This is a genomic window from Acinetobacter bouvetii DSM 14964 = CIP 107468 (assembly GCF_000368865.1).
In the GTDB taxonomy this organism is placed as follows: domain Bacteria; phylum Pseudomonadota; class Gammaproteobacteria; order Pseudomonadales; family Moraxellaceae; genus Acinetobacter; species Acinetobacter bouvetii.
Genome location: NZ_KB849725.1, coordinates 570552 through 617362, shown reverse-complemented (window position 1 = coordinate 617362; position 46811 = coordinate 570552). Strand labels below are relative to the sequence as shown.

The window sequence follows — 46811 nt, the reverse complement described above, 5'->3', positions numbered from 1 at the left end:
CTCCGTCCTCTCATCGCATTACACAGAAGTATTGGAATATTAACCAATTTCCCATCGACTACGCCTCTCGGCCTCGCCTTAGGGGTCGACTCACCCAGCCCCGATTAACGTTGGACTGGAACCCTTGGTCTTTCAGCGAACGGGTTTTTCACCCGTTTTGTCGTTACTCACGTCAGCATTCGCACTTCTGATACCTCCAGCAGACTTCTCAATCCACCTTCATCGGCTTACAGAACGCTCCCCTACCACTTGCAATAAATTGCAAATCCGCAGCTTCGGCATATAGTTTTAGCCCCGTTACATCTTCCGCGCAGGCCGACTCGACTAGTGAGCTATTACGCTTTCTTTAAAGGGTGGCTGCTTCTAAGCCAACCTCCTAGCTGTCTATGCCTTCCCACATCGTTTCCCACTTAACTATAATTTTGGGGCCTTAGCTGGCGGTCTGGATTGTTTTCCTCTTGACTACGGACGTTAGCACCCGCAGTCTGTCTCCCGGATAGTACTCATTGGTATTCGGAGTTTGCATCGGTTTGGTAAGTCGGGATGACCCCCTAGCCGAAACAGTGCTCTACCCCCAATGGTATTCGTCCGAGGCGCTACCTAAATAGCTTTCGGGGAGAACCAGCTATCACCGAGTTTGATTAGCCTTTCACCCCTATCCACAAGTCATCCCCTGGCTTTTCAACGACAGTGGGTTCGGTCCTCCAGTTAGTGTTACCCAACCTTCAACCTGCTCATGGATAGATCACCCGGTTTCGGGTCTACACCCAGCAACTAAACGCCCTATTAAGACTCGATTTCTCTACGGCTCCCCTATTCGGTTAACCTCGCTACTGAATGTAAGTCGCTGACCCATTATACAAAAGGTACGCAGTCACCGGACTAAGCCGGCTCCCACTGCTTGTATGCATGCGGTTTCAGGATCTATTTCACTCCCCTCACAGGGGTTCTTTTCGCCTTTCCCTCACGGTACTGGTTCACTATCGGTCAGTCAGGAGTATTTAGCCTTGGAGGATGGTCCCCCCATATTCAGACAAGGTTTCACGTGCCTCGCCCTACTCGACATCATCATATAAGCCCTTTCGTGTACAGGACTATCACCCACTATGGTTGCACTTCCCAGAGCATTCCACTAGAACTTATATGACTTAATGGGCTGTTCCCCGTTCGCTCGCCGCTACTGAGGGAATCTCAATTGATTTCTTTTCCTAAGGGTACTGAGATGTTTCACTTCCCCTCGTTCGCCTCATACACCTATGTATTCAGTGTATGATACCTGCCTTATGACAGGTGGGTTTCCCCATTCAGAAATCTCCGGATCACAGGATATTTGCCGCCTCCCCGGAGCTTATCGCAGGCTATTACGTCTTTCATCGCCTCTGACTGCCAAGGCATCCACCACATGCACTTAATTACTTGACTATACAACCCCAAACAGCCGACGATGCCTACAAGTAGCATCTTCAACATTTTAGTTCAGAGTTCTGTGAACTTAATCACTGTACAGCTTCAATTAGATTCATATACCAAAACGCTTGATTCAGTTAATTTCGCTAGTAACTCATTTCATTCAACATTAACAATTGCTTGTTAAGTTAACTAAAACGAGTATGAACAAATTATTTCAACTCAAATATATTCTGTTAATGATTTTTCCAGCCTTCGTCAGGTCAGGAAACCGTGATAAATCACAGAGATTATCAAGTCCGCGTATCATAACGCTTATACTTGCTAATCTCTAGGATCTAAAACTTCGTTTGCTTAAGGACTAAACTAACAGCCTTTTGACTGTTCATTTATTAACTTAACCATATCGCAAAGCGATATATGGTGGAGACTAGGAGAGTCGAACTCCTGACCTCCTGCGTGCAAAGCAGGCGCTCTACCAACTAAGCTAAGTCCCCAGCTTATCATCTAGATTCAATGCATCTTCTTTCTGTACAGCTAGTCAGAATGGTGGGTCTGACAAGACTTGAACTTGTGACCCCACGCTTATCAAGCGTGTGCTCTAACCAACTGAGCTACAGACCCTCAGATACATCAATGAAGAACAACTTGTTGTGGATTCTTACCGGTCGTCAATCTTTCGTTAAGGAGGTGATCCAGCCGCAGGTTCCCCTACGGCTACCTTGTTACGACTTCACCCCAGTCATCGGCCACACCGTGGTAAGCGTCCTCCTTGCGGTTAGACTACCTACTTCTGGTGCAACAAATTCCCATGGTGTGACGGGCGGTGTGTACAAGGCCCGGGAACGTATTCACCGCGGCATTCTGATCCGCGATTACTAGCGATTCCGACTTCATGGAGTCGAGTTGCAGACTCCAATCCGGACTACGATCGGCTTTTTGAGATTAGCATCCTATCGCTAGGTAGCAACCCTTTGTACCGACCATTGTAGCACGTGTGTAGCCCTGGTCGTAAGGGCCATGATGACTTGACGTCGTCCCCGCCTTCCTCCAGTTTGTCACTGGCAGTATCCTTAAAGTTCCCGGCTTAACCCGCTGGCAAATAAGGAAAAGGGTTGCGCTCGTTGCGGGACTTAACCCAACATCTCACGACACGAGCTGACGACAGCCATGCAGCACCTGTATGTAAGTTCCCGAAGGCACCAATCCATCTCTGGAAAGTTCTTACTATGTCAAGACCAGGTAAGGTTCTTCGCGTTGCATCGAATTAAACCACATGCTCCACCGCTTGTGCGGGCCCCCGTCAATTCATTTGAGTTTTAGTCTTGCGACCGTACTCCCCAGGCGGTCTACTTATCGCGTTAGCTGCGCCACTAAAGCCTCAAAGGCCCCAACGGCTAGTAGACATCGTTTACGGCATGGACTACCAGGGTATCTAATCCTGTTTGCTCCCCATGCTTTCGTACCTCAGCGTCAGTATTAGGCCAGATGGCTGCCTTCGCCATCGGTATTCCTCCAGATCTCTACGCATTTCACCGCTACACCTGGAATTCTACCATCCTCTCCCATACTCTAGCTTCCCAGTATCGAATGCAATTCCTAAGTTAAGCTCAGGGATTTCACATCCGACTTAAAAAGCCGCCTACGTACGCTTTACGCCCAGTAAATCCGATTAACGCTCGCACCCTCTGTATTACCGCGGCTGCTGGCACAGAGTTAGCCGGTGCTTATTCTGCGAGTAACGTCCACTATCCAGTAGTATTAGTACTAGTAGCCTCCTCCTCGCTTAAAGTGCTTTACAACCAAAAGGCCTTCTTCACACACGCGGCATGGCTGGATCAGGGTTCCCCCCATTGTCCAATATTCCCCACTGCTGCCTCCCGTAGGAGTCTGGGCCGTGTCTCAGTCCCAGTGTGGCGGATCATCCTCTCAGACCCGCTACAGATCGTCGCCTTGGTAGGCCTTTACCCCACCAACTAGCTAATCTGACTTAGGCTCATCTATTAGCGCAAGGTCCGAAGATCCCCTGCTTTCCCCCGTAGGGCGTATGCGGTATTAGCGTTCCTTTCGAAACGTTGTCCCCCACTAATAGGCAGATTCCTAAGCATTACTCACCCGTCCGCCGCTAGGAAATGTAGCAAGCTACATCTCCCCGCTCGACTTGCATGTGTTAAGCCTGCCGCCAGCGTTCAATCTGAGCCATGATCAAACTCTTCAGTTTAAAATCAATAGTGCTTTATTCAAAACACCAAATCTGGCTCATCAATTTTCTGACATTAATTTCTCAAATAAACTTCGAGTAATTTCTACCATCAATCAATGAAAATAATTTCGATCAATCAACCAGTAAAAATCCACACAAGTTGTTCTTCATAATCTCTTAATGATCTTCTTGCTGATTCGTCACCAGCAAGCTAGGTCGGCTATATTACTCTCTATCTCTAGAAAGTCAACTGATAATTCAGATTATTTTCAAACTTTCTTCTTAAAACCAAACTCAATCAATTCAATCAAGTCTTTGTTTCTTAAGAAGTTTTAATCTTCATCACCGCCGATGGATGTGCATTCTACAGCATTTCTTACCACACGCAACCCTATTTTTTAATTTATTTATTTGTGTGTCTATTTTTTATGCATTTTGCGTTTTTTCATTCATAATTTGATCAAATTTGCTTTAATAGTAATAATTCAGGACTATTTGAACGTTTTTAATTATCATTGCGCAAACACTTTTGCCGAATAAAAAGCGTCAGGACTATATATGCGCCATACTTCTTTTTTTTATGCAGGCTTGCTGTCTTTTGCAATCACGGCGCCCGCATTTGCAAATGAACAATCTGCAGAAACAGCGGAAAGTACAGAAATTGCCAATACATCCAGAACTCAACAGCTTGCTCAAGCAGCGAGGGCTAAATCATCTGAAGTCGCAAAAAAATTATCCGTAAATGCGACCGCAGCCCAATCGGATGAAGAAAAAGACCCTTTTGAAGCATTCAACCGTAAAATTTTTGCTTTTAATGAAGTACTGGATACATATATTGCGCGCCCGCTGGCAATTCAGTATGTTGAAAAAGTGCCCGATGATGTCCGCGGGTCTTACCGTCAATTCCGTAAAAACTTAAATGAACCTTGGAATGCTGTTAACCAGCTGATTCAGGGCCGCCCTGCACGCGCCGCCAAATCTTTAGGCCGCTTCACAGTTAATACACTGACTACTTTAGGCTTTGCTGACCCCGCGCAGCGCTTAAATCTGACTTCAGAATCTGAAGGTCTCGGCATTACGATGGGCTATTACGGCATTCCTTCCGGCCCGTATCTAGTTTTACCTGTATTGGGCCCAAGTACCATTCGGGAAGCCGTTGGAACGGCTGCAGACAGTCAAGCGCGCCCGCAAAAATATCTGCTTGAAGATCACGACGGCGCGTATTGGTCAGAACAGGTGCTTCGCGGCGTAGATGCACGCTCTCAGCTGCTGGAACTTGAAAATGTGCTGCAAGGCGATAAATACGCCCAAATTCGTGATTTCTACTTACAGCGCATCAGCTTTGCTGTGACGGAAAAGAAAGGCATTGCAGACGAAAATATGTTTATTAATACTGACGACGAACCAGATGATACTCCCTCATCTGATTCTTCAGATGACAATACATCGGATACACCTGCAGAAGCATCTCCTGCAGATTCAAGCGCGCCTGAATCTGATAACGGCATCACAGAATAGTTAAATTTATTCTCTTGCTAGAGGGGTTTTTTTCCTCCAGCAAGGATTTGCTTGTTATAGTAGTTCAATGACACACCTTATGGATCATACAAATTCTTTATGTATTTCATTCAGCCGACTCGTGATATTCCTTATTTAGAACAGGTTATTGCCGCACTGCCAAGTGTTCAGATGATCCGTATTGAAGATCTCGATTTGTATGATCCCACCATTATTGCTATCGCGGATGTCCGTGACTACTTAACGCATCAATGGACATTGCCGACGATTGTTCTTGCTCTGGAAGATGAGGGCGCTGCCCTTGCGCAGGCATGGGAGCAAGGCGCCCTTGCCGGCTGGATGTGGAGCAAGCCGCCGGCAAACCCGCAGCAGGCTTTAATTAAGATTGATGCGCAATATAAGCGCAATCAAGACAGCCGGGACTTGCCGTCAGCAGCTGAATTGCAAAAAAAGCTCCTGCCGAACCCCATTGAACTCACCAATTATAAAGTTGAAACTTTTTTTCAGCCTTCGGCGTATTTATCTGGCGATTGGTACGATTACTGGAAAATCAGCGATAAAGAAGTCTTATTCTATTTGGCAGATGTTTCCGGCCATGGGGTGACCAGCAGCCTGCTGACATCCTGGATGGCCGCTTTTCACGGCCGTTCAAAGACCCCGCGTGAATTGATTAAAAAGCTTAATGGCATGCTGGTGCAGGAAAATATCGAAAAGCACATTACCATGCTCACCGGCATTCTAAATTTGGAAACCCACCAGCTGCGCTGGTCCAGCGCAGGGCACTATCCTCCCGCCATTTTATTTGAACCGAATAAAGAACCTAAAGTCTTAACCACCAGCAGCTTTCCGCTTGGCCTCACTGAAGATTTAGAAGTTGAAGAGTTTGAATGCACGCTAAACCGCCATGCGCGGTTTATTATTTGTTCGGACGGCGCGCTGGAACCGTTCGATGGCGGCTTAAACGAACAGCTCGGCCAATTGGTGCATCATTTGCAAAATCAATCATTTCAGGCGCCTGAACATGTTGCTGACGACATTGCCATCCTAAGTTTCCGCAGAATGAATTAACATATAAATCAATATATTATCATTCAACCTTAGTTTATACGACTGCTGGCTACTTGAGTAAGCAGTGGCCCTATGGGATAATTTACTATCCTTCTCTGCAAATGGCATTTATATGTCAACAGGTCATGTTGAATATGCAAGCTTGAACGGAACGCATATTTTTAAGCTTATTGGCGAAGTGCGTGCCCAATCTTGCATTAGTTTAGACAAGTTACTGAATAAAATTGAACAGCAAGAGAATGTTATAGGCGCAATCGTAGATTTAACCCAAACAACATTCATTGACAGTACCGTTTTAGGCATCCTGGCTAAATTGGGCTTAAAGCTCAAGCAAATCCATCACATTCAGGCAGTTATGCTGTCAACCAACTCAGATATTACGACTCTGGCCAACAGTATGGGGCTGGGGCAGGTTTTTGTCATTTTAGATTACTGCGGTGATCCGAGTGTCTGCACCCGCGAATTAATGGAAGAGCATATTACACACGGCAGTATGCTGAATACTGTACTGGATGCGCACAAAACATTGATGAAACTCAATGACAGCAATCAAAATATGTTTGAGCCTTTGGTAAAGCAGCTGCAAAAAGAGCAAGACAGTTTAGACCAAACTGCACAACAAAACGCATAAGCGTTTTCTCCCTTCCTGAGATCTCCCATGACTTTCCTTTCCGTCGCGCAAATGAACTCCCAAAATGATATAGAAGCCAACTTCTCTGTCATTGATTCATTGATCCTGCAAAGCAAAGCTCAGGGAGCAAGCCTGATTGTATTTCCTGAAAATTTTGTCTGCTTTGCAGCCGGAAAACAGCGGGAAACAGGCGCGCAATTTGAAGCAATTCAGCAGCGTTTAGAGCAGCTGGCGCATCGGCATGATATCTGGATTATTGCGGGCACACTCCCTTGCCCGTTCCGCCCAGATGGCTCCATCATTGAAGATGGCCGTGTTCGCACAGTCAGCCTATGCATCAGCCCTGAAAAAACTGAAGCGCGCTATGACAAAATTCATTTATTTGATGTGCAAGTCGGCGATGCTGTCGGCGGCTATCAGGAATCTAAATTTTTCGAACCCGGCACTGATTTAACAATTGCGAAAACACCCTTTGGCAATATTGGCTTAATGGTCTGCTATGACTTGCGTTTTCCAGAACTGGCTTTAAGTTTGCGCGCTCAAGGCGCCAACATCCTGACCGCGCCTGCCGCCTTTACCTACACCACTGGTGAAATGCACTGGCAGTTCTTGCTTCAAGCGCGCGCGATGGACAGTCAATGCCAGGTTTTAGGCGCTGCACAGCAAGGCTGGCATGGTGAAAAACGCCAAACATGGGGACATGCGGGTGCGGCCAACAGCCGCGGACAGTTGCTCGATATCATTCACGAGAAAGGCGCTGGCCTGATTACAGTACCCTTTGATTTAGCCGAGCAGCAGCTGGTTCGGGCATCGATGCCTTTGATGCAGCATCGCGTTTTATTGCAATACTAAGATTGCATCTAATGTTCACGTTGAGTGAACTTCATTCATGCTGTGATTTAACCTCATTATTTCTTAATTCACTTATTTTCAGCTCGTTTTTAAAATCAATTCGCATATAATAATGATTCTTATTCAAAATCATTTATCCAAATGTTCAAATCAGCCCTCCTCTCAGCATTGCTGCTGCCTCTAGCAACTGCATCTTTCGCAGAACTTCACGTTTCAGAAAAAATCCGCCCCGCGGTTAACTCTTCAGTGAATCCCAATATTCAGCGCCTAGAGATTCCGCCCACGCCCAACAGCATGCCATTGCCTGCATTTGGCCAAGGCATCATTGGCTGGGGGACAGGTCCTGACGGCGCAGAAGCGCGTTTGCATAACATCACCAAAGACGATGTTATCAAGCTTAAAACTCAAGCTGTGACTTTAGAGATGGTTGAAACATGGCAGAAGTTCTATGAAAATGAAACGCTGCGCAATGCAGGCAATCCAACTGCGCCATTTCGCGCACAGTTGATGAAAAAAATTGCGGGTCTCTGGTAAGCGGTTCGAAATTCAGCTCATTGATGGCATCTTCCATTAATGAGCGCGGTGATAGACCGCCTTTCGATCTCTAATTTGATCCCCCCTCTCCTGCTTTTTTCTTTACGCCCAGCCTTACGCTTTGCAATTTTTACAAAAACCCTGCTTATTCTTTGTTCACTTTCAGACAGGATGGATGTTTCCCAATCAATATTCAGAGAATTACAATGTCCTTAGAAAAAGTCGTTTATACAGCACATGCAAAAGCAACAGGCGGCCGTGATGGCCGGGCTACTTCATCGGATGGTATTTTAGATATTCAGCTGAAAGTACCGAAAGAAATGGGCGGCACAGGCGGCGGTACGAACCCTGAGCAGCTGTTTGCAGCGGGCTATTCTGCATGTTTTTTAGGCGCCATGAAATTTGTTGCCAACCGGGACCATTTAAAAATCACGCCTGATGCTTATATTGAAGGTGATGTCGGCATTGGGCCAATTCCAACAGGTTTTGGTATTCAGGTGACTTTGAATATTCACTTGGAAGGTTTGGAACAAAGCAAGGCGCAAAAATTGGTTGATGCTGCGCATATTGTCTGCCCGTACTCAAATGCGACGCGCGGCAATATTGATGTGACGCTGAATGTGATTGTTTGATTTTTATCGTTGAATGTTCAAAAAAATAAAAAAGCTGATATGTATTTGCATATCAGCTTTTTTATGGTTGCACTTTAAGTCCAATTTCGTATAAGAGATTTTATGTTAAATCTTAGGTTTGATAAATTTTATGATAAACCTATCATTAGTTATTAAAAATCAATCTATTGATAGGTAATTTGTGCCTTTTATCAAATTATCGTTTGGGTATAGAACAATGATAGGCTAGTTGCCTAAAATTTCTCAAATGGAAGTCTCTTGCTAGTTCAGCACACATCACTATATCCTGAATACGAACTAGCTCTGATTGATAATGTTTCATTTTATTTATTTTTATGTTATTGATATTTATATTTTAATTACTATTGTGTGATGTAATGTCTAGACAAGTTTTACCTAAAGATATTAAGTTGCTTTATGGCTTATCAGCAGCTAGATGTAATATATGTGAAAAAGTACTATTTGAACCAAAAATCAATGAAGATGGATATGTTCATATAGGTCAAATGGCTCATAATATTGCTTATTCAGAACATGAAAGTGCGCCTAGAGCCATTGATGGCTTATCAGGTGATAATTCATATCAAAACCTAATTTTACTCTGTGCTAATGATCATATTAGTGTTGATCAAAACACAGCATTTTATACAGTAGAATATATTAGAACTATCAAAAATAACTTTGAAAACTCTGTTAGAGTTAGGTTGAATAATGCTATTAGACCTGATAAATCTTTAGTTGATTTAATTCACTCAAATTATAATTTACAGGCTTTAATTTACAGCTTAAATTTTCCTTTGATTTTATTACCTTTTAACATTGGTGATATCATTGATATGGAAAACTTTTTATTAGAACCGAATAGACCTACTTCTTATCCATTCCGAGATGAAGGGTTAAATGGACTTATGCTGCCAATTCTAGAATTGGCTCATCAATTGAATCCATATATAATTTCATATTATTTCCCTTCTAATGTTGGTGATTTAAGACCAATTAGAGAAAAACCGATCCCTGTTAATGAGCAGGCTGCTATAACAAATATTGTTCAGAACCTATATCAATCAATATTTAATTGGCTTGAATATTGTCGAATTAACTATAGTTGATTTTGAGTGGGATTATATTTTCATTATCAGATCCCACCAATAGTGATGTGTGCTGAAAAAACAGGAGAGTTTAACGTGGTAAATTATACATTCTGATTAGGCATTTTATCACAAGTCTTGTCCGCAGAAATTGGGGATAATTTAGGCACTGTATGAATTGATAATACAGACGAAAAGCTGAATTTGATTGGAAAACAATCAATTTTATTAGCGGAATATATCAGAACTGTCTAAAAAAAAGCCGATATAGAAATATATCGGCTTTTTGCTGTTTATTAAGATTTTTATATTTTTGCTAAATATTTGATTTTAAATAAAAATATTAAATTATGTCATTCACCAATTAAAATATCTATGCGATAAACCATTTAAAATATCTGAAAAACTATATAATATTCATAAAACTCAATATCTTATTAAACATGAAAACTGAAAAACCGAAAAGACTAGAACCAGTCAAAAATACTTTAAGATTATTATGTGCATATTCAGGAAATTTATGTGCATTTCCTGGTTGTAATCATTTAATTTTTAATGCGGATGGAGATTTAATTGCTGAATTATGTCATATAGAAGCAGCACTTCCAGAAGGTGAACGTTTTAATCCTGATATGACAAATGAAGATCGAAGAGATTTTAATAATCTGATGTTTATGTGTCATGAGCATCATGTTACGACAGACAATGTTGATAAATATCCAGTACGTAAACTGAAAGAAATGAAAGCTGAACATGAAGCTATTTTTTCATTAGAAAGAATGTCTGATCGAATCGCCGAAAAACTATATGATTACACTTCGCAATTAACAGTATCTACTGTCCTAAATCTTAATAATTTGTATCAAGTTTTAGGGATAAAGAATAGAGATAAAGAAGAAAGAGAAATGGAGGTAAAAGACTTTAATAAGCAAATAAAAATTTTTAAAAACTTAAGTAATGAGGCAAAAATTACACTAATAACATCAGTACAAAGATTAAAAAATGATTTTTATGAAAGACAAAAATATGTCGATATGATGGAAATAGGCCGAGTTTTAAATTTATATAGAAATGAACTATTTCAATATTTTGATGAATTAGAATCAAGTGGATTGATGGTAGTTAATGAAATCGAAATAAGAGATAATAGATATGAAAATAGACATCAACTAAAAAGTAAAAATAGAGATGTTGATAATAGTTTTTTTGAAGAAATATATGAGTATTGTGAGTTACTCGATATTGATTTCAGAGAATTTATGCTTGATTTAGACTTCTTTAGCTTAGATGATTAAGAATTCCTAAAATTAACATAATACGCGTTATACGAAATTCATTTTTTTTATTTCATATAAATCATTGCCTTATGTTGATATAAAAAGCCCAATCATCACCGATTGGGCTTTTTTAATGATTTATCACGTTCCACAATTAATGCTTAATCAATGTTCCACGCTTTTAATTAGGCATATTCAACAGTACGCTCTGACATCAGTGATGAAAAATAAAGTGAATATTCCTTTCATCACTCCGCCGCTTCATTGGTCACACGCAACACTTCTTCCAGCGTTGTTTTCCCAGCCAGCACTTTACGCAATCCATCATCACGGATAGAACCAGATTGTTTGCGGGCATAGGCTTCTACTTCAAACTCGGCGGCATTGCCATGAATTAAGCGGCGCATCGGTTCATCCACAGGGACAATCTCATAAATCGCAGTACGGCCATTAAAGCCTGTATGCGAACAATGCTCACAGCCATTCGGCTGAGGTAATTTTAAGTGCGCATTATGCTCAATATTGGCAAACAGCTGTTCTTCAAAATCATCCGCTTCATGCCAAGTCGCACAGTGTGAACACAAGGTGCGCACCAAGCGTTGCGCAATCACACCAATCAGAGAACTGGATAATAAAAACGGTTCAATGCCCATATCTTTTAAACGGGTCACTGCGCCTACCGCAGTATTGGTATGCAGGGTGGATAACACCAAATGGCCCGTCAGCGAAGCTTGAACCGCAATTTCCGCTGTTTCCAAATCTCGAATCTCACCGACCATCACCACATCTGGATCTTGACGCAGCATGGCTTTTAAAGCACGGGCAAAAGTCATATCGACTTTGGTGTTGACCTGTGTCTGGCCAATGCCTTCCAGTTGATATTCAATTGGGTCTTCAGCAGTTAAAATATTTTTTGAACCGTCATTCAGGTCAGACAGCGCGGCATACAGCGTGGTGGTTTTACCCGAACCCGTTGGGCCCGTCACCAAAATAATGCCGTGCGGACGGTGCACCAAAAGCTTAAGACGCTCATAGTCATTATTCATCAGGCCCAAATGCGTCATGTTCAAACGCCCCGCCTGCTTATCCAGCAAACGCATCACCACGCGCTCGCCATAAGACGACGGCAAGGTCGACACACGCACATCGACTTCACGGCCCGCTAAGCGCAGCGAGATGCGGCCATCCTGCGGGATGCGCTTTTCGGCAATATCCAGTTTGGCCATGACTTTAATCCGCGACACCAGCAGCGGCGCCAATTCACGGCGCGGCTGCACAATTTCACGCAGCTGCCCATCAACCCGCAGGCGCACTGATAATTTCTTTTCAAAGGATTCAATATGAATATCGGAGGCGCCAACACGGATGGCTTCCGACAGTAGTGCATTGATTAAACGCACAATCGGCGCGTCATCTTCCTGATCCATCAGATCTTCAGCTTCAGGCACTGAGTCTGCAAGGCTGAGTAAATCCGGATGATCTTCCAAACCCGCCGCCACTTGCTGAGACTCCCCAGTATCTCCGGCAAAGCTGGAACTCAGCAGCTGATGAAACTCCTGATCTGTGCACAGCTGATACTGCGCTGCATGCCCCAAAAACCGCCGCGCTTCCTGCAGCGCCAGCATAGGTGTGCTTTCACGCCGCACAATATAGGCTTGATCCCCTTCATAACGGAGCAATACGCCGTGCCGCTTTGCAAAACTATAGGGTATTTGTAATTGTTTGAGTATTTGCATCAAAGTTTATAATGATGGAAAAAGTGTTTTGAGTGTACTCTAAGCACATGACAGCGTGAAGTCTGTTTTTTCAGCTTTTAATGATATAGGGAAAATTGCATTGTCTTTAATCAGTGATGTACTGCAAACGGAAACGCCTAAACTCAAGTGGTGGGGTGAGCATCATTTTGAGCTACACCGCCCTAAAGCTTGGCAATTCGGCTCACTGCTGTTCCGCCTGACCCGCGGCCTGCAGGAATGGCGTCTGGAATACCACCGCCCGACGGTACAGTATGACTATGAACAGCAATGGCACCGTATTGATGACCCTGAGTTTGCTTTTCCGCCGCCGGTGCATATTGAACGCTATATGTTTAAAAATACGCATGAAAATATTCAGATTATGCCAAGGCTGGCCGACCGTTCTGTGGTGATCCGCCCTGTCGACCCGATTTATATCCCTGCCGGCCAGCGCGGCACGCTGTACATCAGCACGCCATTATGGATTGCGGGATTTGTGGAAGGCCAAAGAGGCCCGCTGTTTGATATTCCTGTGATTTTGCCCAAAGACACATGGTTTGGCCCCAATAAGCGCATGGGCGAAATCTGCTATGCCACTGCAGTCGATGGGCGCACAGAGCTGCATCAGCTGAAAGTCCGCGCCTTTCGCGCCATTACCCCGATTGAGTTTCACAACACCAGCCACGAACAATTGCGCTTTGACCGCATGAATGTGCCGGTTCCGGCCTTGCCGCTGTTTTACAGTGAAAGTACTGGGCGCTTATGGACCTCGCAGATCAAAGTGCAGCATGAAGGGCCTGACCGTCCGCCGCGCATCCGCATAGAAAACCGCACGCCGCCGCATGCAGGGGAAGTGATGTATGTGCATCCGCCGCGTGAACCGGCTGGGGCTTTGTTTAACATGTTTGATTCATTTTTCTAAGAGGCAGCCATGGCGAATACCAGTATTTCCAGCGAAGTCACCAGCAGCCTCACGGGGATTGTGAAGAATCTGAACACTGACCGGATCACAGAGCTTTTGGTTGCCGTGATTTTGGCCTTGATTGGTTTTTTAATTGCGCGTTTTGTGTCCAACGCCTTTATCCGAACAATTGGCGTGCGCTTCAATGCGCATCAGCGCCTGGTCTGGCGGCGCGGCATTTTTTATTTTATTTTCATCATCTTTATCATGGCCAGCTTAAAAGAAGCCGGCTTTAAGCTCAGCGTATTTTTAGGCGCGGCCGGCATCCTGACGGTGGCTTTAGGTTTTGCCTCACAAACGTCCGCGTCCAACCTGATCAGCGGGATTTTCCTGATTGGCGAAGGCTCTTTTGAAATTGGCGATACCATTCAAATTACCCTAATCCGCGGCCATACCATTGAAGGCGAAGTCATCTCGATTGACTTGCTGTCCGTGAAGCTGCTGACGCAGGACAATGTCTATGTGCGCCTGCCGAATGAACAGCTGATCCGCGCGCCGGTGCATAACCTGTCTAAATTTCCGATACGGCGCATTCCCATTACGCTGGCGATTAACTTCCATGAAGACATCATTAAAGTCCGCGAAGTGCTGCTGGATGTCGCCGGCAAATATCCATTGGTGCTGGCCGATCCCAAACCTGCGGTCACGGTGACGGCATTCCGGGAATCGTCAATTGAACTGCTGTTTGCAGTATGGTGCCAGCAGGAGAACTTTTTAAGAGTGCGCGATGAAATGCAGGAACGCATCCGCAACGGTTTTCTGGATAATCAAATTGAAATTCCAGTACCGAAAATGGGCTTTGTTGACCGCCCTGCTGTATCGCCTTTGCAAAATGAAGAGCTGGATCAATATGCCAATGCGCAAGAGATTAAGCGTGAACCGGACTTAAAATAGCGCGTCTGCTTTTCTGCGTTTAAATGGCAGGCATGCAAAAATTCAGCAGGATGAGGCGGGCGCTTTTCTTCGTAGAAAGCCGCATGCAATAAAGAAAGATCAGTTCTTTTGCGCCTCGGGCATAGGCGCAATATAGGCAATTATCAGCATGACAAAACCTGCGCCTAAGAATGAAATGACCCGGCTCAGCGTGCCGATATGCGAAAGGTCAAACAGCACTAATTTTAAAGTGACCAAGACCAAAATACTGCCGCCAAAGATCCATAACGAACGCAAATGCCGTTTCGCTGCCGTCAGCATGCAGATGAAGGCTAAGCTGACCCACAGCAAAGTGAAACTGAGCTGCACTGTGGCATTTTCCCACATCTCCCAGACATTATACGGCGTGCCCAGATACACATGCAGCGCGCGTAGCACCACATAGCTGCTGAGCCAAAGCAGCCCCAGCATCATCAAAATGGTGCCTAAGCTTTTTTCCAAGCCGGCTTTCATCTGCAGATTCAGCATCCAGATAAAGCCCGCCAGCATCGCAATGCTGATTAAGTCAAAAGGATTCAGCACAGGCAGCAGATACAGCTGAAACGCCTGCTGGCTGAAAATTTGCGAAAAAATAATCCACAGCAGCATCAGCGTCAGTGTATTTCGCGCCTGCCAGAAAATTTTCCAATCGGGATTGGGCTGGCGATAACACCAAAATGCAAACAGCAGCGGTAAAATCACCACACTTAAAAACGGCATGCTGGGTATTAACGTTAAGCTGGCGAACGCCAAACTGGCCAGCGCCCCTAAGCTGCCCCATTCTTTTTCTTCTTTCACGCCCAGCATCGGGCGCAGCCACAGCAGGGTCAGCAGCGCGCCGCTCAAAGCAAACAGCAAGCGGTCGGATAGATTGTGCCACAGCAGTTTGCCGTCATGGCTTAAATCGACTGCCATATACAGCGCCAAGCCATACACAGGAATCAGCCCAATCCATTTCGGCAGCAGCCATGACCATGCGGCGCCGCGGCGCAGCAGCCATTCATTGAAGATGCTGTAAAGCATGACAATGCTCAGCAGGCAAATGAAGGCTTGGCTTGGGCTGTCAATTTTTTCCAGCAGCAGCACGAACAGCATGACCGTAGCTGACAGCATCTGCATGCATTGAAAGGCAACCGCCGAACTGTTCAGCTGCTTCCGGAACTCAGCAGTGCTGTTCGCAATCAGCACCGTCAGCAGATAACTGATGCACAGCACCCAGTACACATTGCTTGGAAAAACGTTTTGCACTGAAAAATAGTACAGGCTGGAAAAACCCGCCATCATCATCAAGCCCATGCCGACATAACGGCTGAGCGCAGAATGGCGGTACAGGCCATACGCAAAGACAGCGGCGCCTTCAACCGCCCATCCCGCCACACTCCAGTGTTCGTGCAGCAGTATCGGCGGAATGAATGCCATAAAGATCAGCATCAGGCTGAAATAGCTTTGCGAAATAATGCGGATCGCCTGATGGCGCTTTGACAGCAGATATAAAACGCCATAGATGCCGGCAAAAATCAAACTGAACCCCGCCTGCCAGCGCGGTTCATCAAAATACATCAGATATAGAAAGCCATAACTGACAATCGGTGCGCCAAAAATCAGCGCCAAATCCAATACCGGTTTCAATTGAAAACGCATCAGATTTTCTTGGGCCAGCAGCTGGCTGAAACGGAATCCGAGCCAAATAAAAATCGCCGCATGCGCATAAATTAAATAACTGAGCGCGGTTCTTTCCTGTTCTCTGCCTCGGTAAAAGGCATACGCGCCGCCCACCAGCACGGTCATTAAAAATGAAATCTGATTGAGAATTTTCCACGGCCTTAACGTGCTTAAAACCGCCACGGCTAAATTGATGCAAAGATAATAAGCAATCAGCTCAGCAGCAGTGGCATTGCGCACAGGCAGAGTAAAAGGCGCAATATAGGCGATCATCATCGCCATCAGCGCCAATTCAATACTTTGCTGTTTCAGGCTGAGCCAAATGGCGGGCAGCAGAATGGCGGCAAAGCACAGGCTGGCGATTGGCAAATTCGGAATGACTTGGTTGTAATAGGCAAAAAACAAGGTCAGCGATAAGCTTGCCAGCCCCAAGCCCTCTAAAGCCAAAGCAAAACCCCGGTTGCGCTGCTTCAGCACATAGCCCAATAGCGTGATGCCGGCACTGACCGCCGCCACCAGCCATAATTTAACTGCAAGACTGAGCTGCCAATGCTCAGTGGCAAAACGCAGCAACAGGATCACCCCAATCACCAAAACAGCGATAGCGGCTTTTAATACCGGATTGCCTTTAAACAGCCATTGCTGCAGCTGATCCATCAGGCTGATTGAAACATCAGAGGCAATGGGCGCCTCAGATGGACTTGATTCACCTGAACGCCGTGATTCCGCCTGCCGGCTCAGATCAGGCCTTGCGTGAAGTTGACGCTGCAGCGACAGCACATTACGCTCCAGCCGCTTCAGCCAGCGCAGGAAAAAGAAAATCCAGGCAGAAATGCCTAATCCGGTTAAGATGCCAATATGGCCAATACCGCCGACCAGCGTCATGATCGAAGCGATATACAAAGGCACTTTTGATGTCGCTGTAAGCGGCAAGCCCGCTTCAGCCGCCAATTGGTCTGCCGGCTTTTGCAGGTCATCGACATAGTGCATCACGCTCACAGCAAATGCAAAACCGCATAAATAGCTGAAAATTTTCAGATCCGAAAACCAGCAGCCCACCCCGGCAATAATCAGCGCCATCAGCCAGATCATTCTGATTTCGTTATTTCCGTTCCGCTGTGCGTTCAGCATGCCTGCCCTTTTTTTTCAGTTTTAGCTGATGATACCGCAGCGGCCGGCAGAAGTTCCGCTGCTTTATCAGATTTTCGGTAACTGCTGCCAGACAATCACAGCGCCGCGCCATCATGCCTCAGCGCAGAGCGGAAAAATCACGTACAATAAAACCGTTATCTGGATTAGGAATTTTTCAATGCCGCCATTTGTCTTGGTCGATGGGTCATACTTTTTATTTCGCGCCTTTCACGCACTCCCCCCTTTAACCACGTCAACTGGATTGCATACCAATGCCATCCGCGGAGCCATTTCCGCCATTCAAAAACTCATGCGCCGCACCCAGCCGACCCACATGGCGGTGATTTTTGATACGCCTGAACCGACGTTCCGCCATGAGCTTTCGCCTATTTATAAAGGCGACCGCCCAAGCATGCCGGAAGAGCTGGCGGAACAGATTCCTTACCTGCATGCGCTGATCCGCGCACTGGGCATTCCGCTGCATATGCTGCCGGGCGCAGAAGCCGATGATATTATCGGCACGCTGGCAAAACGCGCAGAAGCGCAAGGCCATCAGGTGCTGATTTCGACTGGCGATAAAGACATGGCGCAGCTGGTCACCGACAAAGTCACGCTGGAAGACAGCTTTAAAGACAAGCCGATGGATGTGAACGGCGTCTTTGAAAAATTCGGGGTTTGGCCCAACCAGATTATTGACTATCTGACCTTAATGGGCGATGCATCTGACGGCATCATGGGTGTTCCAGGCGTTGGCGCAAAAACAGCGGCCAAACTGCTGACCGAGTACGGCTCAATTGGCGGCATTTTAGAAAATGTCGACAGCATTAAAGGCAAAGTCGGTCAAAATATTAAAGACAATGTGGAAGGGATTGCTCTGGACCATCAGCTGGCCAGCATCGTCTGTGATTTGGATATGAACCTGACTTATGATGACCTGAAATTGGCTGATCCGAATATCGAACAGCTGCGCAGCCTGTATACCGAATTAGAATTCCGCAATCAGCTGCAATCTTTAGATCATCCCAATAATCCAAATGGCGCAGCGTATAAGCAAAACTCCAAAGCCATTCTTAAAGACGCCCATGCGGAAGAAAAAACGGTTACTGAAGATCAGGCGTCCATTACCAGCACCGATGATGTCTTGGGCCAAGCCAATTATCATACCGTTTTAGCGCAAACGGACTGGGACAATTTATTTAAACGCCTCAGCACCGAAAAACGCTTTGCCTTTGATACGGAAACCACCAGCCTCGATTACCGCGTTGCGCAAATTGTCGGTTTCTCTGTGGCTTTTGATGCGCATGATGCCTATTACGTGCCGCTGGCGCATGATTATGAAGGGGCGCCTGAGCAGCTGAACCGGGACCTTATTCTTGCGCAAATCAAGCCGATTTTAGAAGACAAATCGGTCGAAAAAATCGGCCATCATTTAAAATATGATGCGCACGTGCTGAAAAATCACGGCATTGAGCTGCAAGGCTGGTATTTCGATACCATGCTGGCCTCATATGTGCTCAACTCAGTCGCCACCCGCCACGGCATGGATGATGTTGCCCGCCTGTACTTAAGCCATTTAACCACAACCTTTGAACAAGTGGCGGGCAAAGGCGCGAAACAGAAAAGCTTTAATCAAATTGAGCTGGAAACCGCTTCGCACTATGCAGCCGAAGATGCGCATGTGACTTACCGCCTGTATGAAGTGCTGGATGCCAAATTGCACAAGCATCCTGAACTGGTCAATATTCTGCACAATGTGGAAATGCCGGTGGCGCGTGTGCTGACCATGATGGAAGAGAACGGCATTGAGCTGAATCTGGACTTTCTGGATCAGCTGGGCAGCGAATTTGCCAAAACCATGCAGGATTTGGAAAATCAAATTACGGAACTGGCAGGCCAACCTTTCAATGTCAGCTCACCCAAACAAGTCGGCGAGATCCTGTTTGACAAGCTGGGGTTGAAAGGCGGCAAGAAAACCTCGACGGGCCAATACAGCACCAGTGAAAGCGTGCTGGAAAAAATAGAGCATCCGATTACCGATCTGATTCTGGAATACCGCGGCCTGTCTAAGCTGAAAAGCACTTACACCGACGGCCTGCTGAAGCAAGCCAATAATGAGACGCACCGCGTGCACACCAGCTACCATCAGGCGCTGACGGCCACCGGCCGCTTATCATCGACCGATCCGAACCTGCAGAACATTCCTGTACGTGAAGATATTGGCCGTCAAATCCGTAAAGCCTTCATAGCGCCAAAAGGCCGTGTGCTGCTGGCCGCCGATTACTCGCAAATTGAACTGCGTTTAATGGCGCATTTTTCACAGGATGACGCCTTGGTGGATGCCTTCAATCACGGTCAGGATGTGCACCGCCGCACAGCAGCGGAAGTGCTTGGCATTGCATTGGAAGATGTAACCGGCAATCAGCGCCGCCAAGCCAAAGCCGTCAATTTCGGCCTGCTCTACGGCATGTCTGAATTCGGCCTCACCCGCCAATTGGGCTTTAGCCGTGAAGAGTCACGCAGCTATATCGGCAAATACTTCCAGCGCTATCCTGGCGTGCTGGAATATATGGAGCGTACCCGCCAAGTGGCGCGTGAACAGGGTTTTGTCGAAACCATTTTAGGCCGCCGCCTGTATACGCCAGATATTATGGCCAGCAATAAAATGATCAAGCAAGGCGCAGAGCGCGCAGCGATTAATGCGCCGCTGCAAGGTTCGGCTGCAGACATCATTAAAATGGCCATGATTGAAGTGGAAAAAATGCTGCCGAAAGGCCAAGCCAAAATGCTGCTGCAGGTGCACGATGAATTGGTCTTTGAAGCCGATGAGGACATTGCGGATGATTTGGCAGTGAAACTGGCGGACGTCATGCAGTCTGTACTGAAAATCTCTGTGCCGCTGGTCGTAGAAGTCGGCAAAGGCAGCAACTGGGATGAGGCCCACTAGAGCATTTGCTCCTTCCTCCTCCCAGGAGGAAGGCTGGGATGGAGGTCATTTGCCTCCTAGAAGAAATATCAACTTCTTCACCTAAAAATTTCAGCCATAAAAAAGGACGCATCAGCGTCCTTTTTTACAATTGGGTTTCAGCGCTTATAGGCCTGTCAGCAGCACAATCGCCACTTCTTTCATAATGGTTTCCGCCAGCAGCAAAGCAAAAATTGCGACAATCGGAGACAAATCAATCATGCCCATATTCGGCAGAATACGGCGGAATGGCGCCAGCAGCGGCTCTGCCAATTCTTGAACCACCTCAATATACGGTGAACGCGATTGGCTGAACATCACTACCCAGCTCAAAATAATTGAAGCGAAAATCAAATAGCGGCAGAAACGGATTAAATCCTGAATCATGGTCACGAAGGTCATGATAATTAAATGCACAGGACTGTTGACGGATGCCCCGGACAAATGCATCACTCCAAACATTTTCAGAATATACAGCACCACCAATAAAATTAATGCCGCGGTATTCACCCGGCCTTTGCCGACCGTCGGGAAAATCCGGCTGAACATATCCACAATTTTTGTGGCTTTCGCAGTAGAAAGCACCACAGGATTGTATGGACTTACTGCAGCCAATTGCATTAAAAACCGGAAGAAAACGAGCAAAATTGCGACGTTAATGATAATGCCAAAAATTAGCGCAGAATTTGCACCCATACTAGAACATTCCTAAATAAAAACGAATTACTTGATGCTGTCACTTAAATCTTGCGCAAGCTCTTGACTGCGCTTTTGCGCAGCCGCTAAAGCCGCCTGAATATTTTGTGAGATATGCGCATGATCAAACACTTCAATCGCAGCTTGCGTTGTACCATTTGGCGAAGTCACATTTTTGCGCAGTTCCGCTGGACTGCTGGAGCTGGTGATTGCCATTTGCGCTGCGCCCAAAGCGGTTTGCAAGGTCAGCGCTGTCGCGACTTTTTCATCCAGGCCCAAATTTTTACCTGCGCGGATCATGCTTTCCATCATATAAAAGAAATATGCGGGGCCTGAACCTGAAACAGCGGTAACCGCATCAATTTGCGCCTCAGATTTTACCCAAATTGTCAGGCCAGTTGAAGCCAGAACTTGGCTGGCCAGCTCACGGTCTTGCGCATCGACAGCATCATATGCAAACAATCCATGAGCGCCGGTCTGCACCAGAGCAGGCGTATTCGGCATGACGCGGACAATGCGGTCAGTTTCTAAAATTTTTGAAATTGTGTCAATTTCCGCGCCGGCCACAATCGAAATCACCAGCTTGCCGTCAAGCAGGCCTTTTAACGGCTTTAAAATACTGGCAAAAACCTGTGGCTTCACCGCAAACAGCACAATATCAGCATCACGGATTGCCAGTGCATTGTCATCCGTCACATGCACATCTTTTTCAGCCAGCAATTCACGGACTTTCTCGACAGGATCTGAAACTGTAATGCGGGTTGCGGGCAGTCCACGCGCAATTAAACCGCCGATTAAAGCTTGCGCCATATTGCCGCCGCCAATAAAAGTGATATTACAATTTAGAACTGCGCTCATGATGAAGATCCGCTCTTGCTGTTATCTGAAGAAACCAATTGGGGCAGCCATCCCGCCTGAATGCAATACGGTGACTCTGCCAGCCAAAAGCCTTTCGGCGTAAAAACGCCTAGCATAACATTATCTATGCTTAATATTTGAATTCGATGACGCAGCCAAGGAAAAATTTGCGCCTGCTGAATGGCTTTTTTTAAGGGCCATGACCCAGTACGCCCATACAGATGAATTTTTTCGCCGCCCTGACGCTGGGTTAATGTCAGCGTCTGTTCCAGCAACGCAAAAGACAGGCCAAAGCCCTCTCCCGCCTGTACATGAAAACGGCCTGACAGTGCCGTAAAACTGTCCGCTAATTGAATTTGAATGTGCTGCGGTTCAGCCCGCTCATCTTCTGAGGAGAGATATTCCGCCGCGGTTAAACGGTACAGCTGAGAAGCGAAACGCACATAATAAAAACCATTCCAGTGCAAAGCCGCCTGTGAATCGGCTTTCGATTCAATCACTTCATGCATTAAGCGCTGCACCATATCAAAAGATGGCCGGTACTGCGCCTGCCCTTTCATCCAGGCCGATAACAGCTGGCGCTGCCGGGGCGGCGCTAAAGCCTGCAGTTTTTCCAGCTGCAAAATTTCCGATGTTCCACATGAAACCAAATCAAATGCCAGCACATCAGCCAAAATATCTTCTGCATCCTGCATTAAATAGCTGCTGCGGCTCAATGCCTGCTGCATTTTTGGAAAACGTGACTGCAGCATAGGCCACAGCTCTTCCCTGCTCCACGCACGGTCATATTCTGTATTAAAGTTGGTGGGGTCCTGAATATTTTGCACATTCAATTCTGCCGCCCATTGGCAAATCTGCTCACGGGAAAGATTCAGCAACGGCCGCCAAATCGTCATCAGATCCCGCTGGTCGACCTGACGCATCGCCGCCAAGCCATGAATCCCTGCGCCTGACAGCAGGCGCAGCATTAACGTCTCGGCCTGATCCTGCTGATGATGCGCCAAGACCAATATCTCATGAGGCAGAAGATGCTGCTGATAAGCCTGATAACGCGCTGTACGCGCTTGATTTTCTAAATTGCCTGCCGACACATGCACCGCTTCTACAATACACGGCACATTTAATGATGCGCAGGCTTGCGCCACAAATCGGCCCCAATCTGCGCTGTTTGCCTGCAGCTGGTGATCAATATATATAGCGCGGATTTTTTGCGGGTATAAAAAAGACATCAGGTGCAAAAGCAGCATGGAATCCATACCGCCGCTGCACCCGATTAAGAAGGAAGCCTGATCAGAAAATACGTCTGACTGGCTTAAGCAGTCAGACCTAAATTGTCGCTGCCAAATTTCATTAAACGCTGATAGCGTGCTTCGCATCGTTCTTTTGCATCCATTGGCGTTAATTCATCTAAAGCCTGTTTCAGCACAGTTTTTAAACTCTGCATCACCTGTTCAGGATTCAAATGCGCGCCTTCGCCTTCATCTACCACATATTCAACAATGCCGATTTTTTGCAGCTTGTCAGCCGTCAATGCCAGCGCTTCACTGGCCTGTTCCGCCTTCTCTGCCGTTTTCCACAGAATTGAAGCGCAGCCTTCAGGAGAAATCACGGAGTAGATACTGTGCGACAGCATGACCACACGGTCTGCCACACCAATGCCCAATGCGCCGCCTGAACCGCCTTCACCTAAAACCGTAGCAATTACTGGAACTTTTAAGCTCGACATCTGCGCAAGGCTGGTCGCAATCGCTTCTGCCTGGCCGCGCTCTTCTGCGCCGACGCCTGGATATGCGCCCATCGTATCAATAAAGGTAAATACCGGCAGGTTAAAACGCTCCGCCATATCCATCAGGCGCTGCGCTTTGCGGTAGCCTTCAGGATTGCTCATGCCGAAATTATGCTGCAGCTTTTCACGTGTGCTGCGGCCGCGGTGCTGGCCAACCACCATAACAGGCTGACCTTCAAAACGCGCTAAACCGCCCACCATTGCACCGTCATCGCCAAATAAGCGATCACCATGCAAAGCATCAAATTCAGTGAAGATCTCACTGACATAATCCAAATATTGCGGACGATCCGGATGACGTGCAATTTTAACTGTAGCCCATGCTTTAGATTGCGCTGCTTTATTTTTCATAGGTCGACCATTATCCCTGAATTAACCAATGTGTTAATCGATAAACTGTTCCGACTGAATATTCAACTCAATATCCCAATGCTTGAACTGCACTTGTTCATCATGCAAGTCCGCAACAAGCAATGGCCATTGTTTGGCATCGCCAGAAACGCTAAGCTGCCATTGTTGCGCATTCTCGGCGCTTAATTCAATGGCAGGAAGCATCTCATCGCTGCGGCTGTGATTCAGCAAAACTGCTAAACGAAGCAATAGACATAAGTGCACAAGTTTGCTACCGCCGACTTTCATCACATCCATGCGGGCATCGCTGCGCAGCTTGCGGCGGTGATGCGCCACCAAATGTGACAAATGGTTCTGATCAATTTGCGAGAAGCCGGGAATATCGGAATGCTGCAGCAAATATGCGCCATGGCGGTGATAGCCGCTGTGGCTGATCGCCAGGCCGATTTCATGCAAATATGCAGCGCGGCGCAGCAAGTCACTGTCATCACTGTTTAAATTCAGCTTTTGCGCAACATTATCAAACAGCTGCTGTGCAGTCGCCACCACGCGTTCAGCCTGTTTGGAATCCGCATTGTAGCGGCCCAGCAAGGCATGCACCGAACGGTCTCGCACATCTTCATGCTGGAAGCGGCCCAGCAGGTCGTACATCACCCCTTCACGCAAAGCGCCGTCAGAATACACCAGCTTGTCTATGCCCAGTACATCAAATACCGTGCATAAAATGGCAATGCCCGCTGGCAAAACTGCCCGGCGGTCTTCTTTCAGCCCATCAAAATCCATTTCAGAAACATGCTTAAATTTAAGCAGTTTGTCTTTCAGCTTTTCTAAACCTTCACGGGTCAGCTCTTCCCGCTCATTGCTCCAGCCCATATTGACGGTAATTTGACGGCAGGCTTTTATCGTGCCGCTGGAACCGACGACCGTATCCCAGCCGGCTGCTTTATAAGTATTGGCAATTCCTGACAGCTCTTTGCGCGCCGAATTTACCGCCTTGTCAAAACTTTTCTGATTGATCTCACCATCAGCAAAAAATGCTTTGGTAAAGGCAACGCAGCCCATTTGCACCGATTCGGTATGGATCGGCTCAAATTCTTCACCGATAATCAGTTCGGTTGAACCGCCGCCGATGTCAATCACCAAGCGGCGGCCGCTGTTGGCCATGGTATGAGAAACACCTAAGTAAATTAGCCGCGCTTCTTCCCGGCCGGCAATGATTTCAATCGGCTTCGGTAAAATTTCTGCGGCTTTTTGAATAAAATCCTGTCCATTTTTGGCCTGACGCAGCGCATTAGTCGCCACAATGCGCAGGCGGTTCGGCTGTACTGAACCCAAACGGCCGACAAAGCGCGCCAAACACGCCAAGCCGCGCTGCTGAGCCGCTTCGGTTAAGTTTTTATTTTCATCCAAACCGGCCGCCAGCTGAACTTTTTCTGACATTGAAGCAACTTTTTTTACTTCACCATGGTCTACACGCGCGATCGCCAAGTGAAAGCTGTTTGACCCCATATCAATGGCGGCAAGCAATTCTTCATCAATCAAAAAATCAGACATGATTCAATACAAACCTATACAGAATTGTGCTTAGAGTAATTCACAACCATTCAATTTAAAAGCCATTTATGTACCCGCTTCGCAGACAAGCCGAATTTCAGGCATCGATGACAATTGTGTTACACGATCACAGCTATCGTGAGCATCAATTAGACAATTCCGCATTAAAAGCCGAAAATTTACATAACCCCCTACATTGTTCAGGATGGCTATGTAATACTTATAGTTATAGAGCCATCTTAAAATTATTTTGGAGCAACAGCCATGTCAGGCAATATTGTAAATACAACTGATGAAAACTTTGATGCAGACGTCCTGAAATCTGACGTGCCTGTATTGGTCGACTTTTGGGCAGGCTGGTGTGCGCCATGTAAAGCAATCGCGCCAGTTCTAGAAGTCCTCGCGACTGAATATGAAGGCAAAGTTAAAGTTGTTAAGGTAGATGTGACTTCTTGTGAAGCGACTGCTGTCAACTACAATATCCGCAACATTCCTGCTTTGCTGATGTTCAAAAACGGCGAAGTTGTTGCACAGCAAGTGGGCGCTGCGCCAAAATCAAAACTGACCGCTTTCATTGATGACAACATCTAATCCAAGCCCAGTTTAAATTGCAGAAAATACGCTATTTTTATAGCGTATTTTTTGCTGATAAATTGACAAACCTGTATTTCTCTCTTATATTGCTAACTCAAGAAATAAAGGATCTCAAATCCTGTCATTTTCTTACAAGACACAACACATAAGATCGCCGCCCGGCAATAGAAATTGTTTTTACACATTTTTCTTCAAACAATGAATCAGCTCTCTGAATTATTATTGTGCAAATACAATCGCGTAATCTAATTGTCTGCATGCGGCTCAATGTTGCTCCCTTTCCATCCCGTATACTAGAATTTTTGATTCTTATCTGACCTCCTATGAATTTAACCGAACTCAAGAAAAAACCGATTGGCGAACTCATCAAAATTGCCGAGTTTATGGGCCTTGAAGGAATGGCGCGTAACCGCAAGCAAGACATTATTTTTGCCATCTTAAAACGCCATGCAATGAATGGCGAAGAGATCTTTGGTGATGGCGTTTTGGAAATTCTGTCAGATGGCTTTGGCTTCTTACGCTCTGCAGCCGGCTCTTACCTTGCAGGCCCTGACGATATTTATGTCAGCCCTTCACAAATCCGCCGCTTCAACCTGCGTACAGGCGACACCATTACCGGCACCATCCGCCCGCCCAAAGAAGGCGAACGCTATTTTGCATTATTAAAAGTTAATCAAATTAACTACGACACTCCAGAAAATTCACGCAATAAGATTTTGTTTGAAAACTTAACACCGCTTTTCCCAACCGAACAATTGGTGATGGAGCTGGGCAACGGCACAACTGAAGACTTGACTGCGCGTGTAGTCGATTTAGTTGCACCGATCGGTAAAGGCCAGCGCTCTATTATTGTTGCGCCGCCGAAAGCCGGTAAAACCATGCTGCTGCAAAATATTGCGCAATCCATTGTGCGCAACAATCCGGAATGTTTCTTGATTGTTCTTCTGATTGACGAACGTCCTGAAGAAGTGACCGAAATGGAGCGTACGGTACGCGGTGAAGTGATTGCCTCTACATTTGATGAATCGCCTGCCCGTCACGTGCAAGTCGCTGAAATGGTCATCGAAAAAGCGAAACGCTTAGTCGAGCACAAAAAAGACGTTGTGATCTTGCTCGATTCGATCACCCGTTTAGCGCGCGCTTACAACACCGTGATTCCATCTTCTGGCAAAGTGCTGACAGGCGGTGTGGATGCCCATGCGCTTGAACGCCCTAAACGTTTCTTCGGTGCTGCGCGAAACATTGAAGAAGGCGGTTCATTGACCATCATTTCTACAGCCCTGATTGAAACAGGCAGTAAAATGGATGAGGTGATTTACGAAGAATTCAAAGGTACAGGCAACCAGGAAATTACCCTTGACCGCCGTATCGCTGAAAAACGCGTATTCCCGGCAATGAACATCAAAAAATCCGGCACCCGCCGTGAAGAACGCTTAATGTCAGAAGACAATCTGCGCAAAGTCTGGATTCTGCGCAAGCTGCTGCATACGCAAGATGAGCTGGCAGCCATGGAATTCCTGCTGGACCGCATGAAAGAAACCAAAACCAATGATGATTTCTTCGATCAAATGAAGCGTAAAGCGACGAACTGATTTCAGCAATCTTAAAAAAGCCATCGATCACGATGGCTTTTTTATTTGGTTGACATGACTTACATAACAAAACAATTGCTGCCAGTTTCTGTTAACTTATTTTCAAGTAAATGATTATAAAAATATTTTTATAAAAAACCCTATTAGTTTTAGGGGCTTATTTAGTACTTCTCCAATATATCCGCTCCCTTTGATTGTTATTTTCTGTTAAAAAAAGCCATTTTTTAACCATTTTTTCGTGTTTTCACCCTATGAAGCAGTAGCAATTCAAAATGCGCAGTGATAGCATATTCGCATACCAGTTAGGCTGCATCTGCATTGTTATTTACCTAAGAAAAATTAGGCATAATAAAAGCATAAAACAGTGCTAACTCAGGTTTTTTTTAATCTCATATTTAGAGAGTGATGCCATGTTATTCAAAAAAATCGCTATTGCTGCTGCAGTTGCTACTACTTTAGCTTTCGTTGGTTGCGCTAAAAAAACTGAAGAAGCTCCTGCTGCATCTGAAGCTGCTGCATCTGAAGTAGCTGCTGCTTCTGAAGCTGTTGACGCTGCTGCATCTGAAGCTGCTGTTGCTGCTTCTGAAGCTACTGTTGCTGCTTCTGAAGCTACAGTTGCTGCTTCTGAAGCTACAGTTGCTGCTTCTGAAGCTTCTGCTGCTGCTACTAAATAATCTAACGATTATTCAGTACAAAAAAGAGAGCCTTTCGGCTCTTTTTTTTTTGCCTGCTTTTCGCAATGCAGAACAATACAGCTAAAATATCTCTGCTCAATAGCGATAAAAACCGCTCCAGTTCATTTAGATCGGCATAAAAAAGCAGATCAATCGATCTGCTCATTTCCTACGCGCTGGCGGAACTTTTGTCCAGCACGGAAGGTTACTACGCGGCGGGCAGAAATCGGAATTTCTTCACCCGTCTTCGGGTTGCGGCCTGGACGCTGACGCTTGTCACGCAGTTCAAAGTTGCCAAACCCTGATAATTTCACTTGCTCCCCGGAGATCAGCGCTTGACTGATCTCTTCGAAGAACAACTCGACCATTTGTTTTGCTTCACGACGGTTTAAACTCGTGAGCTCACTTAAATGATCAGCCATTTCTGCTTTAGTTAGTGCTGTCATGAAGCCCTCAATGTCGCCTGATAAGTGTTTTCCAACACGTGTAGAATATTATCCATACCGGATTTGATTTCAGCATCTTCAAGTGTCCGCGCTGGATGCTGCCAAAGCAGTGCAAATGCCAGTGAGCGCTTGCCTTGTTCAACACCTTGGCCAGTGTACACATCAAATAGCCAGACAGAATCTAAAAGCTCTCCGCCAGTTTTTTCGATAAGCTGCTGAATTTCGCTAACATTAATCTTATCACTAATTAAAAGCGCAATATCACGTCTAACCGATGGAAAACGTGATAATTCTGTAAAATTAGATACATAAGTTTGCAAAACAGCCAGTTGATCCAACTCGGCAACCCAAGTCGTGCTTAAATCCAGCTCACTCTCTAAAGATGGATGCAGACGGCCTAAATAACCAATCGATTTCCCATCCACTAAAATTTCAGCAGATTGGCCAGGATGCAGCCAGGCACGCTCTGACCGTACAAATTCAACTTGCAAACGCCCAGCCGCCAAAACTTCTTCCACATCGCCTTTAAAGTCAAAGAAATCCATTGGTGCAGCTTTGCCATGCCAAGATTCCGCAGAACGCGGGCCCGTAGCAATCATGGCGAAGGTTGGAATTTGCTTCAAATCATGAATGCTTGCAGCGCCTTGATAATCGAAGCGCAGGCCCAGTTCAAAGAAGCGCACACGGCTTTGCTGGCGGTTAACATTGTATTGGACACATGGAATCAAGCTGGACAGCAGCGTCGAACGCATGACAGCCAAATCGCTTGAAATTGGATTGGCCAAAGCCAACGGCTGAACTTGAGGATTTAACTGCTTTTCCAGTTTCGCATCCGCAAAGCTGAAGCTGATCGCTTCCTGATAACCCAAAGTCACTACGGTTTGACGCAATTGCGCAAGCTCGAATTGATCCTGGTATTTTGCCAGTTTCACATCAATCACAGGCAGGCTGATTTGAATATTGTCATAACCGTGAATACGGGCAACTTCTTCAATCAAGTCCTGATAAATCGCCATGTCATAACGGTGTGATGGCGGAACAACCGTCCATTCACCTTCTGATTTCACTGTGACATCACAGCCTAAACGCGTTAAGGCATCAGTAATAAATGCAGCGTCAACGGTATAGCCTAACAGCTGATCCACCTGCGCCTGATTCAGTTCAATCGCTTCACGTGTCGGCAGCAAATCCGCCTGTTCAGCCACCGTAATCGGACCAAACTCACCGCCTGCAAGCTCAGCAATCAACTGCGACGCACGGTGCATGGCAATGATTGGCAATTCAAAATCCACACCGCGTTCATAACGCTGTGACGCATCGGTGTGCAAGCCAAAGCTTCGCGCCCGGCCTGCAATTGCGAGCGGTGCAAAGAATGCGGATTCAAGGAAAATTTCAGTGGTTTCATCGGTCACAGATGAAGACAAGCCACCCATGATGCCTGCAATAGCCAAGGCTTTTGCATCATCCGCAATCACCATCACTTTTTCGTTCAGTTCCACTTCTTGCTCATTCAGCAAAACCAATTTTTCATTGGCAGTGGCCTGACGCACATGTACGGAACCTTGAACCTTTCCGCCATCAAAGGCATGTAAAGGCTGCCCCAATTCCATCAATACATAATTGGTGATGTCGACAAGAATACTGTGCTGACGGATGCCTGAACGGACTAAAGCCTGTTCCATCCACTCAGGGGTCGCTGCTTTAGTGTTGACGTTTTTAATCACACGGCCCAAATAGCGCGGGCAGCCTGCTGTTGTAACGACAACTTGTTTCTGATCGGCAATGCTCGCAGCAACTTCTTTAATTTCAGGCGCTGTGACCGCCAATTGGTTAATCACCCCAATTTCACGCGCAATGCCGCGGATACTGAAACAGTCACCGCGGTTTGGCGTGATGCTGATATCGATCACATGATCATCGAGATTTAGATATTCACGGATATTGGCGCCTACAGGCGCATCCGCAGGAAGTTCTAAAAGGCCATCAATTTTATCTTCAAGATCAATTTCTGAAGCGCCGCACAGCATCCCTTGTGATTCAATACCGCGCAGTTTGCCTTTCTTGATTTTAAAATCACCCGGCAATACTGCACCAATGGTCGCCACAGGCGCTTTCATGCCTGCACGTACATTCGGTGCGCCGCACACAATCTGCAAAGGCTCAGCTGTACCGATATTCACGGTCGTTACACGCAAACGGTCTGCATCTGGGTGCTGCTCTACCGTTAAGACTTCACCGACCACCACACCGGTAAATGGTTTAGCTGCAGGCGTTAAGTCATCCACTTCCAGACCCAGCATAGTCAGCTGGTCAGACAAGGTGTCGCTGTCGATGGCTGGGTTAACCCAAGTGCGAAGCCAATTTTCGCTAATTTTCATACATTCAATTCCTTAATCTCCCCTAGCCCCTCTTTTAAAAAGAGGGGAAACACATCCGCCGTTTTAAAGGCAGGAAAGTCCCCCTTTATCAAAGGGGGATTTAGGGGGATTCTATTTATTTCCAAATAACTGTTTAAATTGTTTAAGCAAATTGGCGTAAGAAACGCACATCATTCTGGTAGAACATCCGCAAGTCATTGATGCCATAGCGCAGCATCGCAAAACGTTCCACACCCAGGCCAAATGCAAAGCCTTTGTATTTTTCAGGATCAATGCCCGCAGCTTGCAGCACATTAGGATGCACCATGCCGCAGCCTAAAACTTCCAGCCATTTGCCGCGTTCATCCATAATATCCACTTCGGCGCTTGGCTCTGTGAATGGGAAATACGACGGGCGGAAACGCACGGTTAAATCCTTTTCAAAGAATTCATTCAGCAAATTCACCAGCAGGCCTTTAAGTTCAGCAAAGCTGGTATTTTCCGCAACGTACAAACCTTCGATTTGATGGAACATCGGCGAATGGGTCTGATCCGAGTCGCAGCGGTAAACACGGCCTGGGCAGACAATGCGGATTGGCGGCTGGCTGGTTTCCATGGTGCGGATCTGCACACCCGAGGTATGCGTGCGAAGCAAATGATTCGCATCAAAATAGAATGTATCGTGCATGGCGCGCGCAGGATGATGGCCCGGAATATTCAGCGCTTCAAAGTTGTGATAGTCATCTTCGACTTCAGGCCCCGTTGCCACAGTAAAGCCTGCTTTGGTAAAGAACTGGCAAATACGGTCTTGCACCTGTGTCACAGGATGAATGCTGCCAATGGTTTGACCGCGGCCCGGCAAGGTAATATCAATGGTTTCACTTGCCAGCTTTTGCTCCAGCGCCGCTTTTTGTAATTGAGTTTGGCGTTCTGTTAAAGCGGCGTTGATTGCTTCACGGATAGCATGAATGGCTGCGCCTTGAACTTTGCGCTCTTCAGGGTCCATTTTACCCAATGCTTTAGACTGTTCCGCGAGCTGGCTTTTTTTACCCATAAATTGCACTCGAACTTGATCAAGTGCAGCAAGGTCTTGAGCTGCTGCAATCGCAGCGAGCGCTTCAGTGGTCAGGGCTTCCAGTGACATAGTAACTCTCAAAGCAACAATTTAGAAAAATATAAAAACCCCATATTCTAACAGTTTTTGAACGTTATGATGAAGCGCATTCACAAGTAAAAATTGCGATAGCATCCAGAATTAAAAAAAGTATAAGATAAGCGCAATATCAATGAGATCAAACAACTATGGCGCTCGATCAAATTTGGAAGCAGCAGCTGACTTTAGTCACGTATGGAAATGAGTTTTTAACCCAGAATTTAAGTTTTCAGCGTTGGGTGCAGCACGCAATTTTTGATCAGCACCGTTTTTTATTCCGCGACCTTATTTCTCAGCATCTGCTGGCGCAGCACTTTCAGATTTGGCTGGAAGGCTTAAAAAAACAAGGCGTCCAGCGCATCAGCCTGCACAGCTCCGGCATTTTAAATGACGAACAGAATCCCAACAGCAATGTGGAGCTTCTGCCGATTGCGCATTTTATTGTGAGCCATGAGGCAAATAAAAAGCAGGCATGGATTTTCGGCAAGGAATTGGCGGAATGGTACAGAGCAGACAATGACTATGAAGCCCCTGCCTCGCAACAGCCCGGCCTGCGGCTGGAAACCTTTTGGCGCTTTGAACTGAATTCAAAACTGGCAAAACGCATCGATGCGGATTTGCAGCAGCCCAATTGGGATGATATTCAGGCCTATACAGACAATGAATTGTTTGGCAGCAAATTCGCGGCAGGCTTCAGCGAACCCGTGCATTTAGATTTACCGTATTACGGCAAAGCATTGCACAGCACTGAAACCGATTCAGTTCAATTGGCTTTGCTTCCTGCTGACTATCCAGCGGATTATGCCCACAAAACGCTGCGCCGCTTAGACGCTTTGGCAGAATTCATCCAAGCCAAAATTCAGCATCCCTATGATGAAAATGGCGAAGCGCTGAGCCCTGAAGAACAATTGAATCTGCGCCATTTTTCACAAAAGCTGGATGATTTAAGCGCCAAATTTATTGTTAAAGCAGCGAATCACTATAAAACAGCCCGTTTAACCGCAAAGCAAGTCAGCTCGCCATTTGACAGCAGCGCGGCGCCGCAGCTGCAAAGTTCAGCGGCAAAGCCGGCAGCCTCTCATGCAGAGCACAAATCAGGGAAAAGCGGCGTATTTGCCTTAATTATTGTGACCATCCTGATCTGCCTCTTTGCCTACTATTTTGGCCTTTAGGCGCTTAAAGCTGAAAAGCGCCTGAATTTAGGCGCTTTTCATGACGGGCTTATGCTGTAATTAAATAATTAAAAGGCCGAATCTCAATTTGCACTTTATGCTCATTGGCATGCTGATTGATATAGTGATTGACTGCAACCACTTCACCTTCCAGCTGAGCATCCGGGCCATACATGATTTTCACAGATTCGCCTTTGCGCGGAATCATTTGCAATTCAAGCGTAATACTTCCCTGCTCCATACCTCTAATTTCTGCCAGCATCTTATTGTCCTTATCCGTTTGTTTTTCATTATTAAGCAGGCCAATAGACGCAGATTAAAGCATATTTATGTAACTTCAATTCTATCTTAAAGCTCATTTTCTGGAGCCGCATCTGCATTAAGGCAATTGCTGCAAGAATTGATCCATCTCTTTTTGACTTTTTAAATGAATCCAGCGGATATTTGAATACTCTGGCGCATTCATCATCTGCACATATTTTTGCCGATTTTTGCGGTGCGTGGCAATCATCCACCGGACTACAGAATCACGCCCGAACATCCGCTGCAGGCTTTCCCGGTTATTCGAATTGGACCATAAGTCCTGCTTATGCCATGCCCGCTGAACTGCGCGCTTGATTGAACGGTAGAGATTCACTGGAAACGGCAAGTCCAGCCAAATCACCGTATCAATTTCACTCCACTTCACAGGAATCGTCCGGGTATAGTTGCCATCTATCACATAGCCGTCTGCGGCTTTCTGCATTTCAGCTTCAATTTTGGCAAAGAAAATTTCATCCGGGCACTCTTGCCAGTCATCCAGCCAAAATAAATTATCCAGTTCAATATAATGCAGGCCCAGCCTTGCCGCCAATGCTCTGGAAAAGGTCGATTTCCCTGTGGCGGAGGTGCCGACAACATTAATTTTTTTCATTTCAGTCATATGCTGCGCTGCCTTAGAGCATGTTATTGATGCAGATCTCTTTTCAATTAATACACGATATTAAAGCTATTCACCATGCATAAAGCTTAATCATCATAATCCAAAGCATCTTCATCCATATTGATAAAATCAGGCAGCGGGGTTTGCTCAAATTGCACAGCATCAATGCGCTCATGTTTCAGCAGCGCCGCTTTAGCCACACGGTGCATGCCATCCATAACTTTGCCTTCTGCACATAAAATAATCGGATAGCTTAAATCAGCGCCTTCAATCAATTGAATGTGATCAATAATTTGCTGTGTTGTGGGATGCGTATCTGGAAACCAATAGGCTTCGTTTAACTCCCGAATCTCGGATAAACACACATTTTTTATCTGAAAATTTGCACTCAGCTCTACCAAACGGTGAACGTTCCAGATGTAAGTGTCTTCACCGGCCTGACGGAAATGATATTGTTTTCGCATGTTATATGTTCCAGCTGCAATCTTTCCATAGGGTAGCATTTCCATCGCTTTAAAAGCTGTGCTGCGTCTTTTCAGATCATTAAAACAATAAAAAGACTGTCAGGCAGCCTTTTTAAAACATTGATTCAAACTTTCATGCTTCAGCCATATTTTTTATACATGGCAAATCAGTTAAAAGGTTTTTTGCCAGTTCAGCCAAAACTGATGATCATCACGCTGACTCAACTGCACTGGCGTATCCCCCAAAGCAAAACCAGCTAGCGCTTGGAAGCTTCCAGCAAAACGGTTATCCCATGTCAGCCCTGCTCCTGCGCTTCTCAAGGAGGCCGTATTCTTTTCAGTCGAACCTTCCCATGTTTGTGCATTTAACTTCAATTTTACCATATCAAAAAACAAGGTTCCTTTCAGCTGATTCAACGCATCAGACCATAAACTCTGCCTAAATTCCACACTCGATGCGATCCCCTGTGATGCTGAAAATACACTGCTTTTATAGCCGCGCATAAAACTTGGACCACCAACATAATAAGCTTCAGCACTGTCCAGATTATCAGGACTGTAAAAGCCTTCTGCTGAAATATAGAGCTGATTGCTGCCAGTAATTTTCTGTAAACGCGATCCTTTGACTAAGATACTGAGGTAGTCGCCATCAGTTTTCCGGGTTAATGCATCTATGGCTTTAACATCTGCATTTTTTATATGCAGCTGCCCAAAAGTTGCTGTTGCGGCCAGCTGATTCATCCCGATGCCCCAAGACTCATCCAGAAACATATGCGTGAGCCCCAGCTGAAGACTGTCCATTTTACGGTGGTTCAGGCTTTCAGCGACCATCACATCATCTTCCAGCTGCCTATTGGTATAAGCCAATGTCAGTGTGGTCTGCTCTCTTAACCTCTGTACAACTGATTGCTTTATCCAGAACGAGGCTTCTTTTGCACTCCCCTTATAGCCCAGATTTTTCAGCTCTTTACCCAATTCATAAGTCAAATAGGAATAACTGCCCCCCAGCTGTGTACCCAATCCATACACCTGAGCCGTGTAGCCAATTTTTCCATAATTCATATGCTTGCCGCTGCTCAGGGCATCTATGGAGAGCTGATCGCCCAGCCCCAGCAGACTGTTCAACCGTACACCGCCTGTGCCGCGCACTTCGCCCGTATACTTGCCGCCCATATTATCCGCCCCAACATAGGCCTGATATTTTTGTGTGGGCTCCAGATCTACCTTCAGCACTGTTTCATTTTTTGCCTGGCCTGCTGTAAATGCAAAACTGCTTTTCACACCTTTCAACAAATCCAAACGTGACGCAATTTCTTCAAGCTGCCGGTCAGAGAATATTTGCAGGGGCTCGAGCGGTTCAATAATTGACTGGATCAGCCAAGGCTGGGTATTTGTATTATTCTGGATCTGCACGCCATTTAAGACAGCTTCAAGCACCTGAATAGTCACCTGCCCCTGATTCAGATTTTGTGCGGGCAAAAAAGCATAGCTATAGCTATAGCCTCTGTCCGCATAATACTTGCTGATCTGATCCGCGGCCTGCTGCAATTCATTGAAAGATAGATTTTTAGCTTCATATGATGCAATTAACTGATGCAGCGTTGCCGTTGAAAATATACTGTTGCCCTTTATTACAAACTTTTGCACCATTACTGTCTGCTGCTGCCCTTCAATAGCCGCAGGGACAACAGGAGCAGCAGGCAATGCAGCATTTTTTGTTTCAGGCAGCTGTAGATTTTTCTGTTCCTGCAATAACTGGCCTGCATTTGGAATATTTTCTGCAAAACACAATTGCCCAGTCAGCAGCAAACAGCACCATAATAATGTCTTTGGCATATTGGCTGCCATTTGTTCCCTATTCATTCTTACCCCATAGCCTGTTCAAAGCAGGCTTTTAAATTTAAATCATTCAATAACTGAAATATGCACAGACAGCCGTTACATGCAAAGACTGCCTGTATAAGCCGGTTTCCCCATGTTGACTGCTTTCGGATGCATGCAGAAGATCCGTATCAGTCACCTTGGACAATCTTAAAACTCAAAGAATGCCCTGCACCCTGCTATCAAAATACAGGCGCCCCAAAAACGCCTCTCAGCCCCTGATTGAGATCACTTTGCTTCCACTGAGAGCCACTGAATACATTCATCTCGCTTACACCAGGTACGTCTCGACTAAAAATTGTCGCAAGCGTTGAAGAGCCAAAAACGCCGCCATCACCGCCGCCAAATCCTAAAAATCCACCGCCATCGCCGCCGCCCAAAGATCCTGAATCAGATGAACCAAAAACCTGTGCTATAAATGCTGGCGCAGATGAACCGCTGCCTAAAAAAATAGTCCCCAGCGGCCGTAAATCCCCTCCAACGGTGCGCACCTCAAATAAACTAGGAGGCTGTATTAAAAGTAATGGATTGTCCAAAACAAAAGATGGCAAGGATGATTCAATATTTGCCTGCACGATGAGCTGCAGATCCGCCAACTGATAGTTCTGAGCATCTGCCCCTGTCAATATAAGCTGTTGTATATTAACCTGTTTATTATTACCAGCAGTACTATCAACAAAGGCGCCTATCCCCTGTACACCAAGCTGATCACCTGCCAGCATCCCGCTCAGCACCGCATTGCCAGTATTCAGCGTTGCAGCCGTTGTCCCGTCATACATTTTATTCTGCGCCTGAATTCCCTCCACTCCGGTGATCAGCGCTTTCATAATGGTGCCCTTCAGCGTATAAGGCTGGCTGACAAATGTATAATTTCCAGCATCGGCGCCGGATAAAGTGAGGTTATGCAACGTGACTGTTTTATCCGCTCCGGCATTTTTATTGTCAAAATTTGCATCTGCAATAAGGCTTAACTGGTCTTGACCAATTCTGCCCAAATAAACGGCGTGATCGCTGTTTAGAACTGCCGCCGCGGTGCCGTCATAAACTTTATCCGCAACCTGAAGGCCTGCAATATTTTCAATCACCTTTTTTAAAATATTGGCTGAATCCGTTAATTGAACGGCAAGCTGATAATTATCCGCATCAGCTCCTGTCAGCGTGACGTTTAGCAAATTAACCGTTTTATCCTGTCCTGCATTTTTGTCAGCAAATTCAGCGCGTCCAATCTGCACCGTTAAATCATCACTGCCAATCTTTCCAGTCAGCACGGCATTCGATGCATTGGTTTGGGCTTCTGTTGCACCATCATAGGCCTTGTCAACGGCAACATCTCTTATCTGCGTAATGGTCGCTTTATCAATGGTGACATTGCCTTGTTCAAATGACAGGTCATAACCATTTTGCCCTGAATATAAACCGCTGATTGAAGAGGCATGCGTACCTGCATTTTTACCGCCGCCGGCATATACAGCCGCGCCTAAAATTTTTGAGCCCTCTGCCTGCTGCACTGAATTGGCATAGCTGCTGCCGGTTTGATTCACACCATTATAAACACCTGCGTAATCATCCGCCTTTACCGTCAAAGGTGTTAAAAAAGCTTTCAGCAGCGGGCCTGTCTGCCCTTCATAAATACGCCATGCAGTATTTTGACCAGCTGCATTACTGATGCTCCAGTCCAAATCTGCATATGTCTGTTTCAGTTTAATCTGCTCAGCGCTTAAAGCGCTTTCGGTCCCCTGACGATCCCAGGCCGTTACAGAACCATCTGCCTGAGTAAAATAGGCATTGCTTAATGCGCTGCCCCAATTATCGCCAATCAGTAAAGCGGCCCCATTATCCGACCTGACCTGAGCATCGCTATAAACCTGATCGACAGTGCTGAAATAACTGCCTCCGGCCAAGCCGCCGACAGAATTTCGGCCAGTCACTGTTCCTTGTACAAAACTATTGCTGAGTGCCGAGTTGCTCATGCTGCCGATCAGTCCGCCAACAAACTCATCGCCCTGAACCACCGCATTGATTAAGCCGACATTGCGGATATCTGCACCCTCAATCTTGCCGAACATCCCCCAGTTGCTACCTTGCCCATTGCCAATCACTGGCGCTTTAACCGTCAGATTCTCAATAACATGGCCTAAACCATCAAACAATCCTGTAAATGGATGGTTTCCTGTATTTGGGCCGCTGCCTTCAATCATTGTCCCGATGGGTGCAAAATTGCTGATGCTGCCCGCATTGATATTACTGCCCAAGGCATAATAACCCGACAGATTATCCTGCATATTCTGCAGGGCATTGGCATCAGTAATAACCTGAAATTCTTTTAGATTGGCGGCGTCACTGCCGCGCTGAACACTGAAATTCAATCCCTGCTGCAGATGTACAGGCGCTTGAATAAAATAGCCCGCGTACGTTGGCTGATTTTGGCCAGAACTGGCACTGTAAACCTCGCCATTGCGCCCATCCGCGCTTTGCTGCCCATACTTCAGCACCAGTTTGCCGCCTGCGCCCTGACCCGCATCAACGACATGATTGATATAAATATTGTTATTAGCATCGAGCGTCAGTGTTTTTCCACTATCCCATTTGACAGCATCATTTATGGAAATGTTGCCCTGCCCCTGTGCATTTGCTGTCAGCGATGGATCTGCAGATACTGTTGCTTCTGTATCTGTCGTCTGAATGGTGACATCGGTATTTTTCAGTGCTGCATTTAATGCCGCGCCTGTCATGTTGCCGCCTGTTGCCGCCACAACAAAGTCTACAGGGTCGATCAGCCATTTCCCTGCTTTTCCGCCCGCTTCTGCTTGAGTGCTTACATGCGCTGTATCGGCAATATTGACCGTTGCCGCAGAGGTTTCAATAAAACCGCCAGCCTGGCCATTTTTACCCTCGGAAACTAAGCTGCCTGAGATATTTGCAGCACCATTCGACAGATCGCCTAAGAGTACAATTTCACCTTTAGCATTGGTTTCCAGACGGTTCGCCTGAATATAGCCGGTATGATTGACTACAGCCCTGCCCAGCTGCAGCTCTGCTGCTGCAGTCAAATGCACAACACCGTTATCGGCAATAATGGCACCGCTATTTTCAACCAAGCCCTGCAAAGTGCCCTGATCGATGTCGTAGCTTATGAGCTGTCCATTTTGTAAGCTCACACGGACTTTATCCGCAGCCGTTAATTCAACTCGCCCATTTTCCGCGCTAATCGAACCTGTGTTTTTAACGATAGGCGCAATCAGCGCAACCGTTCCACCATTTTGCGCTTGAATATTGCCATGGTTCTCGACTGAACCGTTTTTTCCGCTGCCTGTGAAAGTAAATTTACCGTCAAGTACATCCTGCTGCTGCAAATCCAGTGTTGAAGCCACAATTCCGCCAACATTGACCTGCGCTGTTTTAGAAAACACCACACCATTTGGGTTGATTAAAATGACCTGACCATTGGCATTCAACCGCCCCATAACCTGACTGGCATTGTTGTCCAATACACGGTTGACCGCAACAGAAGATTGCTTCAGCTGATTGAAATTAACCGCTGCATTGCTGCCGATATTAAAAGTATTCCAGTTTGTTGCTAGATGCTGTGAATGCTGATTAATATTCAGAGTGTTCCCTGCCTGAGTAAAATCAGCACTCCCGGATATAATCTGCTGCCCTGTGGGCAAAGCATTATCATGGATCGCAGCAGACACGCTCAGTGACAAAGTTAATGCCGCCACACCCGCAGCATATGCAACAGCATTTTTTTTTCTTTTTTTATCATATGCTGTTTTGACGCTGCTTGCGCCAGAATGGCTTTTTGCAAATTCTGACACGGCTTGCCAGCACTGCAGCCTTGCGTTCCATACGACTTTATAAAATTTGTTCATATCAATCCCCAAATGCAATGCATCAAAATCAAAGAAATGATTAAAACATGTACAAGTCAGCATAAAAATCACTGAAACTAGGGATTTTATTTAGGAGAAATGGCAGAAATGGCAGAAATGGCAGAAATGAATAATATAAAAGTTATAAAAAAAGACCGCTAAAAGCGGTCTTTTTTTAATCATCTGCAGATGATTAAGCAGTTAATGCGCCTTTAGCTTTTTCAGCTAAAGCAGCAAATGCAACTGCGTCATGCATAGCGATGTCAGCAAGTACGCGACGGTCGATGATCACTTGAGCTTTTTTCAAGCCATCGATCATACGGCTGTACGACAAACCATTTTGACGAGCACCAGCATTGATACGCGCAATCCATAGAGCACGGAATTGACGTTTCTTTTGACGGCGGTCACGGTAAGCATATTGACCTGCTTTGATTACCGCTTGGAACGCTACACGATAAACACGTGAACGCGCGCCATAGTAACCTTTAGCACGAGCAAGAATTTTTTTATGACGGCGATGCGCCTGTACACCACGTTTTACACGAGCCATTTATAAATCTCCTTAGATGTATGGGCACATACGGCGAACTGAAGCAACGTCACTTACGTGAACCATTACACAGCCGCGTAATTGACGGATACGCTTAGCAGATTTTTTGGTCAAAATGTGGCGTTTGAACGCTTGTTTACGCTTAAAACCGTTTGCAGTCGCTTTAAAGCGTTTAGCTGCACCACGGCGAGTTTTCATCTTAGGCATAACAACCTCTTTTGAACACCTGTTCGGAACGTTTGCACCATTGCAAAACGACCTGCAGGTAAGGGAGCAAGTATTCTAAAGCATCTCCGGTTAAAACAAAAGCACCATCGAGAATTAAAATTTATCCATCCGCGCTTTAGCCTTATTTTCTATAAACTTTGCGTGATGAAATGATAAGCACTCGCAAACATGACTTTATAATCAGCGCATCCTATAGAAAGAAAATGTTTATGAAGCCTGCACATGACGCCTTTGCAGCCCTGCGCTACCGTGATTTCTCCATAATCACCCTCAATCAGTTCTGCTTGACTTTGGCAATTTTAATTCAGGAAATCATTGTTGCTTACTCCCTGTATCAAATTACCAAAGATCCGCTGACCCTCGGCTTGATTGGTCTCGCGGAAGCAATTCCGTTTATCGCGCTGTCTTTATGGGGCGGCTATTTTGCCGACCGTTTCAATAAACAGACCATCATGAAAATCTGTTTATTCTTTGCCATTCCAATGCCGCTCATTTTATGGTGGCTCTTCCACGCTTACGGACAGGCGCATATCGGTATTTTATCATTATCATGGGGGATCTATGCCGTAATTTTCGGGCTGGGTACCATCCGCGGCTTTTACAATCCATCCGCCACTTCGTTAAAGCCGTTCTTAATTCCGCGCGACCTTTACGCCAATGGCGCAACGTGGACCACGATCGGCTGGCAAAGCGGCGTGATTATCGGCCCGATGCTGGGCGGATTCATGCTGGCATATTTAGGCCGTGAAAACAGCTTATTTGCGGTAGCCGGATTATTGGCGGCGTGCTTTGTGCTGATCAGTTTACTCAGCAAACGCAGCTTCCCTAAAATTGAAACGGATAATCTTTGGGACAGTCTTGGCGACGGCTTCCGCTTTATCTGGAAAACCAAAATTGTCCTCTGGTCTATTTCACTGGATCTGGTATCCGTCTTGTTTGGCGGGGTCATTGCCCTATTGCCGATCTTTGCCGAAGACATTTTAAAAATCGGCCCAGAAGGTTTAGGCTATTTACGGGCAGCGCCGTCGATAGGCGCACTCCTCACCATGATTGCCTTAACTAAATTTCCGCCGACACAGCATGCCTGGCGCAATATGCTGCTGGCTGTAGCGGGTTTTGGCCTTTTCACTGTTTTATTCGCATTCTCCAATCACCTATGGCTGTCTTTATTCGCCTTAGCCATGACGGGCGCCTGCGACAGTATTTCCGTGGTGATCCGTCAAACTATTCTGCAGATCTATCCGCCGGAAAATATGCGCGGCCGTGTCGCCGCAGTGAACGGCATGTTTGTGTCCAGCAGCAACGAACTCGGCGCTTTTGAGTCTGGCCTTGCTGCCAAATATATGGGCACGATTACAGCGACACTTTTAGGCGGCTGCATGACCATGGCGGTCGTGGCTGTCAGCTGGGCAAAAACCAAAGACTTATTTAATATTGATATTGGCAAAGGTGTAGAAAAATAAGCAATATTCGAGATTTAGACTTGCCAGTATTTCCAATTCAGGAAATACTGCGCTTCAATATTGACCATGAATCCTCTTTGAGTGATTGAAGCCCTTAACCTATGAAAAAAATTCTGTGCTTGTCTGTTTTGATGAGCTTGCCGCTGAGCGCAGCCTACAGCGCCTCACCTAAAAAAGTTCATCAGCTGCCCAAACAAACGATTGATGTACTGCCGGCGCATTTAACCACCCGCATTCAATGGTCGAAATTTCCGCAGCCGAATTACAGCAATGATGACTTAAGGGAAAAGAACCGCGCCGCCATTATCCGTATTTTTGCCGATGCGCATGGTGAGGTTCAAGAGGCAACCGTGGAAGAAAGCACCGGCATCCAAAGCCTGGATCAGCTGCTGCTTCGCGCTGTCGAAAAAGCGGAAGTAAAGCCGCATATTGATGCAGATGGCAAGGCGGCTCCGCAAATTGGCTATCAGGCCTTTAATTTGAAGCTGACGGCTCAAGATGCAAAAAACTGTGACTTTGAATTTAATTCAAAAGTTTGGCAGGCCCAGCAGAATGGCAAAAAAACTGCATTTCAATATGCTGAACAGCCGCCGCTTGAACTCAATACGGCGCAACTGAAAGAGCATGACCGTAAAATTAAATTCAGTTTTAAAACAGACAAACACGGCAGCGTGAAAAAAGTCAAAATTAAACAAGGTTCGGGGATTTATGCGCTGGATCAGCAAGTGATTCAAGCCGTGTCTGGCAGTCAAATCAAGGTGAAACGTACCGCCAGTACGCTATGGATGTATAAAAAATCCAGCTTTAAAGATGAAATCCAATTTAAGCTGAATGAATGTAAATCATCTTAATAAAAACATGCGGACTTAAGCCTGAATTAGGTCCGCTTTATAACAATGAAAAAACTAAAACAATGAAAATTTATCCATTATTCAGCCTATTGCTCTTGGGATGTCAGCCTCATATAAAAACTGCTGCGCCCCCACTTCCCTCATATCACGCAAAGGCCTCACCGTCACAGTTTCTTCAATTGACAGTTCGCATGCATGTCAATTCAAAAGGCGAAATTGAAAAAGCTTATCTATTGAAATCTTCTGGCCAACCAGCAATTGATCAAAAGGTCTTGCAAGCCGTTCGGCGATCTCAGTTGAACCCTCAACTTTTTAAGCACCGCCAAGGTATGACTATCGTCGATCAGCCGTTTATGCTTGAACAAAAATAGCTAAATTATTAACAATCAATCTATTCAAGATTCTTTCAACATTAAAATACATTGATAAAAATGAAATAAACAAACACATAGCGCCCTGTCTTCGCCACACTCACTAAAAGTAAAAAGCGCCAGAAATTTTCTTTCAGCAGCCCTGCAATCAATGTAATCGGATCACCGATAATCGGCGTCCAGCTCAGCAGCAGAGACCAATAGCCGTATTTTTGATAGATTCCCTGCGCCTGCAGCATTTTTGCTTCAGAGACTGGAAACCATGTTTTATTTTTATAACGCTCAATTTTCAGCCCGAACCACCAATTCACGCAAGAGCCCAAAATATTGCCCAGACTGGCAACCGCAATCAGGGGAATTGCGGCATATTTCCCCTGCACGAACGTCCCCAATAAAACCGCCTCTGACTGCAAAGGCAGCAGCGTTGCTGCGCCAAATGCCGAGATAAACAGCAGATACAGCGTCATGCGAAGCCTACTTTAGACCCAGCTGCTTTTTGGTTTTACGGTACTCCGCGGTTGACCAGAACACCATGGCTGCAATTGCTAAAACACGTGACCATGTATAACGCGAAACAATCGGCTGTATCAGCTCATTCAATAAAAGCTGATCTTTGGTATGGGCAGCTTCAGCTATTTTTTGAATATGCACCGCTTCAGCAATAAACAGCATCAAGCACAATGCAATACCAGCAATAACGGCGAAATATACCCGCGGGTTAGCTTCAACAATACGGGTGAGGTTTAAAAAGAAATTTTTCATCACGTTATCATCCAACTTAGCCATTCAAGATAAAGCTCCTTGAGGCAAGCCCGCATTCTAGCACAGCGTCCTGAATATGCTTTGGTTTGTTATTTTGATTGTGATGGCGCATACATTTATCTTAGCAGGGTGATGCTTTACATTCATTTTAAGCTCAGTTACCCTGTACAGAAATTTGGTAAATATATAAATAAGTATTTGATGAAAAGAATATTTTTATTGAGTTTTTTACTCTGCTTGCATAGCCTAAACCTGACTCAGGCAAATACCCTCACTCATCCAGCCAAACAAGAAATGGCATCACACAGCTCTGTGAACTGGGCAAACAGACCCATCTTAAAGATTAGCAATGATGATTTACAAAATCAAAATCGCAACATAGTGTTCAAACTGTACGTTTTGGATACAGGAACCATCGTAAAAACTGAAGTGGTGCAAAGCTCAGGCTTAGCCGCTTTAGACCAAAAAGTAGAAAAGGCATTACTCAAGGCTAAATTCAAACCTTACATAGAAAATAATACCGCTTATCCGTTTATAGCAGTCCAGCCCTTTTCATTTCAGGTCTCAGAAGACACTCGGCCTTGGTGGAAAAGGTTTTTCGGTCTTCATTAAAAATAATGAGCATGGCTGGCATGCTCACCCACCAATTTAGACTTTAATCGCCAGCGCTTTCTGCACTGCAGGGCGCGCAGTCATACGCTCAACATACTCTTTGACATACGGATAATCCTCCAGCTGGATTTGCTGCCATTCATAGCGCAAAATCCAAGGCAGAATCGCCATATCGGCAATTGAATATTCGCCTGCGACAAATTTCTGCCCAATGAGCTGATTATTCAAGACCTTGTATAAACGCTTCGTTTCATTCACATAACGCTCAGTGGCATAGGGAATGCGTTCCGGCGCAAAGCGGCTGAAATGATGATTTTGACCCAGCATTGGCCCCAATCCGCCCATCTGCCACATCAGCCATTGCTCGACTTCAACACGTTCAAACTCATCTTCAGGATAAAACAGCCCCGTTTTACGCCCCAAATACTGCAAAATCGCCCCTGACTCAAAGACAGAAATCGCTTCGCCCCGCGGCCCATCCTGATCTACAATTGCAGGGATTTTATTGTTCGGTGATATTTTCAGAAAATCAGGCTGAAACTGATCATTTTCCAAGATATTAATGGGAAAAATTTGATATTCGAGTCCCATTTCTTCTAAAGCAATGGTAATTTTATGTCCATTGGGGGTTCCCCAATAATACAAATCTATCATGTAAGAATCCTGTTACTTTTCTCGTTTTAGTTTACATTGTCGAGTTTTCATACTGTTTATAGCATGCTTTCAGCGGAGAAACATTAAGTTAAACTGAAATTAGAATCTTAAAATATGCATAGCAGACTTTATATCATTCGATAAATTATCAAATAAAGAGAATAGAAAAAATCATTAAATTTTTCCTTGAAATTTTTCGAGGCATACCGATATTAAAAGTACAGCAATAATTGGTTGACATTGCTGAGAGTACAACCAATGCCTAGATGGGCGCAGAGGTTGCTTGTTTATATCACTTTTCTGAATGCAGGAGGTTTTATCAATGAGTAATTTAAGCTTAACTCCATTATTCCGCCGCAGTATCGGCTTTG

39 protein-coding genes, 2 tRNA genes and 2 rRNA genes are annotated in these 46811 nt (G+C 45.8%); 19 read left to right on the top strand and 24 right to left on the bottom strand.

Translation table 11 applies throughout. The features are described 5' to 3' along the window. The 4 genes from F941_RS02955 to F941_RS02940 all read right to left on the bottom strand — a co-directional run. Nucleotides 1-1422 (bottom strand): 23S ribosomal RNA (locus F941_RS02955); the annotation flags it as partial. Between the two features lie 406 nt (nucleotides 1423-1828). Further along, nucleotides 1829-1904, bottom strand: a tRNA-Ala gene (locus F941_RS02950). Nucleotides 1905-1954: 50 nt separating this feature from the next. Continuing rightward, a tRNA-Ile gene (locus F941_RS02945) sits at nucleotides 1955-2031 on the bottom strand. 59 nt (nucleotides 2032-2090) lie between these two features. Then, nucleotides 2091-3628 (bottom strand): 16S ribosomal RNA (locus tag F941_RS02940). A gap of 540 nt (nucleotides 3629-4168) precedes the next feature. Here F941_RS02940 and F941_RS02935 point away from each other — a divergent pair. The 8 genes from F941_RS02935 to F941_RS02900 all read left to right on the top strand — a co-directional run bounded on the left by F941_RS02935 (nucleotide 4169) and on the right by F941_RS02900 (nucleotide 11228). Continuing rightward, nucleotides 4169-5128, top strand: a complete 960-nt coding sequence (locus tag F941_RS02935; protein ID WP_005007602.1) for an MlaA family lipoprotein — start codon at nucleotides 4169-4171, stop codon at nucleotides 5126-5128. 99 nt (nucleotides 5129-5227) lie between these two features. Beyond that, a complete protein-coding gene (gene gigA, locus F941_RS02930) occupies nucleotides 5228-6196 on the top strand; it encodes an RsbU family protein phosphatase GigA (RefSeq protein WP_005007601.1) in 969 nt (322 codons plus the stop codon). A 112-nt stretch (nucleotides 6197-6308) separates the two neighbouring features. Then, nucleotides 6309-6827, top strand: coding sequence for an anti-anti-sigma factor GigB (gigB, locus tag F941_RS02925; protein WP_018572797.1), 519 nt, complete (start codon nucleotides 6309-6311; stop codon nucleotides 6825-6827). 27 nt (nucleotides 6828-6854) lie between these two features. Further along, entirely contained in the window at nucleotides 6855-7679 is an 825-nt protein-coding gene (locus F941_RS02920; RefSeq protein ID WP_005007598.1) for a carbon-nitrogen hydrolase family protein, read from the top strand. 141 nt (nucleotides 7680-7820) lie between these two features. Then, complete coding sequence (locus F941_RS02915; RefSeq protein ID WP_005007596.1) at nucleotides 7821-8213, top strand: DUF4951 domain-containing protein; 393 nt, start codon at nucleotides 7821-7823, stop codon at nucleotides 8211-8213. Nucleotides 8214-8419: 206 nt separating this feature from the next. Continuing rightward, nucleotides 8420-8845 (top strand): organic hydroperoxide resistance protein, encoded by a 426-nt coding sequence (locus F941_RS02910; protein WP_005007595.1) that lies wholly within the window; start codon nucleotides 8420-8422, stop codon nucleotides 8843-8845. Nucleotides 8846-9222: 377 nt separating this feature from the next. Further along, complete coding sequence (locus F941_RS02905; RefSeq protein ID WP_005007593.1) at nucleotides 9223-9954, top strand: hypothetical protein; 732 nt, start codon at nucleotides 9223-9225, stop codon at nucleotides 9952-9954. Nucleotides 9955-10376: 422 nt separating this feature from the next. Then, nucleotides 10377-11228 carry a hypothetical protein gene (locus F941_RS02900; protein WP_005007592.1) on the top strand — a complete coding sequence of 284 codons (852 nt, stop codon included), beginning with the start codon at nucleotides 10377-10379 and terminating at the stop codon, nucleotides 11226-11228. Nucleotides 11229-11458: 230 nt separating this feature from the next. On the opposite strand, the gene gspE is transcribed toward F941_RS02900, so the two are convergent. Further along, nucleotides 11459-12946 (bottom strand): type II secretion system ATPase GspE, encoded by a 1488-nt coding sequence (gene gspE / locus F941_RS02895; protein ID WP_005007591.1) that lies wholly within the window; start codon nucleotides 12944-12946, stop codon nucleotides 11459-11461. 100 nt (nucleotides 12947-13046) lie between these two features. Between gspE and F941_RS02890 the strand changes: the two genes are divergently transcribed. Together F941_RS02890 and F941_RS02885 are read left to right on the top strand one after the other, a co-directional pair. Further along, a complete protein-coding gene (locus F941_RS02890; RefSeq protein ID WP_005007587.1) occupies nucleotides 13047-13868 on the top strand; it encodes a hypothetical protein in 822 nt (273 codons plus the stop codon). 9 nt (nucleotides 13869-13877) lie between these two features. Beyond that, nucleotides 13878-14801, top strand: coding sequence for a mechanosensitive ion channel family protein (locus tag F941_RS02885; RefSeq protein ID WP_005007585.1), 924 nt, complete (start codon nucleotides 13878-13880; stop codon nucleotides 14799-14801). A 99-nt stretch (nucleotides 14802-14900) separates the two neighbouring features. Here F941_RS02885 and F941_RS02880 read toward each other — a convergent pair whose 3' ends face one another. Beyond that, nucleotides 14901-17612, bottom strand: coding sequence for a DUF2339 domain-containing protein (locus F941_RS02880; protein ID WP_005007584.1), 2712 nt, complete (start codon nucleotides 17610-17612; stop codon nucleotides 14901-14903). Between the two features lie 178 nt (nucleotides 17613-17790). Here F941_RS02880 and polA point away from each other — a divergent pair, with 178 nt between their 5' ends. After that, nucleotides 17791-20556, top strand: coding sequence for a DNA polymerase I (polA, locus tag F941_RS02875; RefSeq protein ID WP_005007582.1), 2766 nt, complete (start codon nucleotides 17791-17793; stop codon nucleotides 20554-20556). 144 nt (nucleotides 20557-20700) lie between these two features. Here the strand turns inward: polA and F941_RS02870 are convergent, their stop codons facing one another. The 5 genes from F941_RS02870 to ppx are packed head-to-tail and all read right to left on the bottom strand — an operon-like array spanning nucleotide 20701 to nucleotide 25819. Next, a complete protein-coding gene (locus F941_RS02870) occupies nucleotides 20701-21270 on the bottom strand; it encodes a YggT family protein (protein WP_005007580.1) in 570 nt (189 codons plus the stop codon). Between the two features lie 27 nt (nucleotides 21271-21297). Further along, entirely contained in the window at nucleotides 21298-22128 is an 831-nt protein-coding gene (gene proC / locus F941_RS02865; protein ID WP_005007579.1) for a pyrroline-5-carboxylate reductase, read from the bottom strand. Next, complete coding sequence (gene tilS, locus F941_RS02860) at nucleotides 22125-23504, bottom strand: tRNA lysidine(34) synthetase TilS (RefSeq protein ID WP_081400542.1); 1380 nt, start codon at nucleotides 23502-23504, stop codon at nucleotides 22125-22127. Before tilS ends, proC begins: the two co-directional genes overlap by 4 nt. After that, nucleotides 23441-24265, bottom strand: coding sequence for an acetyl-CoA carboxylase carboxyltransferase subunit alpha (locus tag F941_RS02855; protein ID WP_005007576.1), 825 nt, complete (start codon nucleotides 24263-24265; stop codon nucleotides 23441-23443). Before F941_RS02855 ends, tilS begins: the two co-directional genes overlap by 64 nt. 33 nt (nucleotides 24266-24298) lie before the next feature. Beyond that, complete coding sequence (gene ppx, locus F941_RS02850; protein WP_005007574.1) at nucleotides 24299-25819, bottom strand: exopolyphosphatase; 1521 nt, start codon at nucleotides 25817-25819, stop codon at nucleotides 24299-24301. Between the two features lie 264 nt (nucleotides 25820-26083). Between ppx and trxA the strand changes: the two genes are divergently transcribed. The 3 genes from trxA (at nucleotide 26084) to F941_RS02835 (ending at nucleotide 28679) form a co-directional block, all read left to right on the top strand. Beyond that, nucleotides 26084-26410, top strand: a complete 327-nt coding sequence (gene trxA / locus F941_RS02845; protein ID WP_005007571.1) for a thioredoxin — start codon at nucleotides 26084-26086, stop codon at nucleotides 26408-26410. 326 nt (nucleotides 26411-26736) lie between these two features. Continuing rightward, nucleotides 26737-28005, top strand: a complete 1269-nt coding sequence (gene rho / locus F941_RS02840; RefSeq protein ID WP_005007569.1) for a transcription termination factor Rho — start codon at nucleotides 26737-26739, stop codon at nucleotides 28003-28005. A 410-nt stretch (nucleotides 28006-28415) separates the two neighbouring features. Then, nucleotides 28416-28679 (top strand): hypothetical protein, encoded by a 264-nt coding sequence (locus F941_RS02835; RefSeq protein ID WP_005007568.1) that lies wholly within the window; start codon nucleotides 28416-28418, stop codon nucleotides 28677-28679. Between the two features lie 149 nt (nucleotides 28680-28828). Here F941_RS02835 and F941_RS02830 read toward each other — a convergent pair whose 3' ends face one another. From F941_RS02830 to pheS, 3 genes are all read right to left on the bottom strand, one after another. Next, nucleotides 28829-29125: an integration host factor subunit alpha gene (locus F941_RS02830; protein ID WP_005007563.1), complete on the bottom strand. Its 297-nt coding sequence runs from the start codon at nucleotides 29123-29125 to the stop codon at nucleotides 28829-28831. Continuing rightward, entirely contained in the window at nucleotides 29122-31503 is a 2382-nt protein-coding gene (gene pheT / locus F941_RS02825; RefSeq protein WP_005007561.1) for a phenylalanine--tRNA ligase subunit beta, read from the bottom strand. Before pheT ends, F941_RS02830 begins: the two co-directional genes overlap by 4 nt. A 142-nt stretch (nucleotides 31504-31645) precedes the next feature. Next, complete coding sequence (pheS, locus tag F941_RS02820; protein ID WP_005007558.1) at nucleotides 31646-32626, bottom strand: phenylalanine--tRNA ligase subunit alpha; 981 nt, start codon at nucleotides 32624-32626, stop codon at nucleotides 31646-31648. Nucleotides 32627-32784: 158 nt separating this feature from the next. Between pheS and F941_RS02815 the strand changes: the two genes are divergently transcribed. Beyond that, complete coding sequence (locus F941_RS02815) at nucleotides 32785-33807, top strand: hypothetical protein (RefSeq protein WP_005007556.1); 1023 nt, start codon at nucleotides 32785-32787, stop codon at nucleotides 33805-33807. A gap of 49 nt (nucleotides 33808-33856) precedes the next feature. On the opposite strand, the gene F941_RS02810 is transcribed toward F941_RS02815, so the two are convergent. The 7 genes from F941_RS02810 to rpmI form a co-directional block, all read right to left on the bottom strand. Then, nucleotides 33857-34069 carry a hypothetical protein gene (locus F941_RS02810; RefSeq protein ID WP_005007554.1) on the bottom strand — a complete coding sequence of 71 codons (213 nt, stop codon included), beginning with the start codon at nucleotides 34067-34069 and terminating at the stop codon, nucleotides 33857-33859. Between the two features lie 117 nt (nucleotides 34070-34186). Then, a complete protein-coding gene (locus tag F941_RS02805) occupies nucleotides 34187-34720 on the bottom strand; it encodes a P-loop NTPase family protein (RefSeq protein ID WP_026253385.1) in 534 nt (177 codons plus the stop codon). A gap of 95 nt (nucleotides 34721-34815) precedes the next feature. Continuing rightward, complete coding sequence (locus tag F941_RS02800; RefSeq protein WP_005007546.1) at nucleotides 34816-35193, bottom strand: hypothetical protein; 378 nt, start codon at nucleotides 35191-35193, stop codon at nucleotides 34816-34818. Between the two features lie 171 nt (nucleotides 35194-35364). Continuing rightward, nucleotides 35365-37056, bottom strand: coding sequence for a ShlB/FhaC/HecB family hemolysin secretion/activation protein (locus F941_RS02795; protein WP_228128333.1), 1692 nt, complete (start codon nucleotides 37054-37056; stop codon nucleotides 35365-35367). Between the two features lie 200 nt (nucleotides 37057-37256). Beyond that, nucleotides 37257-40946 carry a YDG domain-containing protein gene (locus tag F941_RS02790; RefSeq protein ID WP_167571622.1) on the bottom strand — a complete coding sequence of 1230 codons (3690 nt, stop codon included), beginning with the start codon at nucleotides 40944-40946 and terminating at the stop codon, nucleotides 37257-37259. A 193-nt stretch (nucleotides 40947-41139) separates the two neighbouring features. Beyond that, nucleotides 41140-41499 carry a 50S ribosomal protein L20 gene (gene rplT, locus F941_RS02785; protein WP_005007539.1) on the bottom strand — a complete coding sequence of 120 codons (360 nt, stop codon included), beginning with the start codon at nucleotides 41497-41499 and terminating at the stop codon, nucleotides 41140-41142. Between the two features lie 12 nt (nucleotides 41500-41511). After that, entirely contained in the window at nucleotides 41512-41706 is a 195-nt protein-coding gene (gene rpmI, locus F941_RS02780; RefSeq protein ID WP_004278281.1) for a 50S ribosomal protein L35, read from the bottom strand. 230 nt (nucleotides 41707-41936) lie between these two features. Between rpmI and F941_RS02775 the strand changes: the two genes are divergently transcribed. The 3 genes from F941_RS02775 to F941_RS16140 all read left to right on the top strand — a co-directional run bounded on the left by F941_RS02775 (nucleotide 41937) and on the right by F941_RS16140 (nucleotide 44412). Next, nucleotides 41937-43190 carry an MFS transporter gene (locus F941_RS02775; protein ID WP_005007536.1) on the top strand — a complete coding sequence of 418 codons (1254 nt, stop codon included), beginning with the start codon at nucleotides 41937-41939 and terminating at the stop codon, nucleotides 43188-43190. Between the two features lie 101 nt (nucleotides 43191-43291). Next, nucleotides 43292-44041: a TonB family protein gene (locus F941_RS02770; protein ID WP_005007534.1), complete on the top strand. Its 750-nt coding sequence runs from the start codon at nucleotides 43292-43294 to the stop codon at nucleotides 44039-44041. 62 nt (nucleotides 44042-44103) lie between these two features. Next, entirely contained in the window at nucleotides 44104-44412 is a 309-nt protein-coding gene (locus tag F941_RS16140; RefSeq protein ID WP_081400541.1) for an energy transducer TonB, read from the top strand. Nucleotides 44413-44453: 41 nt separating this feature from the next. Here the strand turns inward: F941_RS16140 and F941_RS02760 are convergent, their stop codons facing one another. Further along, entirely contained in the window at nucleotides 44454-44879 is a 426-nt protein-coding gene (locus tag F941_RS02760; protein ID WP_005007533.1) for a YqaA family protein, read from the bottom strand. A 7-nt stretch (nucleotides 44880-44886) separates the two neighbouring features. Continuing rightward, the gene (locus F941_RS02755; protein WP_005007532.1) at nucleotides 44887-45198 is read right to left on the bottom strand and encodes a hypothetical protein; all 312 of its coding nucleotides are present in this window, start codon (nucleotides 45196-45198) and stop codon (nucleotides 44887-44889) included. A 15-nt stretch (nucleotides 45199-45213) separates the two neighbouring features. Between F941_RS02755 and F941_RS02750 the strand changes: the two genes are divergently transcribed. Continuing rightward, complete coding sequence (locus F941_RS02750) at nucleotides 45214-45786, top strand: TonB family protein (RefSeq protein WP_228128332.1); 573 nt, start codon at nucleotides 45214-45216, stop codon at nucleotides 45784-45786. A 36-nt stretch (nucleotides 45787-45822) separates the two neighbouring features. Here F941_RS02750 and F941_RS02745 read toward each other — a convergent pair whose 3' ends face one another. Beyond that, on the bottom strand, nucleotides 45823-46440 hold the full coding sequence (locus F941_RS02745) for a glutathione S-transferase N-terminal domain-containing protein (protein ID WP_005007528.1): 618 nt from the start codon (nucleotides 46438-46440) through the stop codon (nucleotides 45823-45825). Between the last annotated feature and the right edge of the window lie 371 nt (nucleotides 46441-46811).

Coding starts and splice junctions, on each gene's coding strand:
- pheT (WP_005007561.1), bottom strand. CDS start 31,503: ATGAAAATTAGCGAAAATTGGCTTCGCACTTGGGTTAACCCAGCCATC.
- F941_RS02810 (WP_005007554.1), bottom strand. CDS start 34,069: ATGCTGGCAGAAATTAGAGGTATGGAGCAGGGAAGTATTACGCTTGAA.
- F941_RS02870 (WP_005007580.1), bottom strand. CDS start 21,270: ATGGGTGCAAATTCTGCGCTAATTTTTGGCATTATCATTAACGTCGCA.
- F941_RS02770 (WP_005007534.1), top strand. CDS start 43,292: ATGAAAAAAATTCTGTGCTTGTCTGTTTTGATGAGCTTGCCGCTGAGC.
- F941_RS02795 (WP_228128333.1), bottom strand. CDS start 37,056: ATGAATAGGGAACAAATGGCAGCCAATATGCCAAAGACATTATTATGG.
- gigA (WP_005007601.1), top strand. CDS start 5,228: ATGTATTTCATTCAGCCGACTCGTGATATTCCTTATTTAGAACAGGTT.
- F941_RS02935 (WP_005007602.1), top strand. CDS start 4,169: ATGCGCCATACTTCTTTTTTTTATGCAGGCTTGCTGTCTTTTGCAATC.
- F941_RS02920 (WP_005007598.1), top strand. CDS start 6,855: ATGACTTTCCTTTCCGTCGCGCAAATGAACTCCCAAAATGATATAGAA.
- pheS (WP_005007558.1), bottom strand. CDS start 32,626: ATGTCACTGGAAGCCCTGACCACTGAAGCGCTCGCTGCGATTGCAGCA.
- rpmI (WP_004278281.1), bottom strand. CDS start 41,706: ATGCCTAAGATGAAAACTCGCCGTGGTGCAGCTAAACGCTTTAAAGCG.
- F941_RS02830 (WP_005007563.1), bottom strand. CDS start 29,125: ATGACAGCACTAACTAAAGCAGAAATGGCTGATCATTTAAGTGAGCTC.
- F941_RS02755 (WP_005007532.1), bottom strand. CDS start 45,198: ATGGCTAAGTTGGATGATAACGTGATGAAAAATTTCTTTTTAAACCTC.
- rplT (WP_005007539.1), bottom strand. CDS start 41,499: ATGGCTCGTGTAAAACGTGGTGTACAGGCGCATCGCCGTCATAAAAAA.
- F941_RS02790 (WP_167571622.1), bottom strand. CDS start 40,946: ATGAACAAATTTTATAAAGTCGTATGGAACGCAAGGCTGCAGTGCTGG.
- F941_RS02805 (WP_026253385.1), bottom strand. CDS start 34,720: ATGAAAAAAATTAATGTTGTCGGCACCTCCGCCACAGGGAAATCGACC.
- ppx (WP_005007574.1), bottom strand. CDS start 25,819: ATGTCTGATTTTTTGATTGATGAAGAATTGCTTGCCGCCATTGATATG.
- F941_RS02815 (WP_005007556.1), top strand. CDS start 32,785: ATGGCGCTCGATCAAATTTGGAAGCAGCAGCTGACTTTAGTCACGTAT.
- F941_RS02800 (WP_005007546.1), bottom strand. CDS start 35,193: ATGCGAAAACAATATCATTTCCGTCAGGCCGGTGAAGACACTTACATC.
- F941_RS02910 (WP_005007595.1), top strand. CDS start 8,420: ATGTCCTTAGAAAAAGTCGTTTATACAGCACATGCAAAAGCAACAGGC.
- F941_RS02905 (WP_005007593.1), top strand. CDS start 9,223: ATGTCTAGACAAGTTTTACCTAAAGATATTAAGTTGCTTTATGGCTTA.
- F941_RS02900 (WP_005007592.1), top strand. CDS start 10,377: ATGAAAACTGAAAAACCGAAAAGACTAGAACCAGTCAAAAATACTTTA.
- proC (WP_005007579.1), bottom strand. CDS start 22,128: ATGAGCGCAGTTCTAAATTGTAATATCACTTTTATTGGCGGCGGCAAT.
- F941_RS02885 (WP_005007585.1), top strand. CDS start 13,878: ATGGCGAATACCAGTATTTCCAGCGAAGTCACCAGCAGCCTCACGGGG.
- F941_RS02775 (WP_005007536.1), top strand. CDS start 41,937: ATGAAGCCTGCACATGACGCCTTTGCAGCCCTGCGCTACCGTGATTTC.
- gigB (WP_018572797.1), top strand. CDS start 6,309: ATGTCAACAGGTCATGTTGAATATGCAAGCTTGAACGGAACGCATATT.
- F941_RS16140 (WP_081400541.1), top strand. CDS start 44,104: ATGAAAATTTATCCATTATTCAGCCTATTGCTCTTGGGATGTCAGCCT.
- gspE (WP_005007591.1), bottom strand. CDS start 12,946: ATGCAAATACTCAAACAATTACAAATACCCTATAGTTTTGCAAAGCGG.
- polA (WP_005007582.1), top strand. CDS start 17,791: ATGCCGCCATTTGTCTTGGTCGATGGGTCATACTTTTTATTTCGCGCC.
- rho (WP_005007569.1), top strand. CDS start 26,737: ATGAATTTAACCGAACTCAAGAAAAAACCGATTGGCGAACTCATCAAA.
- F941_RS02835 (WP_005007568.1), top strand. CDS start 28,416: ATGTTATTCAAAAAAATCGCTATTGCTGCTGCAGTTGCTACTACTTTA.
- F941_RS02855 (WP_005007576.1), bottom strand. CDS start 24,265: ATGAAAAATAAAGCAGCGCAATCTAAAGCATGGGCTACAGTTAAAATT.
- tilS (WP_081400542.1), bottom strand. CDS start 23,504: ATGCGAAGCACGCTATCAGCGTTTAATGAAATTTGGCAGCGACAATTT.
- F941_RS02880 (WP_005007584.1), bottom strand. CDS start 17,612: ATGCTGAACGCACAGCGGAACGGAAATAACGAAATCAGAATGATCTGG.
- F941_RS02745 (WP_005007528.1), bottom strand. CDS start 46,440: ATGATAGATTTGTATTATTGGGGAACCCCCAATGGACATAAAATTACC.
- F941_RS02915 (WP_005007596.1), top strand. CDS start 7,821: ATGTTCAAATCAGCCCTCCTCTCAGCATTGCTGCTGCCTCTAGCAACT.
- F941_RS02760 (WP_005007533.1), bottom strand. CDS start 44,879: ATGACGCTGTATCTGCTGTTTATCTCGGCATTTGGCGCAGCAACGCTG.
- trxA (WP_005007571.1), top strand. CDS start 26,084: ATGTCAGGCAATATTGTAAATACAACTGATGAAAACTTTGATGCAGAC.